Annotated in this window: 40 protein-coding genes and 1 pseudogene; 16 read left to right on the top strand and 25 right to left on the bottom strand. The window is 61.8% G+C overall.

The genetic code is table 11. The features are described from left to right. From B2V21_RS04045 to B2V21_RS04035, 3 genes are all read right to left on the bottom strand, one after another. Window positions 1-562, bottom strand: a 562-nt coding sequence (locus B2V21_RS04045) for a MetQ/NlpA family ABC transporter substrate-binding protein (RefSeq protein ID WP_286916088.1), incomplete at its 3' end; no start/stop codon positions are given. Window positions 563-600: 38 nt separating this feature from the next. Continuing rightward, window positions 601-1,272, bottom strand: a complete 672-nt coding sequence (locus tag B2V21_RS04040; protein WP_049860507.1) for a methionine ABC transporter permease — start codon at window positions 1,270-1,272, stop codon at window positions 601-603. After that, window positions 1,272-2,279 (bottom strand): methionine ABC transporter ATP-binding protein, encoded by a 1,008-nt coding sequence (locus B2V21_RS04035; RefSeq protein ID WP_056844885.1) that lies wholly within the window; start codon window positions 2,277-2,279, stop codon window positions 1,272-1,274. The genes B2V21_RS04040 and B2V21_RS04035 overlap by 1 nt, the downstream gene beginning before the upstream one ends. Window positions 2,280-2,564: 285 nt before the next feature. Here B2V21_RS04035 and katE point away from each other — a divergent pair, with 285 nt between their 5' ends. Continuing rightward, on the top strand, window positions 2,565-4,703 hold the full coding sequence (gene katE / locus B2V21_RS04030; protein ID WP_049860509.1) for a catalase HPII: 2,139 nt from the start codon (window positions 2,565-2,567) through the stop codon (window positions 4,701-4,703). Here the strand turns inward: katE and B2V21_RS04025 are convergent. Next, window positions 4,700-5,407: a PA5502 family lipoprotein gene (locus tag B2V21_RS04025; protein WP_049860510.1), complete on the bottom strand. Its 708-nt coding sequence runs from the start codon at window positions 5,405-5,407 to the stop codon at window positions 4,700-4,702. The two genes, katE and B2V21_RS04025, sit on opposite strands and share 4 nt — an antisense overlap. Window positions 5,408-5,588: 181 nt before the next feature. Here B2V21_RS04025 and relB point away from each other — a divergent pair, with 181 nt between their 5' ends. Continuing rightward, the gene (gene relB, locus B2V21_RS04020; RefSeq protein ID WP_192066261.1) at window positions 5,589-5,816 is read left to right on the top strand and encodes a type II toxin-antitoxin system RelB family antitoxin; all 228 of its coding nucleotides are present in this window, start codon (window positions 5,589-5,591) and stop codon (window positions 5,814-5,816) included. Further along, window positions 5,800-6,066 (top strand): type II toxin-antitoxin system RelE family toxin, encoded by a 267-nt coding sequence (locus B2V21_RS04015; RefSeq protein WP_192066258.1) that lies wholly within the window; start codon window positions 5,800-5,802, stop codon window positions 6,064-6,066. Before relB ends, B2V21_RS04015 begins: the two co-directional genes overlap by 17 nt. Window positions 6,067-6,089: 23 nt before the next feature. On the opposite strand, the gene znuB is transcribed toward B2V21_RS04015, so the two are convergent. Genes znuB through zur form a run of 3 tightly spaced genes read right to left on the bottom strand, consistent with a single transcriptional unit; the run spans window position 6,090 to window position 8,117 of the window. Beyond that, window positions 6,090-6,872: a zinc ABC transporter permease subunit ZnuB gene (gene znuB, locus B2V21_RS04010; RefSeq protein WP_090361784.1), complete on the bottom strand. Its 783-nt coding sequence runs from the start codon at window positions 6,870-6,872 to the stop codon at window positions 6,090-6,092. Continuing rightward, the gene (gene znuC / locus B2V21_RS04005) at window positions 6,865-7,635 is read right to left on the bottom strand and encodes a zinc ABC transporter ATP-binding protein ZnuC (RefSeq protein ID WP_049860553.1); all 771 of its coding nucleotides are present in this window, start codon (window positions 7,633-7,635) and stop codon (window positions 6,865-6,867) included. Before znuC ends, znuB begins: the two co-directional genes overlap by 8 nt. Further along, window positions 7,635-8,117: a zinc uptake transcriptional repressor Zur gene (gene zur / locus B2V21_RS04000; protein ID WP_049860514.1), complete on the bottom strand. Its 483-nt coding sequence runs from the start codon at window positions 8,115-8,117 to the stop codon at window positions 7,635-7,637. Before zur ends, znuC begins: the two co-directional genes overlap by 1 nt. Before the next feature lie 111 nt (window positions 8,118-8,228). Here zur and B2V21_RS03995 point away from each other — a divergent pair, with 111 nt between their 5' ends. Further along, the gene (locus tag B2V21_RS03995) at window positions 8,229-9,104 is read left to right on the top strand and encodes a zinc ABC transporter substrate-binding protein (protein ID WP_376787074.1); all 876 of its coding nucleotides are present in this window, start codon (window positions 8,229-8,231) and stop codon (window positions 9,102-9,104) included. A 110-nt stretch (window positions 9,105-9,214) separates the two neighbouring features. On the opposite strand, the gene B2V21_RS03990 is transcribed toward B2V21_RS03995, so the two are convergent. Both B2V21_RS03990 and B2V21_RS03985 read right to left on the bottom strand, forming a co-directional pair. Next, entirely contained in the window at window positions 9,215-10,165 is a 951-nt protein-coding gene (locus tag B2V21_RS03990; RefSeq protein WP_049860555.1) for a homoserine kinase, read from the bottom strand. Window positions 10,166-10,228: 63 nt separating this feature from the next. Further along, window positions 10,229-10,516, bottom strand: a complete 288-nt coding sequence (locus tag B2V21_RS03985) for a DUF2782 domain-containing protein (protein WP_049860515.1) — start codon at window positions 10,514-10,516, stop codon at window positions 10,229-10,231. A gap of 104 nt (window positions 10,517-10,620) precedes the next feature. Here B2V21_RS03985 and polA point away from each other — a divergent pair, with 104 nt between their 5' ends. Then, window positions 10,621-13,386 carry a DNA polymerase I gene (polA, locus tag B2V21_RS03980; protein ID WP_286916086.1) on the top strand — a complete coding sequence of 922 codons (2,766 nt, stop codon included), beginning with the start codon at window positions 10,621-10,623 and terminating at the stop codon, window positions 13,384-13,386. Window positions 13,387-13,766: 380 nt separating this feature from the next. Here polA and yihA read toward each other — a convergent pair whose 3' ends face one another. Then, a complete protein-coding gene (yihA, locus tag B2V21_RS03975; RefSeq protein ID WP_049860517.1) occupies window positions 13,767-14,405 on the bottom strand; it encodes a ribosome biogenesis GTP-binding protein YihA/YsxC in 639 nt (212 codons plus the stop codon). 178 nt (window positions 14,406-14,583) lie between these two features. On the opposite strand from yihA, the gene B2V21_RS03970 reads away from it, so the two are divergent. The 5 genes from B2V21_RS03970 to B2V21_RS03950 all read left to right on the top strand — a co-directional run bounded on the left by B2V21_RS03970 (window position 14,584) and on the right by B2V21_RS03950 (window position 20,695). Then, window positions 14,584-15,192: a c-type cytochrome gene (locus B2V21_RS03970; protein WP_049860518.1), complete on the top strand. Its 609-nt coding sequence runs from the start codon at window positions 14,584-14,586 to the stop codon at window positions 15,190-15,192. Window positions 15,193-15,395: 203 nt separating this feature from the next. Continuing rightward, a complete protein-coding gene (locus B2V21_RS03965; protein ID WP_056844893.1) occupies window positions 15,396-16,031 on the top strand; it encodes a thiol:disulfide interchange protein DsbA/DsbL in 636 nt (211 codons plus the stop codon). 83 nt (window positions 16,032-16,114) lie between these two features. Continuing rightward, the gene (locus B2V21_RS03960) at window positions 16,115-18,094 is read left to right on the top strand and encodes a diguanylate cyclase (RefSeq protein WP_286916085.1); all 1,980 of its coding nucleotides are present in this window, start codon (window positions 16,115-16,117) and stop codon (window positions 18,092-18,094) included. A 119-nt stretch (window positions 18,095-18,213) separates the two neighbouring features. Beyond that, window positions 18,214-18,987 carry an N-acetylmuramoyl-L-alanine amidase gene (locus tag B2V21_RS03955; RefSeq protein ID WP_286916084.1) on the top strand — a complete coding sequence of 258 codons (774 nt, stop codon included), beginning with the start codon at window positions 18,214-18,216 and terminating at the stop codon, window positions 18,985-18,987. Between the two features lie 88 nt (window positions 18,988-19,075). Next, a complete protein-coding gene (locus B2V21_RS03950) occupies window positions 19,076-20,695 on the top strand; it encodes an EAL domain-containing protein (RefSeq protein ID WP_049860522.1) in 1,620 nt (539 codons plus the stop codon). Window positions 20,696-20,721: 26 nt separating this feature from the next. On the opposite strand, the gene B2V21_RS03945 is transcribed toward B2V21_RS03950, so the two are convergent. Both B2V21_RS03945 and algB read right to left on the bottom strand, forming a co-directional pair. Continuing rightward, on the bottom strand, window positions 20,722-22,509 hold the full coding sequence (locus B2V21_RS03945; protein WP_286916083.1) for a KinB sensor domain-containing domain: 1,788 nt from the start codon (window positions 22,507-22,509) through the stop codon (window positions 20,722-20,724). Beyond that, window positions 22,506-23,852, bottom strand: coding sequence for a sigma-54-dependent response regulator transcription factor AlgB (gene algB / locus B2V21_RS03940; protein ID WP_049860524.1), 1,347 nt, complete (start codon window positions 23,850-23,852; stop codon window positions 22,506-22,508). The genes B2V21_RS03945 and algB overlap by 4 nt, the downstream gene beginning before the upstream one ends. Window positions 23,853-24,063: 211 nt before the next feature. Between algB and B2V21_RS03935 the strand changes: the two genes are divergently transcribed. From B2V21_RS03935 to B2V21_RS03910, 6 genes are all read left to right on the top strand, one after another. Continuing rightward, window positions 24,064-24,906, top strand: coding sequence for a BON domain-containing protein (locus tag B2V21_RS03935; protein WP_286916082.1), 843 nt, complete (start codon window positions 24,064-24,066; stop codon window positions 24,904-24,906). A 182-nt stretch (window positions 24,907-25,088) separates the two neighbouring features. Further along, window positions 25,089-25,373 (top strand): hypothetical protein, encoded by a 285-nt coding sequence (locus B2V21_RS03930; protein ID WP_286916081.1) that lies wholly within the window; start codon window positions 25,089-25,091, stop codon window positions 25,371-25,373. Window positions 25,374-25,432: 59 nt separating this feature from the next. Then, entirely contained in the window at window positions 25,433-25,597 is a 165-nt protein-coding gene (locus B2V21_RS03925) for a DUF1328 domain-containing protein (protein ID WP_043191899.1), read from the top strand. 2 nt (window positions 25,598-25,599) lie between these two features. Further along, window positions 25,600-26,070, top strand: coding sequence for an inhibitor of vertebrate lysozyme family protein (locus B2V21_RS03920; protein ID WP_286916080.1), 471 nt, complete (start codon window positions 25,600-25,602; stop codon window positions 26,068-26,070). Window positions 26,071-26,689: 619 nt separating this feature from the next. After that, window positions 26,690-28,003, top strand: a complete 1,314-nt coding sequence (gltP, locus tag B2V21_RS03915; RefSeq protein ID WP_049860528.1) for a glutamate/aspartate:proton symporter GltP — start codon at window positions 26,690-26,692, stop codon at window positions 28,001-28,003. Between the two features lie 203 nt (window positions 28,004-28,206). Continuing rightward, window positions 28,207-29,448, top strand: a complete 1,242-nt coding sequence (locus B2V21_RS03910; protein ID WP_122743104.1) for a nucleoside recognition domain-containing protein — start codon at window positions 28,207-28,209, stop codon at window positions 29,446-29,448. On the opposite strand, the gene B2V21_RS03905 is transcribed toward B2V21_RS03910, so the two are convergent. From B2V21_RS03905 to B2V21_RS03845, 13 genes and pseudogenes are all read right to left on the bottom strand, one after another. Continuing rightward, window positions 29,418-30,458 carry a DUF5924 family protein gene (locus B2V21_RS03905; protein WP_056844901.1) on the bottom strand — a complete coding sequence of 347 codons (1,041 nt, stop codon included), beginning with the start codon at window positions 30,456-30,458 and terminating at the stop codon, window positions 29,418-29,420. The two genes, B2V21_RS03910 and B2V21_RS03905, sit on opposite strands and share 31 nt — an antisense overlap. A gap of 56 nt (window positions 30,459-30,514) precedes the next feature. Beyond that, window positions 30,515-31,951 carry a M16 family metallopeptidase gene (locus B2V21_RS03900; protein ID WP_286916079.1) on the bottom strand — a complete coding sequence of 479 codons (1,437 nt, stop codon included), beginning with the start codon at window positions 31,949-31,951 and terminating at the stop codon, window positions 30,515-30,517. A gap of 119 nt (window positions 31,952-32,070) precedes the next feature. After that, on the bottom strand, window positions 32,071-32,814 hold the full coding sequence (locus B2V21_RS03895; protein ID WP_049860531.1) for a TerC family protein: 744 nt from the start codon (window positions 32,812-32,814) through the stop codon (window positions 32,071-32,073). Window positions 32,815-32,924: 110 nt separating this feature from the next. Then, the gene (locus B2V21_RS03890; RefSeq protein ID WP_049860532.1) at window positions 32,925-34,232 is read right to left on the bottom strand and encodes a CitMHS family transporter; all 1,308 of its coding nucleotides are present in this window, start codon (window positions 34,230-34,232) and stop codon (window positions 32,925-32,927) included. 323 nt (window positions 34,233-34,555) lie between these two features. Beyond that, window positions 34,556-36,517, bottom strand: a complete 1,962-nt coding sequence (locus tag B2V21_RS03885; protein ID WP_286916078.1) for a DUF4105 domain-containing protein — start codon at window positions 36,515-36,517, stop codon at window positions 34,556-34,558. Next, on the bottom strand, window positions 36,514-36,834 hold the full coding sequence (locus B2V21_RS03880) for a DUF2388 domain-containing protein (RefSeq protein ID WP_049860534.1): 321 nt from the start codon (window positions 36,832-36,834) through the stop codon (window positions 36,514-36,516). Before B2V21_RS03880 ends, B2V21_RS03885 begins: the two co-directional genes overlap by 4 nt. A gap of 25 nt (window positions 36,835-36,859) precedes the next feature. Further along, window positions 36,860-37,147 carry a DUF2388 domain-containing protein gene (locus B2V21_RS03875; protein WP_286916077.1) on the bottom strand — a complete coding sequence of 96 codons (288 nt, stop codon included), beginning with the start codon at window positions 37,145-37,147 and terminating at the stop codon, window positions 36,860-36,862. 128 nt (window positions 37,148-37,275) lie between these two features. Continuing rightward, window positions 37,276-37,593: a DUF2388 domain-containing protein gene (locus tag B2V21_RS03870; RefSeq protein ID WP_043191880.1), complete on the bottom strand. Its 318-nt coding sequence runs from the start codon at window positions 37,591-37,593 to the stop codon at window positions 37,276-37,278. A gap of 255 nt (window positions 37,594-37,848) precedes the next feature. Then, window positions 37,849-38,061: a DUF1127 domain-containing protein gene (locus B2V21_RS03865; protein ID WP_049860536.1), complete on the bottom strand. Its 213-nt coding sequence runs from the start codon at window positions 38,059-38,061 to the stop codon at window positions 37,849-37,851. A gap of 319 nt (window positions 38,062-38,380) precedes the next feature. Then, on the bottom strand, window positions 38,381-39,874 hold the full coding sequence (locus B2V21_RS03860; RefSeq protein WP_056844904.1) for an acetyl-CoA hydrolase/transferase family protein: 1,494 nt from the start codon (window positions 39,872-39,874) through the stop codon (window positions 38,381-38,383). Between the two features lie 188 nt (window positions 39,875-40,062). Beyond that, a complete protein-coding gene (locus B2V21_RS03855) occupies window positions 40,063-41,496 on the bottom strand; it encodes an NAD(P)(+) transhydrogenase (Re/Si-specific) subunit beta (protein WP_286916076.1) in 1,434 nt (477 codons plus the stop codon). Next, window positions 41,493-41,819, bottom strand: coding sequence for an NAD(P) transhydrogenase subunit alpha (locus B2V21_RS03850; protein ID WP_122714883.1), 327 nt, complete (start codon window positions 41,817-41,819; stop codon window positions 41,493-41,495). The genes B2V21_RS03855 and B2V21_RS03850 overlap by 4 nt, the downstream gene beginning before the upstream one ends. A gap of 11 nt (window positions 41,820-41,830) precedes the next feature. After that, a pseudogene (locus B2V21_RS03845) lies at window positions 41,831-42,358 on the bottom strand (NAD(P)(+) transhydrogenase (Re/Si-specific) subunit alpha); the annotation flags it as partial. Window positions 42,359-42,435 lie beyond the last annotated feature (77 nt).

Genomic DNA, 42,435 nt, shown 5'->3' with positions numbered 1-42,435 from the left:
TGATCAGCGCCAGGTCGACCTGCGTCAGTACGCGCGGGATGGTCGCCGCTTCCAGCTCACGGATCTTCAAGCCCTTGGGGTTCTCGACGATGTCCTTGGTGGTGGCCAGGATGTTGCTCTGGTCCTTGAGGCGAATCAGGCCGTATTTCTGCAGCAGCAACAGGGCACGACCGCCGTTGGTGGCGTCGTTGGGCACCACCACGTTGGCGCCGTTGCCCAGCTCGTCGAGCTGCTTGATCTTGCTCGAATAGGCGCCCAGGGGCTCCAGGTGAACGCCGGTCACGGCGACCAGATCGGTACCCTTGCCCTTGTTGAACTCATCCAGATACGGCTGGTGCTGGAAGAAATTGGCGTCCATGTTCTTCTGCGCGACCTGGACGTTGGGCTGGATGTAGTCGGTGAACACCTTGATGTTGAGGTCCACGCCCTGCTCGGCCAGTTGCGGCTTCACGAATTCCAGAATCTCGGCATGGGGCACGGCGGTGGCCGCCACGTTCAGGCTTTCGTTGGCCTGGGCGGACAGTGCAGCGACGGCGGCCATGGCGGCCAGTAGTCTTTTCATCTTCGATTTCCTTTTCGGCCCGTGGGCCAGACCTACGATTATTTGCGAGAGAAGTGCACGACCAGGCGGTCGCCCAGCATCTGCAGCAGTTGGACCATCAGAATCAGGATGATCACCGTGACGTACATCACGTTGTCCTGGAAACGCTGGTAGCCGTAGCGAATCGCCAGGTCACCCAGGCCCCCGGCGCCGACCACGCCAGCCATGGCGGTATACGACACCAGCGTGATGGTCGTCACGGTGATGGCCGCGATGATCCCTGGCAGGGCCTCGGGCACCAGCGCCCGGGTGATGATCTGCCGCGTCGTGGCGCCCATGGCCTGGGTTGCCTCGATGATGCCGCGGTCGACTTCGCGCAGGGCGGTTTCCACCAGGCGTGCGAAGAACGGTACGGTGCCGATGACCAGCGGCGGAATCGCCCCGGCCACGCCCAGCGAGGTACCCACCAGCACCACCGTGGTGGGGATGAGCAGAATGATCAGGATGATGAACGGCAGCGAGCGGACCACGTTGACGATGAACGACAGCACCGCATAGAGCCGGGGCTTTTCGAACATCTGCCGTGGGCTGGTGAGGAACAGCAAAACACCCAACGGCAGGCCCAGCAGGATGGTGAACAGCAGCGACGCACCGAGCATTACCAGCGTGTCGAGGGTGGCCTGCCAGATTTCGCTCCAGTCGACGCTGGCGAAGAAGTTGATCAGGTCCATCAGCGCAGCACCTCCATGTGAACGTCGGCAGCGGTGAAGCGGGCGAATGCCGCGTCCATGTCGCCGCCGGTGATTGCCAGGGTCAACTGGCCATAGGGGGTGTCCTTGATGCGATCGATGCGGCCGGCCAGGATGCTGTAGTCGACGCCGGTCTCGCGCGCCACGGTGCCCAGCAGCGGCGCGTAGGTGGCCTCGCCCTGGAAGGTCAGGCGCACGATGCGGCCCGCCACATGGGCGAAGTCGCTGCGCTGCTCGTTCTCGTCGACCTGCTCGTCTTCCTGAACGAAACGACGGGTGGTCGGATGCTGTGGGTGCAGGAATACGTCGGCCACAGGGCCTTGTTCGACGATGCGTCCGGCGTCCATCACCGCAACCTGATCGCAGACCCGACGGATCACGTCCATTTCATGGGTGATGAGCACGATGGTCAATTGCAGTTCGCGGTTGATCTCGGCCAGCAGTTGCAGGACCGAGGCCGTAGTCTGCGGATCCAGGGCGCTGGTGGCCTCGTCGCAGAGCAGGATCTTGGGGTTGGTCGACAGCGCACGGGCGATGCCGACGCGCTGCTTCTGACCACCGGACAGCTGTGCCGGGTACTTGCGCGCATGGTCGGACAAGCCGACGCGCTCGAGCAACTGGGCCACGCGCTGGTCGATTTCCTTGCGCGACAGGCGCCCGGCCAGGTTCAGCGGCATCGCCACGTTATCGGCGACGGTCTTGGAGGCCAGCAGGTTGAAATGCTGGAAAATCATGCCGACCTGTTGCCGAAAACCGCGCAGGCCGTCGGCATCGAGCGCGGTGACGTCTTCACCGTCGACGATGATCGTGCCACCGCTGGGATTTTCCAGGCGGTTGATCAGGCGCAGAAGCGTGCTTTTGCCCGCGCCGGAGTGGCCGATGAGGCCGAACACCTGGCCTGCCGGCACCGTGAATCGGGTGGGATGCAGCGCGGGAATTTCCCTACCGGCCACGCGGTAGGTCTTGTGGACATCTTGGAACTCGATCACGTAGCGAACCTTGTGGGGCGCATGAATGGGGTAGCAGCTGATAGCCGGGCGCGCATTTTAGCCCAGGCGTCCAGTCGTATTTAGCATTTATTTTCGCCGCAACCTGCGATTTGGCAATAACGCGACTAAAGGTCGGCTTGGCGACCGTTCGTGAAAAAAAAGGAACGCCCCTGCAATTTGTCAGGTCACTTGCTGAGTATTCCTGCCCCATGCCTGCCGTGATCAGGTGAGGGTACTTATCAAAGTCCGTCCACGGACTGCCGTGAACCAAGGAGTTAAGGCCCGATGAGCAACAAGACCCCCCCTGCCGGCAAGAGCGAAGCGGCTGGCACCGACACCCTGGATCGTCAGAACACCAACGCCAAACTGGAATCGCTCGAGCAGTTCCGTGCCGATGGCACCGGACAAGCGCTGCGCACCAACCATGGCGTGAAGATCAGCGATAACCAGAACACCCTCAAAGCCGGCGCACGCGGCCCGTCCTTGCTCGAAGACTTCATCATGCGTGAGAAAATCACGCACTTCGACCACGAACGCATCCCGGAGCGTATCGTCCACGCCCGCGGTACTGCTGCCCATGGCTTCTTCGAGACCTACGAAGACCATTCGGCTCTGACCAAGGCTGGCTTCCTGCGCGACCCGGCGAAGAAGACCCCAGTCTTCGTCCGCTTCTCCACCGTGCAGGGTCCACGCGGCTCGGGTGACACCGTGCGCGACGTGCGTGGTTTCGCCGTGAAGTTCTACACCGACGAAGGCAACTTCGACATGGTCGGCAACAACATGCCGGTTTTCTTCATTCAGGACGCGATCAAGTTCCCCGACTTCGTTCACGCCGTGAAGCCTGAGCCACACAACGAGATCCCGACCGGCGGTTCCGCTCACGATACCTTCTGGGACTTCGTCTCGCTGGTGCCTGAGTCTGCGCACATGGTGCTGTGGACCATGTCCGACCGTGCGATCCCGAAAAGCCTGCGCACCATGCAGGGCTTCGGTATCCACACCTTCCGCTTCGTCAACGGCGAAGGCAAGGGCACGTTCGTCAAGTTCCACTGGAAGCCCAAGTTCGGCACCTGCTCGCTGGTCTGGGATGAAGCGCAGAAACTGGCTGGCAAGGACACCGATTTCCACCGCCGCGACCTGTGGGAATCCATCGAGATGGGTGACTACCCGGAATGGGAACTGGGTGTGCAGATCGTGCCGGAAGAAGACGAACACAAGTTCGAATTCGACCTGCTCGACCCGACCAAGATCATTCCCGAAGAGCTGGTTCCGGTCACTCCGCTGGGCCGCATGGTCCTGGACCGCAACCCGGACAACTACTTCGCCGAAACCGAACAGGTTGCCTTCTGCCCGGGCCACATCGTTCCCGGTATCGATTTCAGCAACGACCCTCTGCTGCAGGGCCGTCTGTTCTCCTACACCGATACCCAGATCAGCCGTCTCGGTGGGCCGAACTTCCACGAGATCCCGATCAACCGTCCGATCGCGCCGAACCACAACGGTCAGCGTGATGCCCAGCACCGCACCCGCATCGACAAGGGCCGTGCGTCCTACGAGCCAAACTCCATTGACGGTGGCTGGCCGAAGGAAACTCCATCGGCACCGATCGATGGCGGCTTCGAGACCTATCCCGAGCGTGTCGATGCGCACAAGGTCCGCGAGCGCAGCGAATCGTTCTCCGACCACTTCTCGCAAGCCACGCTGTTCTTCAACAGCATGAGCCATGCCGAGAAAGAGCACATCATCGCGGCCTACAGCTTCGAATTGGGCAAGGTCGAGCGCGAGTACATTCGTGCCCGTCAGGTCAACGAAATCCTGGCCAACATCGATCTGGAACTGGCTTCGCGTGTTGCCGCCAACCTGGGTCTGCCTGCGCCGACCAAGGGCACCGTATCGGTCAAGCCTTCGTCACTGAAGGAATCGCCTGCGCTGAGCCAGACCAACCTGCTGTCGGGCGACATCAAGAGCCGCAAAGTGGCGATCCTGGTGGCCAACGGTGTGGATGGCAAAGCGGTTGCTGCCCTGCAGAAGGCGCTCAAGGCCGAAGGCGCACACGCCAAGGTTCTGGGCCCGACCAGCGCACCGGTCAAGACTGCCGACGGCCAGACGTTGGCAGTCGACGCTTCCCAGGAAGGTCTGCCTTCGGTGGCTTTCGATGCAGTGTGGGTGCCTGGTGGTGCCGATTCGATCAAGGCACTGAGTGCCGATGGCGTGGCCTTGCACTACCTGCTCGAAGCCTACAAGCACCTCAAGGCAATCGGTGTCAGCAAGGATGGCAAGGCGCTGCTCGAAGCGCTGCGCCTGCAGGAAGATGCCGGTCTGCTGGTGGGCGACGATGACAGCACCATCAAGGCGTTCATCGCTGCGATCGCCAAGCATCGCGTGTGGGATCGTGAACCTGCCGCTAAAGCCATTCCAGCTTAACGGCGCGGTATAAGCACCACTTGGGTCGGTTGTCCGTGCACCACACGGCGACCGACCTTCAGTTGCATTTCTGGCAACTGTTCGCTGACGCGCTGCTTGAGCAGCGCTTCCAGCCGGCGATACTCGCCTGGTTGGGCCACCTGAATGATCACATCACATTGGTAATGAACGACGTCGGTCGCGATGTCGCGCATCTGTGCGCGCAACTGAGGTGCGCTGTGCATCTTCAAAGGCACTGCTGAAACACTGGCGTTCGGATCCAGCACCAAGGCCTTCGGCCGGGCTTCGGCCGCTTTCAGGGCCGCTTCGGCTTTTTCCAGCTCGGCCTTGCGCGCCTGGGCGATCGCGCCATTGACGCCACCGATGAGGGCCGGTGCCTGGGGCATCAACACGCGAGCACGCCCCAGCGCAGTGGCCGCCGCATTGACGTCACCCTTTTGCAGCATCACCTGGCTGCGCTGCAGATAGGCCTCGGCCAACTGCCGCTGCGCTTCGTTGACGCGCGGATCCTGCGGAGCCTGGGCCTGCAGTTTGACCAACTGATCTTCAGCCGTGGCCAGCTCGCTGCTGGCGATGTTGGTTTCCAGCTGTTGCCAGGCATCAGGACCTGCGTCAGCGGCAGGGTCGCGCGACGAAGTCTGGCAAGCGGTCAACAGCAGGGAAAGTGTGGCAAGTAGCAGATAACGGGAGGCGAACGGCTTCATTGCTGCGACTCTCTATTTGCCCAAAAAACGGCCAAGTCTACACCGTGGGGGTGTCGGCGAAAATATGGGCGCCGAAAATCGCTGATCCTGTGCCTGTTTGGTCGAAGCAGACAGGGCCAGCACCTCGAAAACCTCCGTGATGTGATACAGTGAATACAGGTATCACAGAGGAGTTTCTGATATGGCCACCTCCATTCGCCTGGCACCGGAAACCGAGCGGCGCCTCGACTTTCTGGCCAGCAGCACCGGGCGCACCAAGGCTTACTATCTTCGCGAAATCATCGACAATGGCCTGACCGAGCTGGAGGACTACTACCTTGCAGCGCAAGTGCTGGAGCGTGTACGTAAAGGTCAGGAAAGTGTGCACTCGGCAGCGGACGTAAGGAAAGACCTTGGTCTGGACGATTGATTACACCGACACGGCCAAAACGCAGCTGCGCAAGCTCGACAAGCAGGCAGCCAGGCGCATCCTCGACTTCATGGATGAACGCGTTGGCGATCGGGATGACCCACGTAGCACAGGCAAGGCGCTCACCGGTCCGCTGGGCGGCTTGTGGCGATACCGGGTTGGCGATTTCCGAGTGATCTGTGACATCCAGGATGGGGCGCTGCGCGTTCTGGTCGTTCAATTGGGCAATCGACGCGAGGTCTACAGGTAATAACGGCTCGCGCCTGACTCACCCTATCGCTTGGGCAACGCAAAACTCAGCAGAAACAACACCGCGGCACTCACCACGATCGACGGCCCGGCCGGGGTGTCCTTGAACCACGAGAGCGCCAACCCGGCACACACCGCGATGACCCCCAGCACGCTGGCGCCCAGTGCCATCTGCTCGGGCGAGCGTGCATGGCGTTGGGCGGCCGCCGCCGGGATGATCAGCAATGAAGTGATCAGCAATACGCCGACGATCTTCATCGCCACCGCGATCACCACGGCGATCAACAGCATCAAGGCCATGCGCAGACCTGCCACCGGCAATCCTTCGATGCGTGCCAGCTCTTCGTGAACGGTGATCGCCAGCAATGGCCGCCACAGGGCGATCAACAGCCCCAGCACCACCACGCTGCCGCCGACGATCCAGTACAGGTCGGTCGCACTGATCGCCAACAGATCACCGAACAGATAGCCCATCAGGTCGATGCGCACATCGTGCATGAAGCTCAGCACCACCAGGCCCAGGGACAGGGTGCTGGGCGCCAGGATCCCCAGCAGGGTGTCCGAGGCCAGCGGCTGGCGTTGCTGCAGCGTCACCAGCAATATTGCCAGCAGCAGGCAGCCCACCGTTACCGCCAGCGCCGGGCTGATGTCGAGCACGAAGCCCAGGGCCACGCCGAGCAGGGCCGCATGGGACAAGGTATCGCCGAAATAGGCCATGCGGCGCCAGACCACGAACGAGCCCAGCGGTCCCGCGACCACTGCCAGGGAAAGGCCTGCCAGCAAGGCATACAGTAAAAAATCAGCCATGCTTGCAGCTGTCTCCGTGTACGTGAGTGTCACTGACCACGCCGCCATGCAGGTCGTGGGCGTGGTCGTGATGATGGTGATAGATCGCCAGGCTCGGCGCGTGGCTGCCGAACAGCTCGACGAAGGCCGGATCGCCGCTGACCTGCGCGGGATGACCGGAACAGCAGACGTGGCGATTCAGGCAAACCACCTGATCGGTGGTGCTCATGACCAGATGCAGGTCGTGGGACACCATCAGCACGCCGCAGCCATGGCGCTCGCGCAGGCGTGTGATCAGGGCATAGAGTTCGGCCTGGCCGGCCACGTCGACGCCTTGTACCGGCTCGTCGAGCACCAGCAGTTCGGGCTCGCGCAGCAGCGCTCGCGCCAGCAGCACGCGCTGCATTTCACCGCCGGACACCGTCTGGATCGGGCTGTCGATGGTCTGCGCGGCGCCCACTTCCTCCAGCGCCGCCAGGGCGCGCGCGCGATCCACACCCGGCACCAGGCGCAGGAAACGCAGCACCGACAGCGGCAGCGTCGGGTCCACGTGCAGCTTCTGCGGCATGTAGCCGATGCGCAGCCGAGGCTTGCGCCAGACGCTGCCCGAGTCGGGCTTGAGCAGCCCGAGCACGGCACGCACCAGGGTGGTCTTGCCGGCGCCGTTGGGGCCGATCAAGGTGACGATTTCGCCAGGCTGCACGCACAGATGGATGTTATCGAGCACACGTTGGCCGGCGAACTCCACGCTGACCTGGTCCAGGCGGATCAAGGCTTCGCTCATCACGCCCCCCGGCAGGCCGCGCACAGGCCGACCACTTCCACGGTCTGCCCCTCGACGGCGAAGCCGATACCCTGCGCGCTTTCGACGATGGCATCGCTGATGGTCTTGTGCTCCAGCTCCACGGCCACATGGCAGGTGCGACAGATCAGGAACTGGCCCTGATGCGCATGCTCGGGATGGTTGCAGCCGATGAAGGCGTTGAGCGAGGCAATGCGGTGCACCAGGTTATTGTCGAGCAGAAAGTCCAGGGCGCGATAGACCGTGGGCGGCGCTGCGCGACGGCCATCCTGTTCGCTGAGCACGGCAAGGATGTCGTAGGCACCCAGCGGCTTGTGGCTTTGCCAGACCAGCTCCAGTACGCGGCGGCGCAAGGCAGTCAGACGCAGGCCCTGTTTCAGGCACAAGGCATCTGCCTCGCTCAGTGCGTGATGTACGCAATGGGAGTGGTCGTGGGGACGGCTGGCCAGCGGTGTTTTGGACATGAGCGGCGACGAATTCTGATAGAGACGTTATTATGTTACCTGTTCTTGCCCCCGAGAGTGTCCATTGTGGTTCGTATTTTTGCTCTTTCCATCGGTTTGCTCGCCGCTTGCATGACCGCCCTGCCGGCGCAGGCCCAGGTGCGTGTACTGACCAGCATCAAGCCGGTACAGCTGATCGCAGCCGCCGTGCAGGACGGCGTGGGCCAGCCTGAAGTACTGCTGCCGCCCGGCGCCTCGCCGCACCACTATGCGCTGCGACCATCGGACGTACGCCGGGTAGGCGACGCCGATCTGCTGTACTGGATCGGCCCGGACATGGAAGGCTTTCTGCCGCGCGTGCTGGAGACTCGGCAGAAACCCACGGTGACCATCCAGACGCTGCCGGGGCTGCATTTGCGCCATTTCGCCGAGGACAGCCACTCCCACGCCGAGGAAGCGTCGGACCACGATCACGATCATCGACCAGGCACGCTGGACGCCCACCTGTGGCTTTCCACCGTCAACGCCCGGGTGATCGCCACACGCATGGCCGCCGACCTGTCCGCAGCTGATCCGGCCAATGCGCCCCGCTACCAGTCCAACCTGGCGGCGTTCACGCAACGTCTGAATGCACTGGACACCCGCGTGGCCGCGCGGGTTGCGGGTATCCAGGGCAAGCCCTATTTCGTCTTCCACGAGGCTTTCGATTATTTCGAGGAGGCCTATGGCCTCAAGCATACGGGCGTATTTGCCGTGGCAGCCGAAGTGCAACCGGGCGCGCAGCATGTTGCCGCAATGCGCCAGCGGCTGCAGGAAGTGGGCAAGACGTGCGTGTTCAGCGAGCCGCCGATGCGGCCGAAGCTGGCGCAGACCCTGACCGCCGGCCTGCCGGTGACCCTGGCCGAACTGGACGCCCTGGGTGGTTTCGACGAGGCCACCGCGACTGGCTACGAGACCCTGCTGGCCAACCTGGCCGACAACCTCGCCGGCTGCCTGGAAAAGCTCTGACGCTCCTCCCACAAGCCTGAACCCCTGCCCTGTGAGAGAGGGTTCATGCCAGAAGCAGGTTCCTGTGGGAGCGGGCTCTGCCCGCGAAGGCCGCCCCACGATCTCGGGAGCTAAAAAGCAAACGGCAACGCCACCCCAACCTTTTGCCGCAACCCCAAGCGATCCTGAAAATCCTTGGGATCGTGAATCAGCACATCCATCCCGGCAAACGACTGCGCCGCGATCAGGCGCGACAGCCAGAAACGCACACAGGCCACGCGCAACATCAGCGGCCAGAGCTGCGCTTCGGCTGCGGTGAACGGCCGCAGCGCCGCATAGGCACCCAGCAACGCCCGCGCCCGTGGCGCATCCAGCGCACCCTGCTCGTCCGAGCACCAGTCGTTCACGGTGATCGCCAGGTCGTAGAGCATTGGCCCCGAGCAGGCATTGTAGAAATCGATCACGCCGGTCAGGTGCGTGCCTTCGAACATCACGTTGTCACGGAACAGATCGCCGTGCAGGTTGGCCTGCGGCAGCGCCAGGATCTGCGCGTGATGCGCCTGGATCTCGGCCAGGGCCGGACGCAGCAATTCGGCAGCCGCCGCGTCGAGGCCAGCGACCAGCTTTTCGCCCTCCTCCAGCATCCAGTCCAGGCCACGGTCGGTTCGGCGTACCAGGGGTGCGTCCAGGGTTGCCGTATGAATGTGCGCCAGCAGCTCGCCTACCTGAACGCAGTGCTGGTTGTTCGGTGCCTGCACATGCCGACCGTCCAGGCGCGGCTGCAGCAGGGCCGGTTTGCCGGCGAGGGTACGCAGCGCGACCCCGTCGGTGGTGCGCAAGGCATAGGGCACCGACAGCTGCGCGTCGTGCAGCACATCGAGCAGTTCGATGAAGAACGGCAAATCCTGAGTCGGCCCGCGCTCTACCAGAGTCAGTACGTATTCACCCTGCTCCAGGCTGATGAAAAAGTTGCTGTTCTCGGTACCGGCGGCAATCCCCTGGAAGTCCCGCAGACGGCCAAGGCCATAAGGGGCCAGAAAGGTTTCGAGCTCGGCGCGGGTCAAGGGTGTAAACACAGACATGTCGTAGATTTGCCCATACTGGCGCCACAACGGCGGCGCCCGGTTAAATTGAAAATTACAGCCTCACCACTCGAAGATCTTCCAGGCCGGGATCAACATGTCCGGCTGGTCGGAGCGGATGAAATTGTCGTCGGTGCCATCGGCGCGCACCAGAAAGTACGGCTTGCCGTGCTTCGGGGTGATCTTGATGGCGTACAGGAAGCCGTTCTGGCGGTACTCCTGAATGGTCTTGTCGCCGTCCTGGCGAATGGTCACGTCCGGATCGGCCGAAGGCGCATCGTCAGCAGCCTGGACCATCAGCGGGCCGCTCAGCAGCAGTGTCGCGAGCAACAGGCGTTTTACATTGCGCATGATAACCTTGTCCCTTTGTTGTCACAGTTCTTGTTGACATGGTTCTTGTGGTCACAGCTCGGGGCATTCTAACGCCGAGCTCGCCGAAAAGGTTGATTCTGCTCATGAGCAAAGCTCCTCTCGTCCTGGTGGACGGTTCCTCCTATCTGTACCGCGCTTTCCACGCTCTGCCGCCGCTGGCCACCTCCAAGGGCATGCCCACGGGCGCCGTGAAGGGCGTGCTGAACATGCTCAAGAGCCTGCGCCGACAGTATCCGGACAGCCCGTTCGCCGTGGTATTCGACGCCAAGGGCGGGACCTTCCGCGATGCCCTGTACGTCGACTACAAGGCCAACCGACCCAGCATGCCCGACGACCTGCGGGTGCAGGTCGAACCCTTGCACGCGGCGGTCCGCGCGCTGGGCTACCCGTTGCTGTGCGTGGACAATGTCGAAGCGGACGACGTGATCGGTACCCTGGCCCGCAGCAGCGCGGCCGCGGATCGGCCGGTGGTCATTTCCACCGGTGACAAGGACATGGCACAGCTGGTCGATGGCCACATCACGCTGGTCAACACCATGACCGGCAGCGTGCTGGACATCGAAGGCGTGAAAGAGAAATTCGGCGTCGGCCCCGAGCACATCATCGATTTCCTGGCCCTGATGGGCGACAAGGTGGACAACATTCCCGGTGTTCCCGGTGTGGGCGAGAAAACCGCTCAAGGCCTGCTCACCGGCATCGGCGGCGGCCTCAAGGAGCTCTACGAGAACCTCGACAAGGTCCCGACCCTGGCCATTCGCGGCGCCAAGTCGTTGCCGGCCAAGCTGGAAGAGCACCGGGAGATGGCCTTTCTTTCGTACGAATTGGCGACCATCAAGATCGACGTGCCGCTGGACGTCGAAGTCGATCAGCTGATGTGCACCGAGCCGGACCGCGACGCCCTGCTGGAAATCTACAGCGAGCTTGAATTCCGCAGCTGGATCGAAGACGTCGAGCGCGACGCCCGGCGCGCCGGTGAGGAACTGGCCCCGGTGCAGGAGCCGGTGGCCGCCATCGAGGTCCGCTACGAGACGATCCTCGATCAGGCCCGTTTCGATGTCTGGCTGGAGAAGCTCGAACAGGCCAGCCTGTTCGCTTTCGATACCGAGACCACCGGCCTGGACGCACAGCGCGCGCAATTGGTGGGCATTTCCTTTGCAGTCGAACCGCACGAAGCGGCCTACATTCCGCTGACCCATTCCTACATGGGCGTGCCCGAGCAGCTCGACCGCGACACCGTGCTGCTGGCGCTCAAGCCGCTGCTCGAAGACCCGCGCAAGCTCAAGGTCGGGCAGCACGCCAAGTACGACATGAACATCCTGGCCAACTGTGCCATCGGCGGCGTGCAGGAAAACGGTATCGAGGTTCGCGGCGTGGCCTTCGACACCATGCTCGAATCCTACGTGCTCGATTCCACCGCGACGCGGCACGACATGGACAGCCTGGCCTTCAAGTACCTGAACCACACCACCATCAAGTTCGCCGATATCGCCGGCAAGGGTGCCAAGCAGTTGACCTTCGACCAGATCGCTCTGGAACAGGCCGGCCCGTACGCCGCCGAAGACGCCGACATCACCCTGCGCCTGCATCAGCTGTTCCAGGCCAAGCTGGACGCCGTGCCCAGCCTCATGCCCGTGCTGCAGGACATCGAAATGCCGCTGGTGCCGGTGCTGGCACGTATCGAGCGCCAAGGTGCACTGGTCGATGCCAAGCTGCTGGGTATCCAGAGCGTAGAGCTGGGCGAAAAGATGGTCGCCCTGGAGCGCGAAGCGTTCGAGATCGCCGGTGAAGAGTTCAACCTGGGCTCGCCCAAGCAGTTGGGGGTGATCCTTTACGAGAAACTCGGTCTGCCGATCATCTCCAAGACGGCCAAGGGCCAGGCTTCCACGGCCGAAGCGGTGCTTGCCGAACTGGCCGAGCAGGATTACCCGCTGCCCAAGGTGCTGATGCAGTACCGCTCGATGAGCAAGCTCAAGAGTACCTACACCGACCGTCTGCCGGAGCAGATCAACCCGCGCACCGGGCGTATCCATACCTCCTACCATCAGGCGGTCGCTGCCACCGGGCGCCTGTCATCCAGTGATCCGAACCTGCAGAACATTCCGATCCGCACCGCCGAAGGCCGCCGCATCCGTCAGGCGTTCATCGCCGCGCCGGGGTATCGTCTGCTGGCTGCCGACTATTCCCAGATCGAACTGCGCATCATGGCCCACTTGGCCAAGGACGAAGGCCTGCTGCATGCCTTCCAGAACGATCTGGACGTGCACCGCGCCACGGCAGCGGAAGTGTTCGGTGTGGACCTGGCTCAGGTCACCACCGACCAGCGGCGCAGCGCCAAGGCGATCAACTTCGGCCTGATCTACGGCATGAGCGCATTCGGCCTGGCCAAGCAGATCGGCGTCGATCGCAAGCAATCGCAGGCCTACATCGATCGCTATTTCGCCCAGTATCCCGGCGTGCTCGAGTACATGGAGCGCACCCGCGCCCAGGCCGCCGAGCAGGGCTTCGTCGAAACCCTGTTCGGCCGTCGGCTGTATGTGCCGGACATCAATGCCAAGAACCCGGCCCTGCGCCGCGGCGCCGAACGCACCGCGATCAACGCCCCGATGCAGGGCACGGCGGCAGACATCATCAAGCGCGCCATGGTCGCCGTGGACACCTGGCTGGCCGACAGCGAGCTGGATGCGCGGGTGATCCTGCAGGTCCACGATGAATTGGTGCTGGAAGTGCGTGAAGATCTGGTCGAACAGATCGGCACCCAGATCCGTCCGCACATGAGCGGCGCTGCGCAGCTCGACGTGCCCCTGCTGGTGGAAGTGGGCGTGGGCTCCAACTGGGACGAGGCGCACTAATTCGACACCGTGTCGGCTGCTTCGCGGCCACTGGCCGCTCCTACACACCGATTTTCCGTAGGAGCGGTCGGTGGCCGCGAACAGACCTGTCTCTCGTAGGAGCGGTCAGTGGCCGCGAACAGACCTGGCCCGATGCCAGCAATCATGAAACCCTGAACTTCACATGAAACCAACGACTTAGTGCAAATAGTTTGCATCTACCGAGGAACTCCGCCGGCCATCCTCAGTCAGATATTGGGATTGGCTAGTGAAGCCTTTCGATGCTCCTATGTTGTGTTAAGTGTTGGCAGATATCCGGACCCTCAGCGGTTCGGACCTTGAGCCCCAGACTTCCCCCTCCCCATACGAAGTCCGGGGTTTTTTTTGCCTGGCTTTTCTGTTCAGGCTTCGGCGCTGTCCTTGTCCGGCAACTCCATCCAGCGCGCAAGCACCGTGTAGGCCTCTTCCAGACCCAGACGCTTGGGCGCAGAGAACAACTGGATGCTCACCGCATCGCCCCAGCCCTTGCGAATTTCCGCCTGAACCTTGAGCAGCGTGTTCTTGGCCGCGCCATAGGTCAGCTTGTCGGCCTTGGTCAGCAGAATGTGCATGGGCATGTGGCTGGCCACCGACCAGTCCAGCATCAGCAGGTCGAAGTCGGTCATCGGATGGCGGATGTCCATCATCAGAATCAGCCCCTTGAGGCTTTCACGGCTGCCCAGGTACGCCTCCAGGTGACGCTGCCAGTGCTGCTTGAGCGGGATCGGCACCTTGGCGTAGCCGTAACCCGGCAGGTCGACCAGGCGGCGGTCTTCGTCCAGATTGAAGAAGTTGAGCAACTGCGTGCGGCCCGGGGTTTTCGACGTGCGCGCCAGGCTGGCGTGGGTCAGGGTGTTCAAGGCGCTGGACTTGCCGGCGTTGGAGCGGCCGGCAAACGCGACCTCGAACCCTTCGTCATCGGGGCACTGGTCGACCTTGGCAGCGCTGAGCGAAAAGGTAGCCTGTTGGCACAGGCCCAGGATGGGGTTTTTGAGTTGCATGTGATTTCCGGTAGAGGCAGGGCCCGATGCACAGGCCGCAAGAACGATGCAGCGAAGTATATAGGGCTGGGCAATATGTGGGTGATTTTGCCGGCAATGGCGTGCGCACAGGCATAATGCATCCAGGCCTGCCGTGGGGTACGGCAGGCTGCGAACTTCACCCTGGTTGGATCAGTCGATGAGCGCAATACGTGTGATGGGCCTGCTCGGCGCCCTGCTGGCCAGCGGTGCGGCGAGCGCTGCCGAGCTGGTGGGCGATGGCGCCCGAGGTCAGCCGCTGACGACCCTGTGCGCGGCGTGCCATGGTCCCAGCGGCAACAGCCTGGTGCCGATCTTTCCAGCGTTGGCCGGCCAGGGCGAGCGCTATCTGAACCAGCAGTTGCTGGACATCCGCGACAACCGTCGCGTGGTCCCGGAGATGGCCGGCACGCTGGCCGGCTTCAGCGATCAGGATCTGCTCGACATTGCCAACTGGTACGCCAGCCAGAAGCCGACCCCTGGCGAAGCCCAGGCCGCCGCGCCGCAGCGTGGTCAGGACCTCTATCACGGCGGCGACCTTGCCCTGGGGCTGCCCGCCTGCAGCGCTTGCCACAGCCCGGACGGCGCCGGCGCTGCGCTGGCCGGCTTTCCCCGGCTGGGTGGGCAGCACGCACCCTACCTGATCAAGCGCTTGACCGATTTCCGTCAGGGTGACGACGCTGCGGCGCCGATCATGCATCGGATTGCGGCCAAACTGAACGATGACGATATCGCGGCCCTGGCAGCGTATATCCAGGCGCTACGTTGAAGCCATACGATTCGGGTCAGCATCAGGTCCGCCCTTGCGGTTCGCTCACGCCGTGTTGCATCCATTGCGCAATGAAATTAGCGCAAACGCCCTTCCCGTCTACCCTTTTTTGACATCACTGCCGTTACACTACCCGCCTCCATCAGGCAGGTCCGGTGCTCACACCGATCCGTCCCTTGTATGAAACTGCTCAGGAGTCACGCATGCGTAATCTGATTTTCGGCGCCTTTCTCGTTGTCGCCAGTGCCATGGGCGTTACCGCCCAGGCGGCGGATGTGCCGCTGGAAGCCGGCAAGACCTACGTTCAATTGAGCGCCCCGGTGCCTGTGGCCGAGCCTGGCAAGATCGAAGTCGTTGAAATGTTCTGGTACGGCTGCCCGCACTGCTACGCGTTCGAACCGACCATCAATCCATGGGTCGAGAAGCTGCCGGCCGACGTCAACTTCGTGCGTATTCCTGCCATGTTCGGCGGCCCTTGGGACGCCCATGGCCAGCTGTTCCTGACCCTTGAAGCCATGGGTGTGGAGCACAAGGTCCACAACGCCGTGTTCAACGCCATCCAGAAGGAACACAAGCGCCTGACCGACCCTCAGGAGATGGCCGAATTCGTCGCCACCCAGGGCGTGGACAAGGACAAGTTCCTGCAGACCTTCAACTCCTTCGCCATCAAGGGCCAGATCGCCAAGGCCAAAGAGCTGGCCAAGAAGTACGAAATCTCCGGCGTGCCGACCATGATCGTCAACGGCAAGTATCGCTTCGACCTGGGCACCGCCGGTGGTCCGGAGCAGACCTTGAACGTCGCCGACCAGCTGATCGCCAAGGAACGCGCCGCCAAGTAAACGGCGACACCCGCGATAAGACGTTTTCGCAGCGCGCCCATCGCGGGTGGGCGTGAGCTGCAGGTCAACGAGCAGCCCTTGCCATGAGCGACGACAGCCAGCGCTGGAAAGAGAAATACCTGCACAGCATCGACCAGCAGGAAAAGCTCGAGCGGCGCTGGAACGCTCGGCTCGACTTGCTGCGTCGGGGTCTGGTGCGCAGCAGCCTGGCCGCCGAGGGCAGCGACCGCGCGGTGGACGCGTGCATGAAGGAGATGCGCGAAGTTCTGCGTGGCGAGGACATGGATGCCAAGCTGGCCGCGTTGATCCCACGCCTGGAAACCGCAGTGCTGGAGTCCGAACAGCGGCGTCAGTCCCGTGTTCAGCAGATCGGCACCGCACTGGGGGCGTTGGTCACCCAGCTGCAATTGCTACCCTTGCCGCGCGACATCAGCAAACCCTTGAAGAAGCTTGCCCACGGCTTGGAGGAGCGCGCCGGCCAGGCACGCGAGATGCCGCTGCTGCTCAGCGAGCTCAGTGGTTTGCAGGAGCGGGCACTCAATACCCTCGACCGACCGTTGCGCGCGCAGCGGGCGGGCTTGCTGCAGCGTCTGTTCGGCAGTCCCGATGCGGTCGATGCAGGCTCGCTCCGGCCCATGCAGGATGCGTCGCCGGTGCCAGACTCGGTGCCTCCAGCAGCTATGGCAAAGCCCGAAGTGCCCGAAGTGGCAGAAGTACAAGAAGCACCGGAAGCACCCCCAGTACAGTTGTCATCCGTTGCCGAGCCTGAGCCCGTTCGCGTTCAACCCGTAGAGCCCCATCCAATCCTGCCCGCTCGCAGCACTGGCACTGTGGAGCCTGTAGTCAGCGATGCCGAGGCCGTCGCATCGCCCGCCATCACCGAGCCGGCCGAACAGCCTGTCGAGGAGCCCCCCGAACAGTCCACCGAGCAGCCCATCGAACAGATGGAAGTGCTCGACGGCGACTTGACCGACGAGCAGGCCTTCTACGCCTTGCCCGCCAGCCTTGAACCGCCCTATAGCAGCGTGGCCAGCCACATCGAAACCACCTTGCTCGAACTGCTGAGCGAATTGACCCTGCCCGAGCGCTACATGGCTCAGGCCCAGGCCATGCATGCGCGCATCCAGCGGGGGCTGAACTGGTACGAGCTGTTGCCGGTGCTGGATGAGCTCGCCATATTGATGCTGGCCGTCAACGACGGCAGCCAGCAGGAATTCGAGCGCTACCTGCAGCAGCTCAATCAACGTCTGGAGAATTTCCAGCGTCAGTTGCAGCTCACCCATGGCGACCATGTCGAGTCGCGCAGTGCCGCCCTGGCGCTGGACGATGTATTGCGCGAACACGTCGACGGTCTGCAGACCAGCATGCGCGGCGCCACCGATATTGACGGCCTCAAGCAAGTGCTGGAAAGCCGCCTCGAAGGCCTGCTGGCCAGCATGGAACAGCACCGTCTGCAGCGTGAGGCCCGCGAGCAGGAAATCGCCGCGCGTCTGCACGGTCTCGGCGAGCGAGTGACCAGTATGGAGCGCGAAGCACTCGATTACCGCGACAAGCTCGAACAGCAACGCCACAAGGCGTTGCTCGACCCGCTCACCGGCTTGCCCAACCGAGCCGCCTGGAACGAGCGGCTGGCGCTGGAGCATGGGCGCCTGCAACAAACCGGCACGGGCCTGCTGCTGGCCATTCTGGACCTGGACCATTTCAAATCGATCAACGACACCTATGGCCATCAGGCCGGCGACAAGGTTCTGAAGATCATCGCCAATGTCCTGCGCAAGGGCCTGCGCGGTGACGATTTCATCGCCCGCTTCGGTGGCGAGGAGTTCGCCCTGCTGATGCCCGGCAGCGATCTGAGCGGCGGCAGTCGCTTGCTCGAACGCCTGCGTGCAGCGGTGGAGCAATGCCCTTTCCATTTCAAGGGCGAGCGCGTCACCGTGACGATGTCCGCCGGTGTGGCAGTGTTCAAATCAGGTGAAAACGCCAGTCAGGTGCTCAAGCGTGCCGACCAGGCGCTGTACCGTGCCAAGGAAGCTGGACGCAACCAGATCGAACAGGCGCCTTGAGCCTGCCTCGAACGTGTACGCAACATTCGGCAACGAGGCGTCATGCATGTCACCTCAATCCGAGCCACCAGCTAGGCTATGCTCACGCTCTTTTCCTACAACCTGCATGTGACCTTCCCATGAAGTTGCTCCTAGTTGCCCTATCCCTGCTGGTATTGGCCGGTTGCTCGAACGGTTTGAGCATCGACCGCAGTCACCCTTCCGCGAATCACGACAACCGCGTGCAATTCGTGGTGCTGCACTACACCTCGGCCGACGAGGCGCGGTCCCTGCAATTGCTGACCCGCGGGGAAGTCAGTAGCCACTATTTGATCGGCGATCGCTCGGCCACGGTCTACCAATTGGTGGACGAGAGCCAGCGTGCCTGGCATGCCGGCGACAGCCAGTGGGATGGCCGGACCTGGCTCAACTCCAGCTCCATCGGCATCGAAATCGTCAACCCCGGCTACAAGGACACCCCGAACGGTCGTGTCTGGTACCCCTACAGCGAAGCGCAGATCCAGGCCGTGATCGCGCTGCTCAAGGATATCGTCCAGCGCAACGGCATCGCCCCGCGCAACATCATCGGCCACAGCGATATCGCCCCGCTGCGCAAGACCGATCCGGGGCCGATGTTTCCCTGGCAGCGCCTGGCCGAGCAGGGCCTGGGCATCTGGCCCGATGCGCAAGCCGTGGCGCGCAATCAGGCGCGCTTCCAGGTCAGCCCGCCAAGCATCTCGTGGTATCAGCAGCAGCTGGCCCGATTGGGCTACAACGTGGTCCAGAGCGGCGAGCTGGACGTCGCCACGCGGCATGTGATCGCCGCCTTCCAGATGCACTTCCGCCCGCAACGCTTCGACGGCGAGCCCGATGCACAAAGCGCCGCGATCCTGCAGGCGCTCAACAACAGGTAACGATGGATTTCACGTTGATGGGTCCGAAAGCGCGGGCCAATCGCCATCCTGTTGCTATACATTGATGCCCCCGACTGGATGATTCTCGATGGCCGCCGTTTTCCCGCAGCTCCGCAGTCTTCTGTACCGCCCCTGGGCGCTGGCGATGCTCGCCGCACTGGCCAGCGCGCTGTTGCTGTTCGCGGCCAGTTTCGCGTTGATCATGCATCAGCTTCAGCTCAGCGAAAGGCAGCAGATGAATGCCAGCGGCGAACGGTTCCTGGTGCGCCTGGAGCAGGTGTTCGGTCAATTGCGCGAGGGGGTCGATGCGTTGCAGGCGCAACCCGTCCGCCATTGCGGCCCGCAGATGATGGACGCCCTGGAGAAGATCGGCTTCGATAACCGCTTCGTATTCGAGGCCGCGTTCATCGACGGCGCCCAGCGCTGCTCCAATCGCCGTGGCAAGGACGTCGCCAGCCTGAGTCGCCCCCCGGACATCCAGGGTTCCACCTACAGTTATTGGCTCAACACCACTACCCAACGCAATGACAACTGGGCCGCGCTGATGCTCGGACGCGGGCCGTTCCGGGTCTCGACCTCCCGAGGGCACTTGAGCGATGTGGTCGATCTGCCCGCCGGTGGCAGCCTGCTGGTGGTTCTGGATCAGGGCCGCCGGGCGATTCCCGTGCTCGGCTCCGAGCAGCCCTGGCCGCCGGCCTCGGGCTGGCGTGCCGACGCGGTCGATGCCCTGCAGGTAACGTCGGACCGGCTGATCTACCGCATGTCCACCAAGTCCCCGGACTTTCAGTTGGTGCTGATTGCGCCGCGCAGCAAGGAACTGCCCATATTCAATACCCTATTGTGGCTGCTGTTTCCGGTCAGCCTGGTGGTGGCCCTGTGCATTGGCTGGCTGGTCCTGCAACTGATCACTCAGCGCCGCTCGATGGGTGGCGAGTTGCACGGTGCGTTGCGTCGCGGGGAACTGCAGGTGCTCTACCAGCCGATCTTCGATCTGAGCAATCGGCGCTGTGTCGGTGCCGAGGCCTTGGTACGCTGGCGCCGACCCGACGGTACCCTCACCAGCCCGGAGCTGTTCATTCCATTGGCCGAGCACAGCGGGCAGATCCGGCAGATCACCGACTTCGTCCTGCAGCAGTCGCTGGAGCAGCTCAGCCACCTGTTGCGAGCCAATCCGCACCTGTACATCTCGGTGAACCTGGCCGCGTGCGACGTCACCGTGCCGCGTATCGGTGAGGTGGTGGCCCAACTGCTGGCGATCTATCGCGTGGCGCCCGAGCAGATCGCCTTCGAGGTCACCGAACGTTCCCTGATCGACGTCGACGTGGCGCGCGAAAACCTTCAAGCTCTTCGCGATGTCGGTCATACGGTATTGATCGATGATTTCGGCACCGGCTACTGCAGCCTGGCCTACCTGCAAAGCCTGCCCGTGGACTGCCTGAAAATCGACAAGGCGTTCATCGACGCCCTGGGCGATGACGCTGAAAGCAGTGGTGTGGCACCCCACATCATTCGCATGGCCCATGCCCTGGATCTGCGCGTGATCGCCGAAGGCATCGAGCACGAGGCCCAGGCGTTGTTGCTCGAAAGCGAAGGCGTCGACTACGGTCAGGGTTGGCTGTTTGCACAGGCGTTGAATGCGCGCCAGTTCAAGGAACTGATCACCAAGGGCCGGCGCCGCGCTGGCCGGCGTGCGGGCGACGAAGCCTGAGCGCGGACAGCGCTCGGGACGTCCGCCTAGATCGACAGGGTCATGTAGAACTGGGTGCCTTGCCCAGGCCGTGAATAGACGCCCATGCGGCCACCGTGCAGTTGCACGATTTCCTTGCACAGCGCCAGGCCCAGACCGGCTCCGCCCTTCTTGCGGCCCACTTGCACGAAAGGCTCGAAGATCCGCCCCTGCTGGCCGTAGGCGATGCCTTCGCCGTTGTCTTCGACGCTGATGATCACCCGCTCGGCGTGGCGACGCGCCTGCAAGCGGATGTGACCGTTTTCCGCGGTATGTCGCAGGGCATTTTCCAACAGGTTGTCCAGCACCCGATCCAGCTGCCCTGCATCCACGTGCAGGCGCGGCAGGCCTTCGGTCAGCTCGACGGTCAGCGTAATGCCCAGTTCATGGGCACGGCTGGCGAAACGCTCGTAGGCGCGTTGCAGCAGGTCATCCAGCGCACACGGGGCCAATACCAGCTTCTGCAGACCATTCTGGTAGCGAGAGAAGTTGAGCAGGTCATTGATCAACTGCATCAAGCGCTGCATTTCTTCGTTCACCGTCATGAGCAGGTCCGCCTCGCGGCTCTGCTCGGGAAAATGCACGCGCTCCTGCAACAGCCCGAAGGCCATGTGCATGCCCGTCACCGGCGTACGCAGTTCGTGGGAGGCACGCAGGACGAACTCGCTGCGCACTCGCGCGAAGGCGCGCTGCTCGGTCACATCATGCAGCACCATGACCGCACCGAGGATATTGCCCTGGGTGTGGGTCACAGGCGTCAGGCTGTACGACAGCAGACGCGCCTCTCCATCGACATCGAAACTCAGGTCGTCCAGCGCACGTTCCATGCTGCCGCCGCGCAGGATCAGGTTCAGTTGCTCGTCCAGATCCGGTCTGCCCAGCGCCTCACCCAGCCCCAGGCCCAGACGATGGTCTTCCCAGCCCAGCTGACGCTGCGCCACCGGGTTCAAATGCTCCAGCTGACCTTGCCGATCGATCATCAGCAAGCCGTCGTCGATACTGTCGAGCACCGCCTGCAACCGTTGCTGACCGGCGCGAAGCTCATCGACGTTAGTCGCCTGGTGCTGGCGCAACGCGTGGGCCATGGTGCCGAAGCGGCTGGCCAGCCGATTCAGTTCAGCCGCCGGTGACACCGGCAGTTGCACGTCGAAGTTGCCCTGACTGATATCGTCTGCGGCCTTGGCCAAGGCTTCGATGGGTTCACCGAAACGGCGCGCGATACCGTGCGCAGTGAAGTAGCCGACGATAAGCACCGCCAGCCCTACCAGGCCGAGCAGGCCCGACACCCACATCGCTCGTTGGTGAGACTCGTGCTCCAGCGCCGCGATGCTCTGCAAGGTGCCTTTGTAGGAATCGATCAAACCCGTGCGCAAGGTATTGAACGCCTGGCTCAAGGGTGGGTTCTGGCTCAGCGGCAAGTGTTGCGTGGCCGTGGCACGGTATTGCGCGACGAAGGTCTGGAAGTTTTCGGCGGACTGCAGAAAACCATAGTGGGCACTGTGGCTTTGCTCGTGCGCAATGCCTTCATCGATCAACGCCTGAAACTGCTGCTGTGCCTGAGCGATGCCCGCTGCGTCGGGGTTCGCGTCCAGCATCATGACCAGTTGATCGCCCAGGTTCTGGCGCATCTTCAGCCCCAGGTCCAGGGTGGTGAAATGGCTGCGCAGCATGCTCTCCTGCGAAGCGGCCATCTGCATCACGCTGACCAGACCCAGCACCAACCCCAGCAACGCGACGGTAATCAGCGCCGAAATGCTGAGAAACAGCCGGGTATGCAGCTTCATGGCCAGTTTCATAGGTTGTACTGTTTACGTTTGCGGTAAAGCGTCGAGGCGTCGATGCCCAAGGTCTTGGCGGCTTGATCCAGGGTATCGCTGGTGGCCAGCACCGCACCGATGTGGGCCTTCTCCAACTCGTCCAGACTCAGCGCGGCACCGATGCGCGGCGCATTGTTGGCAGGCTGCTCGGCCATGCCCAGATGGCTGACCTCGACGCGCTCCTGGGGGCAGATGATGCTGGCCCGTTCGATCACGTTGCGCAGCTCACGAATGTTGCCCGGCCAGCGGTAGTTGAGCAGAGCGGCGCGGGCCTCTTCGCTGAAGCCACGGGCAGGCCGCGCGTATTCCTTGACGAAGCGCGCCAGAAAACGATCGGCCAGGGTGAGAATGTCCTCGCTGCGTTCGCGCAGTGGCGGCAGGTGCAAGGTAATCACGTTCAGGCGATACAGCAGGTCTTCGCGAAAACGTCCCTCGCGAACCATGTCTTCGAGGTTGAGGTTGGTCGCCGCCAGAATGCGCACGTCGGCCCGACGCGTGACCGGGTCACCCACCCTTTCGTATTCCTTGTCCTGGATGAAACGCAGCAACTTGGGTTGCAACGTCAGGGGAAAGTCGCCGATCTCATCGAGGAACAGCGTGCCGCCGTCGGCTTGGTTGACGCGGCCCAGGGTGCTTTCACTGGCGCCGGTGAATGCGCCTCGGCTGTGGCCGAACAGTTCGCTCTCCATCAGCTCGGCGGTCAGGGACGGACAGTTGATGGTCACGCAGCTTTTCTTGGCGCGTTTGCTCCAGCCATGGATGGCCCGTGCCAGTTCGCCCTTGCCGGTCCCCGACTCGCCGAGGATCAGAATGTTGGCATCGGTGACCGCCACCTGACGCGCGGTTTCCAGCACGACCATCATCGCCGGGCTGTGCGAGTCCAGGCCGTCCTTGGGCTTGCGCACCTCGCCTTCGAGTGCCTCGAGGCGTGCCGACAGTTGGCGTACCTCAAGCTGCTTGGCGGTCGCAAGACGCAACTGATCAGGGCTGCAGGGCTTGACCAGATAGTCGGCAGCACCGGCCTGGATCGCGTCCACGGCAGTATCCACCGCCGAATGCGCGGTAACGATCACGACGCGCATCCAGGGCGCCTGCACGCGCATCTGCGCCAGGACATCGAGGCCGTTGTCTTCGCCCAGGCGCAGGTCGAGGAAGCACAGATCGAAGACCTGACGCTGCATCAGGGTATCCGCCTGGTTGGCGCTGTTGGCCGTCGCGACGCTGTAGCCTTCGTCTTCCAGGCAATAGCGGAAGGTACGCAGGATGGCCGACTCATCGTCGACCAGCAGAATGCGGCCTTTATGCTCCGTGCCAGATTCCATTTTCCTACGCTCCTTAGAGAAATTTCTTGGTTGATCCCGGAAAGATCGGGCAGCTTGCATGGTCAATTCTGATTGATTCGGCAGGCTGCATGGTAGCTATTCGCTCATGACATTTCTAACTGTATGAAATGTCTGAGCTTTCAGTAGGTAAAAAGTTTGGCATGTGCCTTGCGATAATCAGCTGTTTGTCTTGAATTGGAGGAGAGTACGAATGCGCAGCTTCAAACGACTCACGTTGGCGAGCGTCATCGCAGGCTTGGTCAGCCTTTCGTCGTTGGCCGCAGCGGCCCCCGCCAGTCTCGATCAGCAATTGCAGGCGGCCCGGCAAGAGGGCTCGATCTGGACGGCATTGGCCTTGAATCGCCAGCTCAACGGCTTCGAGTTCGGCGTGAAGGTCGACCAAGGTATCGCCACCCTGACAGGCGCCGTGGAAGACGAAGTCGACCGCGAGCTGGCCGAGCAGGTAGCGCTCAATACCCAAGGTATCGACAAGGTCGAAAACCGTCTCACCTTGAATCCGGAGTTGGTTGAGCACGTCAATCAACGGCAGCAGTTCGCGCAACATCTGGAAGACGCCACGCTCACGGCAATCATCAAGTCCAAGCTGCTATGGAACACCAGCACTCAGGCATTGGACATCGTGGTCAGCACGGCTGATGGCGTCGTCACGCTCAAAGGCCAGGCGCAGACGGCCGACGCGAAGCAGTTGGCAGGCACCCTGGCGACCAATACCGATGGTGTCTACCAGGTGAACAATCTGATCAGTCTCGGTGCGGCGGATACGGCTACCACGCGTGCCGAGACCCAGGCGAAGAAAACCGAGGAAGCGCTGAGTGATACGTGGGTCACCAGCAAGATCAAGGCGAGCCTGCTACTCAATCGCGATCTCGACGGGCTGAGCATCGACGTGGAGACCCGAACCGGGATGGTCACGCTCAAGGGCGATGTCGCCAGCTCCGAGCAGAAAACCCTGGCGGTCGAGGTTGCGCGCAACATTCGCGGTGTCCGCGGAGTTGATGCCGATCTGCTGAAAATATCCAAGCCCATTATCTGATCGTGCAAATAGCCCGACCTCGACGGGCTCATCGTGCAGGTTGCTACCCAATGGCAATTTAAATTGCCTATAAGTAACTGATTTAAAAGGGAATTATTGGAACAAAAAGGTTGGCATGCAGGCTGCAATATCCGTATCAAGATTACACGTACAGCCGCCATCCAAGTTCAAGGAGTTACCGGATGAATCGTCCTCAAGCCGCTCAAGCGTCCGCCCTGTCCCAATCGATGCGCCAAGCATTGTTCTTGGTTCTGGCGGCGCTGATGACGTTGCTGGCGGTTCAGCAGTATGCAAGCTGGGCAGCCTCGCAGCAGCAGGAGCTTCTTCTGCCGCCTCAAGAGCGTCTTGTCGATACGGCTCATCTCAATCCTGCCAGCGCGCAATGGGTGGGCTACAGGCAATCCGGAAACATCGAACGCGTACAAACCAGCGAACCGGTTGAACACATTCGCAGTTGGGTGTTCTGAGCTTGGGTAACGCATCTGATCAACAGATAAAACACGACAAATCGTAAAGGAGATACACCATGCTGAGTTGGGCAGTCACATTCCTGATCATCGCCATCATCGCCGCCGTTCTGGGCTTCGGTGGTATCGCCGGCACCGCAGCAGGCATCGCCAAGATCCTGTTCGTCGTATTCCTGGTGCTGTTCGTCGTTTCGTTCATTTTCGGCCGTCGCGGTCGAGGCTGACCATGACCAGCGTGACCCTCAAGGGTATAGCCATGGCGCTGTCGCTGGTCGGCAGCAGCATGGCGATGGCCGCCAATGATGGTCAGAACCGAGTCAGTGAAATTCTGAGCTCGGGTGCCGAATACCGTGACACCTGGCAATCAGTGATCAAATCCGAAGAACGCGTGCCGGATTGGATCATCAATCTGTCCGGGGTTTCGACGGAGCAGATGACTGCCGTCGCCGAAGATGGCGACAACTATCTGGTGGGCCCGCTGTGCGAGACCGCCGACAGCTGCAAGAGTGGTCGATTGTTGGTGGCATTCAGCATGGACAAGGAAGATGCCTACGCCTTGTACGTTCAGGTGCCAGCAGGCTTGCCCGCTGACAAGTCGCCCACACGTCACGCCACCTATCGCTTCCTCGGCAAGCCTGATGACGGCATGCAGCAGATGTTGATGGAACAGTTGAAGAAAGACCCTAACTGGTACTGACTTCCTGATTGGCGTGGCATGCAGCGCAAGTAGCGCAACGTGGTATGGATTTACAGATTGGGCCAGGTCTACCCGGCCCGAATGGTCGGCACTCAGAAGGTGTCGGTCATGACCATGGGGTCGGGTTGTTCTGAATGCAGTTGGTTCGGAGTGACCTAGGGGTACAGGGAGGACCTCCGAACCGGGCCGGGTCAGGCAACAGCTGCTGCGCAAGCCATGTACGACCATTGCGTACCCTGGCTTGCGCAGAGCCTATACAGGCGAACTTGGCTGCCTTTCATCTTGTTTCATACTTTTCCTACATTCTTGACTGCGTGTTCGGTTTCTCGAACGCAATGGGTCATGCCGCCTTATCAATCCGTTGAAACCTCCCGAATCGCCTGTCATGACCAGTCGTCTATCCGAACGAAGGCGTTTGCGCGATAAATCCACTCGATTACATTATGCCGATTCTGCATGGGGTAGTCGTTTCCGGCATTAGACGCTGCTGCAACGCATCGGAATAGTTGCGCCTTTTTTCGTTCGCCAAAGCGCTTCGCTACGGGCGGCGAAGCCTCTACGGAGGGCCGTTCGGTTTCCGCGCGGCGCTCACGAGTTGACTTGGAAAAAGGGTAACGACATGAAGAAGGCAAAACTGAGCCTCGCTTGGCAGATACTCATCGGCTTGGTACTAGGTATCGCACTGGGTGCATTGCTCAATCATTTCAGCGCCGAGAAGGCCTGGTGGATCAGCAACATCCTGCAGCCGGCAGGGGATATCTTCATCCGCCTGATCAAGATGATCGTGATCCCTATTGTGATCTCGTCGCTGATCGTCGGCATCGCCGGGGTTGGTGATGCGAAAAAGCTGGGCCGCATCGGCGTCAAGACCATCCTCTACTTCGAGGTGGTGACGACGGTGGCCATTCTGGTCGGCCTGGGCCTGGCCAACCTGTTCCAGCCCGGTGTGGGTATCGACATGAGTACCCTGGGTACCGTGGACATCTCGCAGTACCAGAAGACTACGGCCGAGGTGCAGCATGACCATGCTTTCGTGGCCACACTTCTCAACCTGATTCCCTCCAATGTGTTCGCCTCGATCGTGCGCGGCGACATGCTGCCGATCATCTTTTTCTCGGTGTTGTTCGGCCTTGGCCTGTCGAGCCTGCCCAGCGAGACACGCGAGCCGTTGGTGAAGGTCTTCCAAGGCGTATCGGAAACCATGTTCAAGGTCACCCACATGATCATGAACTACGCCCCTATCGGGGTCTTCGCCCTGATTGCAGTGACGGTGGCCAACTTCGGCTTCGCTTCGCTGCTGCCCCTGGCCAAGCTGGTGGTGCTGGTCTACGTGGCGATCCTGTTCTTCGCCATCGTCGTGCTGGGGCTGATTGCACGCCTGTTCGGCTTCTCGGTCTTCAAGCTGTTCCGGATCTTCAAGGATGAACTGGTGCTGGCGTATTCCACGGCCAGTTCCGAAACCGTGTTGCCGCGGGTGATCGAAAAGATGGAAGCCTATGGTGCGCCCAAGGCCATCAGCAGCTTCGTGGTACCGACCGGGTACTCGTTCAACCTCGACGGCTCGACTCTCTATCAAAGCATCGCTGCGCTGTTCATCGCCCAACTGTATGGCATCGACCTGTCGATCGGGCAACAGCTGATGCTGGTGCTGACCTTGATGGTGACCTCCAAAGGCATCGCCGGCGTGCCGGGCGTGTCGTTCGTGGTCCTGCTGGCAACACTGGGCAGTGTCGGCATCCCCCTCGAAGGCCTGGCCTTCATCGCCGGCGTCGACCGCATCATGGACATGGCCCGCACCGCGCTCAACGTGATCGGCAATGCCTTGGCAGTGCTGGTGATCTCGCGCTGGGAAGGCATGTACGACGATGCCAAGGGCGAGCGCTACTGGAACTCCCTGCCGCATTGGCGCAACAAGGAGCGCGTCGCTTCCTGACACAGCTCGCGCCGCAGCTACATGAAACTGTGGGAGCGGGCTCTGCCCGCGAAGGGCTCACAACCGCTATAGGTGCCTCCCTGTCGCGGTGCAAGCCGCGTCCGGCTTCGCGCGAAAATCCTGACACCCCCCACTGCCCTGCGGGGCAGAATCCCACTTCGCTTTGGGCTATCATCCGCGCATCTTCGAATGAGGGAATACCCATGCTGAACGGCCTGTGGCTCAGCTTCTTTCTGATCGCCGCGATCTCGGCCTTCGGCCAATGGCTGGTCGGCGGCAACGCCGGTATCTTCGCCGCCATGGTCGAAAGCCTGTTCGCCATGGCCAAGCTGTCGGTCGAAGTGATGGTCCTGCTGTTCGGCACCCTCACGCTCTGGTTGGGTTTTCTGAAAATCGCCGAGAAGGCAGGCATCGTCGATTGGCTGGCCAAGATCCTCGGGCCGCTGTTCAGCCGGCTGATGCCCGAGGTTCCGCGCGGGCATCCGGCACTGGGGCTGATCACCATGAACTTCGCCGCCAATGGCCTGGGCCTGGACAACGCCGCGACGCCCATCGGCCTCAAGGCCATGCGCTCGCTGCAGGAACTCAACCCCAGCGCTACCACGGCAAGCAATGCGCAGATCCTCTTCCTGGTGCTCAACGCCTCGTCTCTGACCCTCCTGCCGGTATCGATCTTCATGTACCGCGCCCAGCAGGGCGCCGTGGACCCGACTCTGGTCTTTCTGCCGATCCTGCTGGCCACTTCCGCCGGTACGCTGGTCGGCCTGCTGGCAGTGGCTGTGATGCAGCGTTTGCGCCTCTGGGATCCGGTGGTTCTGGCCTATCTGATCCCGGGTGCGCTGCTGCTGGGCCTGTTCATGGCGTTTCTGGGCACCCTGTCGGCGACCGCGCTTGCAGGGCTGTCGTCGATCCTGGGCAACCTCACCCTGTTCGGCCTGATCATCCTCTTTCTGGCCATCGGGGCGCTGCGCAAGGTCCAGGTCTACGAAGCATTCGTCGAGGGCGCCAAGGAAGGTTTCGATGTCGCCAAGAGCCTGCTGCCCTACCTGGTCGCCATGCTCTGTGCGGTCGGCGTGCTGCGCGCTTCGGGCGCCCTGGAGCTGGGGTTGGACGGGATTCGCCACCTGGTCCAGTGGCTGGGCATGGACACCCGTTTCGTCGACGCCCTGCCAACCGCACTGGTCAAGCCGTTCTCCGGCAGTGCCGCGCGGGCGATGCTGATCGAAACCATGCAGTCCCACGGCGTGGACAGTTTTGCGGCCCTGGTCGCGGCCACCATTCAAGGCAGTACCGAAACCACCTTCTATGTGCTGGCAGTGTACTTCGGCGCCGTGGGCATCCAGCGCGCCCGCCACGCCGTGGGCTGCGCACTGTTGGCGGACCTGGCCGGGGTCATTGCGGCCATCGTCGTGTGCTACTGGTTCTTCGGCGCCACCGCTGCCTGAGTGGCGTCGTCGGTCACCTTGAAGCGTAATACGCCGACAATCTGGCCATCTTCGGTCAGGACCCGCACCTGCCACCTTCCCGTGACATCGTCGGGGAAGTTCTGCTTGTGGCTCCAGGCGCGATAACCTTCCTTGCGGCCGCCGTGGATGTCCAGGGCGATGCGGTCGACTTCCTTACCCTTGTGCTGCCACACGTGGTAGATCCGCTCGTCCAGGCCCCGTGGGGCGTTGATTGCGGTGTAGGCATACAGACCACCACTGCGCAGTTGCGCCGCGCTGACCGTCTCCAGACTGTCCCCATGAGTGCGGCTACGATTGTCCAGCTCGGTGGTCACCGCCACCTCCGTCAGCCATAGGGTCGCAGGCGGTACCCAGGAGCGCAGCAGCCACCCAGCGCCGCCGATCATCAGGGTCACCCCCACCAGCGCCACGCCCCGGCGCCAGTGATTGATCGGAAAGCTGACGGCGAGGCTTGGAAAAGCCAGCAGCATGGCGATGGCCAGCGCCAGCTTGAAGCTTTCATCGGTGGTCAGGTGCAGGATGATCGGCAGCGCCGTGAGCAACGCCGCGAACAGCGTGAAGGTGTGCAGCGCCATGAACAGCCAGCGCCGGGGCGCGACCCATTTGTAGTACAGCGGATCGATGATCGACACCAGCCCGGCCAGGGTCAGCAAGCCGGTGAACACCCATTGGCCACTGTTCCATGTGGTGGTGATATAGAAGAAAGGCAGCACGAAGAACAGACTTTCCTGGTGGATCATCTGCGTGGCATAGCGCAGCACCGGCGTCGGTATCTCGCGCTTGAACACCCGTGCGAACAACTGGGTGAAGGTGTTTTCCAGCATCAGCCAGACCCAGGTCAGCAGCATCACCACCGCGATCCAGCTGGCCAGCCCTGCCTGCCGATCGACCAGCACGAAGCTGCCGATCCCGGACAGGAAACCGCCCAGCGCGATCACGCCCGGATAGCGTTTGATAAGGTCGATGAGTCGCTGGACGAAGTACGGCATGGTCTTCCACACAAAAAGGCAAAGAAACGGCAATCAGAAGACGGCTCTGGCAGGGCTCAGTGTCGTTTGGCGCGACGCCGCCATACGATCAGGCCCACCAGCAATAGTGCCAGGCCGATCAACACTGCCCAGGCAAGCTGATAGAACTGGTCATAGCTGAGCAGCGGTTTTTCCACACGTATGTACCCCGGCTTGCTGACCAGCTGACGCAATGCAGTATTGGCATCTTCCACGGTGACCTGCCCCAACTGCCGTGCCGGGCTGGCAAAGCGGCCGTCGGTATAGTCGGCCAATGCCCCCCAATAGTAGTCGGCCAAGGCAATGTTGCCTTGTGCCGCCCATGCTTGCCGGGCAATCGCCAGGTTCTTGAGGCGCTTGAAGGTCGCAGCGTCCACACCGTTGTCGCGCAGACGCGCGATCATCTGCCCCATGACCAGACCTGCCTGACCGATATCGGCCTGGTCCACCGCGGCATTCAGGCTCAACAGGCCGCTGTCGCCATACGACTCGCGGGCCACCCAGGGGCCGTACGACAATCCGTGGGCCAGTCGCAGTTCGCGGTACAGCTCCCACTCCAGATAACTTTGCAGGAGGTCCAGCGTCGCCGGGTGGGCGGTATCCAGCACCGGCTCGAGGAAATACAGGTGAAGCGTGGCGTCGTCGCCCAGCCAGCCGCGTATCAGCTCGGCCTGCGGCTCGGCTTCGTGGGTGACTGAACGAAGATCCTGATGATCGCTGGGCTCGACCGCGTCCAGCGCGCCCCAGGTCCGCTCAAGATAGGCGGGCAACAGCTTGTCCAGGCCTCCGACGACGATCAGGCTCATGTTGTTCGGTGCATACCAGTTCTGCCGAACCTCACGCACCTGTTCCAGGGTCAGATCGGTGACTTCCGCAGGCTGCGGACACTTGAGCCCCAACTCGATGGCCAACTGGCTGCTGGCATTGCTGTCCTGAGCTGGCTTGTCGAGCAGGTGCTGCAGGTGGGAGTGATGGGTGCCATCTTCGTGCTCGATGATGCGCTTGGTGCTTGCCAGGACGTTGTCATCGATTCTGGTCTGGGTGATGGCGGCCAGCAGCAGGTCGAGCACCTTGCGCTGATTGCGCGCCGGTGCTTCGATCACGAAAGTGGTGTCGGCACTGCTGGTGAAGGCATTCCATTCGCCGCCCAGCGCTTGCATGCGCTCTTCGAGGCCGCCTTCGCCGTGCTCGTCGATACCGCTGAACAGCAGGTGCTCGAGCAGGTGGGGCAATTCCTGATCGGCGCAGGAGAAGTCGTCGAAACCCACGCCGACAACCAGGCGGATGGACACATGGGCACGTTCGTCGCCAGGCTTGAGCAGCAGTTGCAGGCCATTGGGCAACAGATAGCCTTCAACCTGGAAACGGTCCAGCGCCAAGGCTTCACGGCCGGCGCACAACAGCGCCGCTGCCAGAAGCCACAGGCACAGCAGGCGCAGCTGCGTACCTGGAGCGCTTTTCACCCGCTCGTGCATGAATCCCTTCCATCGAAATCGGCCAAGTCAATGGAACAGACTCCCTGACCGGCGAGTCGTTCATAGCACATTGCTGGCCATCACTGCGTGCCGCCAGGGCGACACGCAGCCCTGCAGGCTCAGGACTCTTCCTGAGACTCGCGACGCTTGCGCGCGATGGCGGTACGCATCTTGATGTTGATCGCTTCCACGGCCAGGGAGAAGGCCATGGCGAAATACACGTAACCCTTGGGCACATGCACATCGAAGGCTTCGGCGATCAGTACGGTACCGACCACCAGCAGGAACGACAGCGCCAGCATCTTCAGCGACGGGTGCTGATCGATGAAGCGGCTGATGGTGCCCGAGGCGACCATCATCACCAACACCGCGACGATGATCGCAGCGACCATGACCGGCACATGGGACACCATGCCGACCGCGGTGATGACCGAATCCAGCGAAAACACGATGTCGATGATGGCGATCTGAATGATGGTGTAGATGAAGTTGCCGCCCTTGCCTGCAACTTCGTCCCCGCCCTCTTCTTCACCTTCCATGCCGTGGTAGATCTCTTGCGAGCTTTTCCACAGCAGGAACAGGCCACCGAAGAACAGAATCAGATCACGCCCGGAAATGCCCTGGCCGAACACCACGAACAGGTCGGCGGTCAGGCGCATGACCCAAGTGATCGAAAGGAGCAGCAGGATACGCGTGACCATCGCCAGCGCCAGGCCGAAGATTCGCGTACGCGCCTGCATGTGCTTGGGCATGCGGCTCACCAGGATCGAGATCATGATGATGTTGTCGATGCCCAGCACGATTTCCAGTGCTGTCAGGGTCAAGAAAGCAACCCAGATTTCCGGGTTGGTGAACCATTCCATGTGAAGTCCTTCGTGTTGGAGGCCAGGGCGACGCAAGGCCGGAGACTATGGCGCCGCTACCTGTGAATGGCAGCGGCGCAACGTCATCCGGCCTGGCCCGCGAATAAGATTTATAGACTGCTGAACAGAGGAAAGATCCCCATGGCCAGTGCGGCGAACATTATGCACAGGCAAACCAGTACTGCCCACTTGAGGGTGAAGCGCTGGTGGTCACCGAACTCGATACCGGCCAGGGCCACCAGCAGGTAGGTCGAGGGGACCAGCGGGCTGAGCAGGTGCACCGGCTGTCCGACGATCGAGGCACGGGCCATCTCGACCGGCGAGATACCGTAGTGCGCAGCCGCTTCGGCGAGTACCGGCAGGACGCCATAGTAGAAGGCATCGTTCGACATGAAAAAGGTGAACGGCATGCTCACCAACGCGGTGATCACGGCCAGGTACGGGCCCATGGCATCTGGAATCACGGCCAGCAGGCTCTTGGACATGGCGTCGACCATGCCGGTACCGGTCAGGATGCCGGTGAAGATACCAGCGGCGAAGATCAACCCGACCACTGCCAGAACGCTGCCGGAGTGAGCGGCAACACGTGCCTTCTGCGCTTCCAGGCACGGGTAGTTGACGATCATGGCGATACTGAACGCGATCATGAACAGCACCGGCAGCGGCAGCAGGCCCATGATCAAAGTCACCATCAACAGCAGGGTCAAGCCGCCGTTGAACCAGATCAATTTGGGCCGGCGCGCGTCCGGGTACTGCGAGACGCTGATCTCGCTGTGGTCTATTTCATCGCCTTGCAAATGCAGCTCGCCCAGGCGAACGCGCTCCCGCTTGCCGTACATGTAGGCAATCACCAGGATGGCGATGACGCCGAACGCCATGGCCGGGATCATCGGTACGAAGATGTCCGAAGGGTCGACATGCAAGGCGCTGGCGGCACGTGCGGTGGGACCACCCCACGGCGTCATGTTCATGACCCCGCCTGCCAGGATGATCAAGCCGGCCATGATCCTCGGGCTCATGCCGATGCGCTGGTACAGCGGCAGCATGGCCGCCACGCAGATCATGTAGGTGGTCGCGCCGTCACCGTCCAGCGAAACGATCAGTGCCAGTACCGCCGTGCCGACCGACACTTTCAGCGGGTCACCCTTGACCAGCTTGAGGATCTTGCGCACTGCCGGGTCGAACAAACCCGAATCGATCATCAGGGCGAAATACAGGATGGCGAACATCAGCATCACGCCGGTCGGCGCAAGCTTGGTGATGCCCGCAAGCATCATCGGGCCGATTTCCGGTGCAAAACCACCGAACAGAGCGAACAGGATAGGCACGATGATCAAGGCGATCAGCGCGGAAAGGCGCTTGGTCATGATCAGGAACATGAACGTGATGACCATGGCAAAGCCAAGGAATGTCAGCATGGGAATACTCCAGGCACAGCGCGGCTAAGGACGAAGAACGATAGGTTCAGCGAAGAATGGCAAGAGCCGGGAGTATGGGAAGAGAGGCACTACGGGTAGGGATCATCAAGGACATCGGTTTCACCATTGTTGTTGTTCAAGAGGCCGAAAGCGCATCTGGATGCTGCTTTCTGGCCGGCCGGTCTTACGCCGGGGGTGAGTCGATGCTAAGTCGGCAAGCTTTCAACAACCTTTCGCCATTCAAAACGATACAATTGACCTTGCGGGAGCAGGCTCTGCCCGCAAAGAGGCCAGTCAGATCACCCAAGATCCAACGGCCCCGCCTAGGGCAACACCAACCCCCCCGCCGCCTTGTGCAATTCACGCAGATGCTCCCCCACCTGCTTGAGATTCGCTTCGGTGGCCGCAATCTCTCTGGCCCGCTCAGGCGTCAACAGCGCTCTCACCTCTTTGTCCAGATCGGTACTCAGGCGCTGCAGCTGTTGCTGACGCTGACTGCTTTCCGATTCCAGACGCTGCCATTCCGCCGTCTGCGGCAGACCGTAGCCCCCGTTGTCGAGCAACTCCGCCGGTCGGCTGAGAAATCCGCTGTTGGCGAGGATCTCCTGCAACATCTGGTTGGCATTGGCCACGCTACCGTCACCTAGCTCGCGAGCACCCAGGTAGCGCTGCTTCACTTCCTCTTGGGCCAACAGCAGCTGACGTCGGTAACTGGCCTGCTCCAGCAACAGCAGCGCGGCACTGGTGCGCAGATCGGCCTGGGCAAACCAGGGTTGCCGCTGCTGCGCGCTCTGCTCCAACCATGCTTCGACGTTTTGCTGTGGAATCGGCAGATGCTTGCGCAGCACCTCGAACATGGCCTGATAGCGATCGCGATACGAATCGAACCGATAACCCAGGCGCAGTGCCTCGCGCGGATCATCCAGTACGCTGCCATCGGCCAGCCCGCGGCCTTCCAGAACCTCGAGCAAGCCGTTGGGCAAGATGCTGTCGATACCCTGCAAGCGCGGATCATGCGTACCACTGCGCAGCAGCTTGAGGTTTTCCACCGCACAGTTGTTGGACAGAAAGTAGTAGCTGCCGTCGTAGCTCCAATGCATTTCGGCCGCATGGCGCACCAAAGACTCGATCTCCGGCCGATCCAGCTTTAGCGGCACCGAAGCCAGACTGCGCAGTTCGGTCTTGGTGTATTCGTCGATCACCTGCGACAGCGGCAACACGAACAGGCGCGAGGGGTATTGCCCCATCAGCCCGCCCCAGGTGGAAAGCTGCACGTCATTGACGAACGCGCGGTAGGACAACACCAGGTGCTGTTCCAGATCCAGTCGACAGTCCGGGCCACGTGGCCGCCCCGGTGCGCAGATGACCAAGCGCAGCATGCTGTGCCCCCAGCGGCTGGCCAGGTTCTGATTGGCCTCGGCCAGCAGGTAGTCCACCGCATAGACCCGTTCAGGATCGATCTTGCCCAGCGGCGTCTTGGCAAAGTCGCTGCCCGCATTCAGATACGGCAGGCCTTGAGCACAGCTTTGCTGGCGTGCGGGCGCCCAGTCGAACCGCGCCTTGAAATATTCGAACAGTGCCGGACGACGGCAGGCATAGGTCGGGTCGAGGAGAAAATACTCCATGTTGACCGCGACGAATTCCTTGGGGCTGCTCACCTCATAGATATCAGGGCTGCGCACGATCTGACGGTTCTGCTCTTCGCGCTCGCCCCGGCGCCCGACATATTGCTGCCAGCCGGCCAAGTCCAACAGGCGTGGATCGTCGCTCAGGGTGAAGCGGCGAGTCGTCTGGCCGCGGCACTCATCGGGCAGGCCTACCTTGCCCAGGCTTGCATCCTGTCGGCCGCAGCGGCTTACCAGCGTGCGCTCGGCAGGTGTCCAGAGGCGCGCGCGGTCATAGATATGGGTCAGCTCGTGAAGCACGGTGGCCAGCAGCTCCTCGCGCACCGTACCGTGGGGACGGTTGGTCCGCCGCTGGGCCGAAGAGCCATCGGCCAGTCCTTGCAGCTGGTTCAGGTTCAACTCCAGGCTCGAGACCAGGGAGGCCTGACCATAGGCGTTGTCAGGCATGCGCGACGACCAACTGACGTCGATCCGGCGGTCCAGTTGCTCGACGAAGCGCGGCGGCAATGCAGCCATCGCATCGTCGAGCAGTGCCTGGCTGGCATCGGCCTGTCGAGCGTCCAGCCCGCTGCGATCAAGGACCAGCTGCAAGCCGGCAGTGGCCTGCGCCGTCGTCAGCAGAAGGCCTGCCGCCAGCAGCCAGCTGGCCAATCGTCTCACAGTGCGAGAATGGCTTCGGCGAGATCCTGGTCACTGGCGCTGCGCGCCTGTGGAACGCGTTCGCGCAGCGTATTGAAAGCCGCCTCCAGTTGGGCGCCACGAATATCGCCCTGGCTGGCCACATAGCTGGCTGCATCGTCCCGAGCTTCCAGGACCACCTTGGAGTCACGGATCGAAGTGGTGGTGTCGGACGTGAAATCGATCGATCGGCCGAATGCACGAACGATGATATTACTGGTGGCCACGACAGTTTGGGCCTGGGCCACATCGGCCAACAAGAACAGGCCGAGGGTAGCGGCAATCAGCGGGGTACGCATGGAGCTTCTCCGTAATACGAGGTGTCTATTGGACGAGTATCGCCTGCGCCAGTTCAAGGTCGCTGGCAGCAATTTGTGGGTGCTTCTGGCGAATGCTCGCCAGAGCTGCCTGCAATCGTGCCCCACGGCATCGCCCGCTGCTGGCGACGAAGCAGGCAGCATCGTCACGGGCAGACAGGATCAACTTGCGATCGAAGGGCGCCGTCGTGACCTTGCTGGTTACATACAGGGTGATCACCGAGGACTGCAGACTCACGTCGAAGGCCGTAGCCGACGACGCCCAGATGACGAGAATCAGTGGCAAATAACGCATCAGGCTTCAGATGTCGAGCGATTGGGCCGGCAAGGCTAGCCCAACGTGGGTCCGAGAACCACCCGCGATGCGCAGGCTGCAGCAGCCTGCCGCATTCTTCATCTGTGGGAGGTACCCGTTGCAGAGCATCAGATGGCCAGAATGGCCTGGGCCAGTTGCGCGTCGCTGGCCTGCATCTGCGGGGCGACCTTGCGGATATGGGCAAAAGCGCTTTCCAGCTTGGCACCGCGGATATCGCCCTGGCTGGCGACGAAGCTCGCCGCATCGTCCCGCGCTTCACGCACGATCTTGTTGTCGCGCAGCGAGGAAGACAGGTCAGAGGTTGCATTGGTCGATGCATTGACCCCACGGACCAGTGCATCGGTCGTGACGACGAAGCTTGAAGCCTGCGCGCCGCTGGCCAGAGCCAACAATACGGCGGCACCCAACAGATGATTACGGGACATGATGGATCTCCAGATCAAGGCGAAGTTTGAGCGCTATGAAGCTTATTAGAGCGCCTCGAAGCTTCGGGCGCCAGCACTCCGACCATCCAGCGTGAGCGATGATTCAACTGTTATGGTCTTTGATCATAATCATATAACTGTATCTGTCAGCTTCTGTGCAGGCAAAAAAAAGCCCGTCAGCGTTGACCGCGACGGGCTTTTTTAGAATTCGTTGCTGGTTCGGCCTTCAGGCTCTGTCACCAGCGCGGCGTTGCATCAACGCCAGAACGGCTTGCTCAACTCTTCGCAACGCTGGGCTTCGCTGATACCGGCATCGGCCAGCAGACGAGCATCCAGACGAGCCAGTTGATGGCGGCTGGCGATACGGCGCTGCCAAAGCATCAGGTTGGCGAAAAAGCGCAGAGGAGCCGAAGTTTGAGCAGTTTTGGTGTTGGCCTGGAACAGGTCGGAACTGAGGGTACGTTCCATGATGTACATCCTTCCGCTTGTGGCGGGGCTGAGTAGTGGTTTATCTGGTACCCATTTTCCGCGCTCCCTGTCCAGAACAGTAGGCACAGTTCACCTGTATTGTGTGCGGTCAGTTGACTGTTAAACCCAACTGTCTTGCTCTGGAATGAGGCAACTGTACGGGTCTGCCCTCAAGTAGTGCATTTTTGCTCGATATGCATTCACTCCAAGCAACTCGACCTCGATTTTTACCCGTACAGTAGTACAGTTTATGCTTCGTGCTGGTGAGTCCAGATACCACTTCCAAGAACTGTATTGCATCACAGCTAAACTGTGCGCTTCAGCTCGCCAACATGCGCCCGGTCTCTTCCAGGTTGATGTGCCATTGCAGTGCTTCCTGCAAGACATGAGGCGTGTGGCCGCCACGTAGGCATGCCTGATCGAAATAGCCCTGCAGGGCCTCTCGATACTGGGGATGAACACAGTTATCGATCACCGCCTGCGCCCGCTCCCGCGGTGCCAGGCCGCGCAGATCCGCCAAGCCCTGCTCGGTCACCAGGATATCGACGTCGTGTTCGGTGTGGTCGACATGGCTGACCATGGGTACGACGCTGGAAATTGCACCACCCTTGGCAATCGATTTGGTGACGAAGATGGCCAGGTGGGCGTTGCGCGCAAAATCACCCGACCCGCCGATGCCATTCATCATCCGGGTGCCGCAGACATGGGTAGAGTTCACGTTGCCGTACAGGTCGAACTCCAGCGCAGTGTTGATACCGATGATGCCCAGGCGTCGAATCACCTCCGGGTGATTGGAAATCTCCTGCGGACGCAGCACCAGGCGCGATTTGTATCGTTCGAAGTGGCTGAAGACTTCCGCATGCTTTCGCGCCGACAAGGTCATGGAGCTGCCCGAAGCGAACGCCAGCTTGCCGGCATCGAACAGGTCGAAGGTCGAGTCCTGCAGCACTTCGGAGTACATCGTCAGGTTGTCGAACGGTGAATCCAGCAGGCCGTGCATCACCGCATTGGCGATGGTGCCGATGCCCGCCTGCAACGGCATGAGGCTGTTGGTCAAACGCCCTGCGTCGACCTCGCTCTTGAAAAAGTCCACCAGATGCCCCGCGATCGCCTGGGTATCGTCGTCCGGTGGCAGCACAGTCGACGGTGAGTCGGCCTGCTGGCTGATGACGATGGCGCTGATCTTCGCCGGGTCGATCTGTACTGCGCAGCGGCCGATGCGGGTATCGGCGCTCAACACCGGGATCGGCAGGCGTGTGGGCCGATAGCTGGGAATATAGATGTCGTGCAGACCTTCCAGCTCCAATGGCTGCGCCAGGTTGATCTCGACGATCACCTGTTCGGCCAGGATCGCGAAACTTGCCGAGTTGCCCACCGATGTACTGAGCACCAGATGCCCTTCTTCGGTGATGGCGACGCATTCGATGACGGCCAGATCGACGGCCTTGATCTGGCGGTTGCGCAGCTGTTCCACGGTATCGGACAGATGCTGGTCGATGAACATCACCGAGCCGGCATTGATGGCCTTGCGCAAGGTGCTGTCGACCTGGAATGGCATGCGCCGGGCCAGCACACCGGCTTCGGTCAACTGCTTGTCCAGGTCATTGCCTAGGCTTGCGCCAGTCATCAGGCTGATCTTGAGCGGTGTACGCAGCGCGCGTTCCGCCAGCGCCTGGGGAACGGCCTTGGCCTCCCCGGCACGGGTGAAGCCACTCATGCCCACGGTCATGCCATCTTCGATCAGTTCAGCCGCCTGGGCGGCGCTCATTATCTTGTCCTGCAAGGAAGCCAGGCGAATACGGTCAGCGTGCATGTTCATTATCCCGAGAAGCGAAACGCGTGCTGCGCAGTCTAGTGAATGCGGGCAGTCGCGTCCTGCGACCAAAGTCGCATCAACCGCTCTATTCCGCACCTTTTCCCGTAAAACACTTTTACCGTAGATGCAAAAAACCCCGCCATGGGCGGGGTTAGCCGTTCACAGTGCAGCGCCTGGTGCGGCGTTTACTCCACAGCTTTGACCATGTCTTCGATGACTTTCTTGGCATCGCCGAAGACCATCATGGTCTTGTCCAAGTAGAACAGCTCGTTGTCCAAACCGGCGTAGCCGCTGGCCATCGAGCGCTTGTTGACGATGATGGTCTTGGCTTTGAACGCTTCAAGGATCGGCATCCCCGCAATGGGTGATTTCGGATCGTTCTTGGCCGCCGGGTTGACCACGTCGTTGGCGCCGAGCACCAGCACCACGTCGGCCTGGCCGAACTCGGAGTTGATGTCGTCCATCTCGAAGACCTGGTCATAAGGCACTTCGGCCTCGGCCAGCAGCACGTTCATGTGCCCCGGCATACGTCCGGCCACCGGATGGATCGCGTATTTGACGGTCACGCCGGCGTGGGTCAGTTTCTCGGTCAGCTCCTTGAGCGCATGCTGCGCGCGGGCCACGGCCAGGCCATAGCCAGGCACGATGATCACGGTGTCGGCGTTGGTCAGCAGGAACGTGGCATCGTCCGCCGAACCCGATTTCACTGGCCGTGCTTCCTTGGCACCCGCCGGGCCCGCGTCCGCAACGGCGCCGAAGCCACCGCCAATGACGTTGAAGAACGAACGGTTCATCGCCTTGCACATGATGTAGGACAGAATCGCACCGCTGGAACCCACCAGCGAACCGGCGATGATCAGCATCGAGTTGTTCAGCGAGAATCCGATGCCCGCTGCAGCCCAGCCCGAATAGCTGTTGAGCATGGACACCACCACCGGCATGTCGGCCCCGCCGATCGGGATGATCAACAGCACACCCAGGACGAACGCCAGGGCCAGCATCAGGCCAAAGGCGGCATAGCTGCCCGTGAACATGAAGATCAGACCACACAGCAAGGTACCCAGGCCGATCAGCAGATTGAGCTTGTGCTGGCCGGCAAACTGTACGGGCGCGCCTTGGAACAGGCGGAACTTGTATTTGCCGGACAGCTTGCCAAAGGCAATCACCGAGCCGGAAAAGGTGATGGCGCCAATCGCTGCGCCCAGGAACAGTTCCAGGCGGTTACCGGTTGGAATCGCCTCACCCAGGTGCGCGACGATGCCCAGCGATTGCGGCTCGACTACGGCGGCGATAGCGATGAACACCGCCGCCAGACCGATCATGCTGTGCATGAAGGCGACCAGCTCGGGCATCTTGGTCATTTCCACGCGCTTGGCCATGATCGACCCGGCGGTACCGCCCACCAGCAGACCGACCAGCACGTAGCCGATGCCGGCGGTTGCCAGTTCTGCGCCTAGCTTGTAGATCAGGCCGACGGTGGTGAGCACCGCAAGGGTCATGCCCAGCATGCCGAACAGATTGCCGCGTCGCGATGTGGTCGGATGGGACAGCCCCTTCAATGCCTGGATGAAGCACACCGATGCCACCAGATAAAGAAGCGTAACCAAATTCATGCTCATTGTTTGGACGCCTCATCCTTCGCTTTCGGGGCTTTCTTCTTGAACATCTCCAGCATCCGCCGGGTCACCAGGAACCCGCCGAATACGTTCACCGCTGCCAGCGCAACGGCCAGGGTGCCCATGGTCTTGCCCAGAGGCGTCACGGTCAGCGCTGCGGCGAGCATCGCACCGACGATGACAATGGCCGAAATGGCATTGGTCACGGCCATCAGGGGTGTGTGCAGCGCAGGTGTCACGTTCCAGACCACGTGATAGCCGACATAGATGGCCAGCACGAAAATGATCAGGTTGTAGATACCGTGGGAGATCAGCATGTCTTCCATTTGTAGTGTCCTCAGCCGTTCTTGCGCACGATCTGGCCATCGCGGCACATCAGGCACGCGGCGACGATGTCGTCTTCCAGGTTGATGGTGAACTGCCCTTCCTTGTCGAACAGCAGCTTCATGAAATCCAGCAGGTTGCGGGCATACAGCGCCGAAGCGTCGGCACCCACCTGCGCCGGCAGGTTGGTCGGCCCGACGATGGTCACGCCGTTATGCACCACCACCTGATCGGCCACGGTCAGTGGGCAGTTGCCGCCCTGCAGGGCTGCGAGGTCGATCACCACCGAGCCAGGCTTCATCTGTGCCACTGTTTCGGCGCTGATCAATGTAGGCGCCTTGCGCCCTGGAATCAGCGCAGTGGTGATGACGATGTCAGCCTGCTTGGCCCGCTCGTGAACCGCCTGCGCCTGACGCTGCATCCAGCTGGCAGGCATGGGCCGGGCGTAACCCCCCGTGCCTTCGGCGCATTCGCGTTCCTCGTCGGTTTCATACGGCACATCGATGAACTTCGCCCCCAGCGATTCGATCTGCTCCTTCACCCCCCGGGGGGCCCCCCCGACCCCCCCCCCCCCCCCCCCCCCCCCCCCCGCCGGGGGGGCGCGCCGGCCCCCCCCGC

Origin of the sequence: Pseudomonas sp. UBA6276, from assembly GCF_002438365.1 — a bacterium.
Lineage (GTDB): Bacteria > Pseudomonadota > Gammaproteobacteria > Pseudomonadales > Pseudomonadaceae > Aquipseudomonas > Aquipseudomonas coleopterorum.
This window is presented reverse-complemented; position numbering and strand designations above follow the sequence as displayed.

Bases quoted from the DNA above. Each gene is read 5' to 3' on its own strand.
- B2V21_RS04040 (WP_049860507.1), bottom strand. From the start codon at position 1,272: ATGGACCTGATCAACTTCTTCGCCAGCGTCGACTGGAGCGAAATCTGG.
- katE (WP_049860509.1), top strand. From the start codon at position 2,565: ATGAGCAACAAGACCCCCCCTGCCGGCAAGAGCGAAGCGGCTGGCACC.
- B2V21_RS04025 (WP_049860510.1), bottom strand. From the start codon at position 5,407: ATGAAGCCGTTCGCCTCCCGTTATCTGCTACTTGCCACACTTTCCCTG.
- relB (WP_192066261.1), top strand. From the start codon at position 5,589: ATGGCCACCTCCATTCGCCTGGCACCGGAAACCGAGCGGCGCCTCGAC.
- znuB (WP_090361784.1), bottom strand. From the start codon at position 6,872: ATGGCTGATTTTTTACTGTATGCCTTGCTGGCAGGCCTTTCCCTGGCA.
- znuC (WP_049860553.1), bottom strand. From the start codon at position 7,635: ATGAGCGAAGCCTTGATCCGCCTGGACCAGGTCAGCGTGGAGTTCGCC.
- zur (WP_049860514.1), bottom strand. From the start codon at position 8,117: ATGTCCAAAACACCGCTGGCCAGCCGTCCCCACGACCACTCCCATTGC.
- B2V21_RS03995 (WP_376787074.1), top strand. From the start codon at position 8,229: ATGACCGCCCTGCCGGCGCAGGCCCAGGTGCGTGTACTGACCAGCATC.
- B2V21_RS03990 (WP_049860555.1), bottom strand. From the start codon at position 10,165: ATGTCTGTGTTTACACCCTTGACCCGCGCCGAGCTCGAAACCTTTCTG.
- B2V21_RS03985 (WP_049860515.1), bottom strand. From the start codon at position 10,516: ATGCGCAATGTAAAACGCCTGTTGCTCGCGACACTGCTGCTGAGCGGC.
- polA (WP_286916086.1), top strand. From the start codon at position 10,621: ATGAGCAAAGCTCCTCTCGTCCTGGTGGACGGTTCCTCCTATCTGTAC.
- yihA (WP_049860517.1), bottom strand. From the start codon at position 14,405: ATGCAACTCAAAAACCCCATCCTGGGCCTGTGCCAACAGGCTACCTTT.
- B2V21_RS03970 (WP_049860518.1), top strand. From the start codon at position 14,584: ATGAGCGCAATACGTGTGATGGGCCTGCTCGGCGCCCTGCTGGCCAGC.
- B2V21_RS03965 (WP_056844893.1), top strand. From the start codon at position 15,396: ATGCGTAATCTGATTTTCGGCGCCTTTCTCGTTGTCGCCAGTGCCATG.
- B2V21_RS03960 (WP_286916085.1), top strand. From the start codon at position 16,115: ATGAGCGACGACAGCCAGCGCTGGAAAGAGAAATACCTGCACAGCATC.
- B2V21_RS03955 (WP_286916084.1), top strand. From the start codon at position 18,214: ATGAAGTTGCTCCTAGTTGCCCTATCCCTGCTGGTATTGGCCGGTTGC.
- B2V21_RS03950 (WP_049860522.1), top strand. From the start codon at position 19,076: ATGGCCGCCGTTTTCCCGCAGCTCCGCAGTCTTCTGTACCGCCCCTGG.
- B2V21_RS03945 (WP_286916083.1), bottom strand. From the start codon at position 22,509: ATGAAACTGGCCATGAAGCTGCATACCCGGCTGTTTCTCAGCATTTCG.
- algB (WP_049860524.1), bottom strand. From the start codon at position 23,852: ATGGAATCTGGCACGGAGCATAAAGGCCGCATTCTGCTGGTCGACGAT.
- B2V21_RS03935 (WP_286916082.1), top strand. From the start codon at position 24,064: ATGCGCAGCTTCAAACGACTCACGTTGGCGAGCGTCATCGCAGGCTTG.
- B2V21_RS03930 (WP_286916081.1), top strand. From the start codon at position 25,089: ATGAATCGTCCTCAAGCCGCTCAAGCGTCCGCCCTGTCCCAATCGATG.
- B2V21_RS03925 (WP_043191899.1), top strand. From the start codon at position 25,433: ATGCTGAGTTGGGCAGTCACATTCCTGATCATCGCCATCATCGCCGCC.
- B2V21_RS03920 (WP_286916080.1), top strand. From the start codon at position 25,600: ATGACCAGCGTGACCCTCAAGGGTATAGCCATGGCGCTGTCGCTGGTC.
- gltP (WP_049860528.1), top strand. From the start codon at position 26,690: ATGAAGAAGGCAAAACTGAGCCTCGCTTGGCAGATACTCATCGGCTTG.
- B2V21_RS03910 (WP_122743104.1), top strand. From the start codon at position 28,207: ATGCTGAACGGCCTGTGGCTCAGCTTCTTTCTGATCGCCGCGATCTCG.
- B2V21_RS03905 (WP_056844901.1), bottom strand. From the start codon at position 30,458: ATGCCGTACTTCGTCCAGCGACTCATCGACCTTATCAAACGCTATCCG.
- B2V21_RS03900 (WP_286916079.1), bottom strand. From the start codon at position 31,951: ATGCACGAGCGGGTGAAAAGCGCTCCAGGTACGCAGCTGCGCCTGCTG.
- B2V21_RS03895 (WP_049860531.1), bottom strand. From the start codon at position 32,814: ATGGAATGGTTCACCAACCCGGAAATCTGGGTTGCTTTCTTGACCCTG.
- B2V21_RS03890 (WP_049860532.1), bottom strand. From the start codon at position 34,232: ATGCTGACATTCCTTGGCTTTGCCATGGTCATCACGTTCATGTTCCTG.
- B2V21_RS03880 (WP_049860534.1), bottom strand. From the start codon at position 36,834: ATGCGTACCCCGCTGATTGCCGCTACCCTCGGCCTGTTCTTGTTGGCC.
- B2V21_RS03875 (WP_286916077.1), bottom strand. From the start codon at position 37,147: ATGCGTTATTTGCCACTGATTCTCGTCATCTGGGCGTCGTCGGCTACG.
- B2V21_RS03870 (WP_043191880.1), bottom strand. From the start codon at position 37,593: ATGTCCCGTAATCATCTGTTGGGTGCCGCCGTATTGTTGGCTCTGGCC.
- B2V21_RS03865 (WP_049860536.1), bottom strand. From the start codon at position 38,061: ATGGAACGTACCCTCAGTTCCGACCTGTTCCAGGCCAACACCAAAACT.
- B2V21_RS03860 (WP_056844904.1), bottom strand. From the start codon at position 39,874: ATGCACGCTGACCGTATTCGCCTGGCTTCCTTGCAGGACAAGATAATG.
- B2V21_RS03855 (WP_286916076.1), bottom strand. From the start codon at position 41,496: ATGAGCATGAATTTGGTTACGCTTCTTTATCTGGTGGCATCGGTGTGC.
- B2V21_RS03850 (WP_122714883.1), bottom strand. From the start codon at position 41,819: ATGGAAGACATGCTGATCTCCCACGGTATCTACAACCTGATCATTTTC.